Origin of the sequence: Bacillus stratosphericus (genome assembly GCF_020524495.1) — a bacterium.
GTDB lineage: Bacteria > Bacillota > Bacilli > Bacillales > Bacillaceae > Bacillus > Bacillus stratosphericus_B.
The window spans coordinates 1-57671 of record NZ_JAIVLB010000016.1 but is presented as its reverse complement, the minus strand read 5'-3'; the positions used below and the strand labels follow the sequence as shown (position 1 = coordinate 57671).

Annotated in this window: 72 protein-coding genes and 1 pseudogene (1 of these 73 running past the window's edge); 48 read left to right on the top strand and 25 right to left on the bottom strand. The window is 35.2% G+C overall.

Translation table 11 applies throughout. From position 1 onward, the window contains the following. The 6 genes from LC033_RS08400 to mobQ all read right to left on the bottom strand — a co-directional run. A protein-coding gene (locus tag LC033_RS08400) for a hypothetical protein (RefSeq protein WP_226567823.1) crosses the window boundary here: on the bottom strand, positions 1-241 show its start. Its footprint begins 329 nt before the window's first position; 241 of the gene's 570 nt are visible here — the first part of the coding sequence; it begins with the start codon at positions 239-241; its stop codon lies beyond the left edge, outside the window. After that, positions 228-659, bottom strand: a complete 432-nt coding sequence (locus LC033_RS08395; protein ID WP_226567822.1) for a hypothetical protein — start codon at positions 657-659, stop codon at positions 228-230. The genes LC033_RS08400 and LC033_RS08395 overlap by 14 nt, the downstream gene beginning before the upstream one ends. A 265-nt stretch (positions 660-924) precedes the next feature. Beyond that, positions 925-1587, bottom strand: coding sequence for a hypothetical protein (locus LC033_RS08390; RefSeq protein ID WP_226567821.1), 663 nt, complete (start codon positions 1585-1587; stop codon positions 925-927). Between the two features lie 108 nt (positions 1588-1695). Beyond that, positions 1696-1878 carry a hypothetical protein gene (locus tag LC033_RS08385; RefSeq protein ID WP_144495511.1) on the bottom strand — a complete coding sequence of 61 codons (183 nt, stop codon included), beginning with the start codon at positions 1876-1878 and terminating at the stop codon, positions 1696-1698. 17 nt (positions 1879-1895) lie between these two features. Next, positions 1896-3860 (bottom strand): ArdC-like ssDNA-binding domain-containing protein, encoded by a 1965-nt coding sequence (locus LC033_RS08380; protein WP_226567820.1) that lies wholly within the window; start codon positions 3858-3860, stop codon positions 1896-1898. 21 nt (positions 3861-3881) lie between these two features. Then, positions 3882-5960 (bottom strand): MobQ family relaxase, encoded by a 2079-nt coding sequence (mobQ, locus tag LC033_RS08375; protein ID WP_226567819.1) that lies wholly within the window; start codon positions 5958-5960, stop codon positions 3882-3884. 363 nt (positions 5961-6323) lie between these two features. Here mobQ and LC033_RS08370 point away from each other — a divergent pair, with 363 nt between their 5' ends. Both LC033_RS08370 and LC033_RS08365 read left to right on the top strand, forming a co-directional pair. Further along, positions 6324-6572 carry a hypothetical protein gene (locus tag LC033_RS08370; RefSeq protein WP_226567818.1) on the top strand — a complete coding sequence of 83 codons (249 nt, stop codon included), beginning with the start codon at positions 6324-6326 and terminating at the stop codon, positions 6570-6572. A gap of 34 nt (positions 6573-6606) precedes the next feature. Continuing rightward, a complete protein-coding gene (locus LC033_RS08365) occupies positions 6607-6786 on the top strand; it encodes a hypothetical protein (protein ID WP_226567817.1) in 180 nt (59 codons plus the stop codon). Between the two features lie 176 nt (positions 6787-6962). Here the strand turns inward: LC033_RS08365 and LC033_RS08360 are convergent, their stop codons facing one another. From LC033_RS08360 to LC033_RS08345, 4 genes are read right to left on the bottom strand one after another with little or no spacing between them, the layout of a single operon-like run. Next, the gene (locus tag LC033_RS08360) at positions 6963-7619 is read right to left on the bottom strand and encodes a Fic/DOC family protein (RefSeq protein ID WP_226567816.1); all 657 of its coding nucleotides are present in this window, start codon (positions 7617-7619) and stop codon (positions 6963-6965) included. Next, positions 7619-7861 (bottom strand): hypothetical protein, encoded by a 243-nt coding sequence (locus tag LC033_RS08355; RefSeq protein ID WP_226567815.1) that lies wholly within the window; start codon positions 7859-7861, stop codon positions 7619-7621. The genes LC033_RS08360 and LC033_RS08355 overlap by 1 nt, the downstream gene beginning before the upstream one ends. 24 nt (positions 7862-7885) lie before the next feature. Then, positions 7886-8254, bottom strand: coding sequence for a hypothetical protein (locus tag LC033_RS08350; protein WP_226567814.1), 369 nt, complete (start codon positions 8252-8254; stop codon positions 7886-7888). An 8-nt stretch (positions 8255-8262) separates the two neighbouring features. After that, positions 8263-9465, bottom strand: coding sequence for a ParM/StbA family protein (locus tag LC033_RS08345; RefSeq protein ID WP_226567813.1), 1203 nt, complete (start codon positions 9463-9465; stop codon positions 8263-8265). A gap of 571 nt (positions 9466-10036) precedes the next feature. Between LC033_RS08345 and LC033_RS08340 the strand changes: the two genes are divergently transcribed. The 4 genes from LC033_RS08340 to LC033_RS08325 all read left to right on the top strand — a co-directional run bounded on the left by LC033_RS08340 (position 10037) and on the right by LC033_RS08325 (position 14711). Beyond that, the gene (locus tag LC033_RS08340) at positions 10037-11236 is read left to right on the top strand and encodes a hypothetical protein (RefSeq protein ID WP_226567812.1); all 1200 of its coding nucleotides are present in this window, start codon (positions 10037-10039) and stop codon (positions 11234-11236) included. Between the two features lie 569 nt (positions 11237-11805). Continuing rightward, entirely contained in the window at positions 11806-12774 is a 969-nt protein-coding gene (locus LC033_RS08335) for an alpha/beta hydrolase (protein WP_226567811.1), read from the top strand. A 34-nt stretch (positions 12775-12808) separates the two neighbouring features. After that, on the top strand, positions 12809-14140 hold the full coding sequence (locus LC033_RS08330; protein ID WP_226567810.1) for a sensor histidine kinase: 1332 nt from the start codon (positions 12809-12811) through the stop codon (positions 14138-14140). Continuing rightward, positions 14133-14711 (top strand): response regulator transcription factor, encoded by a 579-nt coding sequence (locus tag LC033_RS08325; RefSeq protein ID WP_226567809.1) that lies wholly within the window; start codon positions 14133-14135, stop codon positions 14709-14711. Before LC033_RS08330 ends, LC033_RS08325 begins: the two co-directional genes overlap by 8 nt. Before the next feature lie 15 nt (positions 14712-14726). On the opposite strand, the gene LC033_RS08320 is transcribed toward LC033_RS08325, so the two are convergent. After that, on the bottom strand, positions 14727-15191 hold the full coding sequence (locus LC033_RS08320) for a helix-turn-helix domain-containing protein (protein WP_226567808.1): 465 nt from the start codon (positions 15189-15191) through the stop codon (positions 14727-14729). A gap of 138 nt (positions 15192-15329) precedes the next feature. Here LC033_RS08320 and LC033_RS08315 point away from each other — a divergent pair, with 138 nt between their 5' ends. The 34 genes from LC033_RS08315 (at position 15330) to LC033_RS08150 (ending at position 43424) form a co-directional block, all read left to right on the top strand. Next, positions 15330-15533, top strand: coding sequence for a helix-turn-helix transcriptional regulator (locus tag LC033_RS08315; protein ID WP_226567807.1), 204 nt, complete (start codon positions 15330-15332; stop codon positions 15531-15533). A gap of 20 nt (positions 15534-15553) precedes the next feature. After that, positions 15554-15841: a hypothetical protein gene (locus LC033_RS08310; RefSeq protein ID WP_226567806.1), complete on the top strand. Its 288-nt coding sequence runs from the start codon at positions 15554-15556 to the stop codon at positions 15839-15841. Between the two features lie 346 nt (positions 15842-16187). Next, on the top strand, positions 16188-17222 hold the full coding sequence (locus LC033_RS08305; RefSeq protein WP_226567805.1) for a hypothetical protein: 1035 nt from the start codon (positions 16188-16190) through the stop codon (positions 17220-17222). 64 nt (positions 17223-17286) lie between these two features. Then, entirely contained in the window at positions 17287-19833 is a 2547-nt protein-coding gene (locus LC033_RS08300; RefSeq protein WP_226567804.1) for a thioester domain-containing protein, read from the top strand. Continuing rightward, positions 19811-20086 carry a hypothetical protein gene (locus tag LC033_RS08295; protein ID WP_226567803.1) on the top strand — a complete coding sequence of 92 codons (276 nt, stop codon included), beginning with the start codon at positions 19811-19813 and terminating at the stop codon, positions 20084-20086. Before LC033_RS08300 ends, LC033_RS08295 begins: the two co-directional genes overlap by 23 nt. A 45-nt stretch (positions 20087-20131) precedes the next feature. After that, entirely contained in the window at positions 20132-20731 is a 600-nt protein-coding gene (locus LC033_RS08290) for a hypothetical protein (protein WP_226567802.1), read from the top strand. 66 nt (positions 20732-20797) lie between these two features. Next, entirely contained in the window at positions 20798-21442 is a 645-nt protein-coding gene (locus LC033_RS08285) for a hypothetical protein (protein ID WP_226567801.1), read from the top strand. Next, positions 21426-22244: a hypothetical protein gene (locus LC033_RS08280; protein WP_226567800.1), complete on the top strand. Its 819-nt coding sequence runs from the start codon at positions 21426-21428 to the stop codon at positions 22242-22244. The genes LC033_RS08285 and LC033_RS08280 overlap by 17 nt, the downstream gene beginning before the upstream one ends. A gap of 25 nt (positions 22245-22269) precedes the next feature. Beyond that, positions 22270-22452 carry a hypothetical protein gene (locus LC033_RS08275; protein ID WP_226567799.1) on the top strand — a complete coding sequence of 61 codons (183 nt, stop codon included), beginning with the start codon at positions 22270-22272 and terminating at the stop codon, positions 22450-22452. A gap of 29 nt (positions 22453-22481) precedes the next feature. Beyond that, entirely contained in the window at positions 22482-22853 is a 372-nt protein-coding gene (locus LC033_RS08270) for a pXO2-26 family protein (RefSeq protein ID WP_226567798.1), read from the top strand. A gap of 12 nt (positions 22854-22865) precedes the next feature. Beyond that, a complete protein-coding gene (locus LC033_RS08265) occupies positions 22866-24092 on the top strand; it encodes an ATPase, T2SS/T4P/T4SS family (protein ID WP_226567797.1) in 1227 nt (408 codons plus the stop codon). Positions 24093-24097: 5 nt separating this feature from the next. Then, complete coding sequence (locus LC033_RS08260; protein WP_144487940.1) at positions 24098-24946, top strand: hypothetical protein; 849 nt, start codon at positions 24098-24100, stop codon at positions 24944-24946. Further along, positions 24936-25658, top strand: coding sequence for a hypothetical protein (locus LC033_RS08255; RefSeq protein ID WP_226567796.1), 723 nt, complete (start codon positions 24936-24938; stop codon positions 25656-25658). Before LC033_RS08260 ends, LC033_RS08255 begins: the two co-directional genes overlap by 11 nt. Before the next feature lie 32 nt (positions 25659-25690). Then, positions 25691-26053, top strand: coding sequence for a hypothetical protein (locus LC033_RS08250; RefSeq protein WP_226567795.1), 363 nt, complete (start codon positions 25691-25693; stop codon positions 26051-26053). A gap of 215 nt (positions 26054-26268) precedes the next feature. Continuing rightward, positions 26269-26424, top strand: coding sequence for a hypothetical protein (locus LC033_RS08245; protein ID WP_226567794.1), 156 nt, complete (start codon positions 26269-26271; stop codon positions 26422-26424). A gap of 354 nt (positions 26425-26778) precedes the next feature. Further along, a complete protein-coding gene (locus tag LC033_RS08240) occupies positions 26779-27552 on the top strand; it encodes a hypothetical protein (RefSeq protein ID WP_226567793.1) in 774 nt (257 codons plus the stop codon). A 78-nt stretch (positions 27553-27630) separates the two neighbouring features. Next, positions 27631-27837, top strand: coding sequence for a hypothetical protein (locus LC033_RS08235; protein ID WP_226567792.1), 207 nt, complete (start codon positions 27631-27633; stop codon positions 27835-27837). A 45-nt stretch (positions 27838-27882) separates the two neighbouring features. Then, entirely contained in the window at positions 27883-28068 is a 186-nt protein-coding gene (locus LC033_RS08230; protein WP_226567791.1) for a hypothetical protein, read from the top strand. A 49-nt stretch (positions 28069-28117) separates the two neighbouring features. Then, a complete protein-coding gene (locus tag LC033_RS08225; protein ID WP_226567790.1) occupies positions 28118-28336 on the top strand; it encodes a hypothetical protein in 219 nt (72 codons plus the stop codon). A 60-nt stretch (positions 28337-28396) separates the two neighbouring features. After that, positions 28397-28714 carry a CagC family type IV secretion system protein gene (locus LC033_RS08220; RefSeq protein ID WP_226567789.1) on the top strand — a complete coding sequence of 106 codons (318 nt, stop codon included), beginning with the start codon at positions 28397-28399 and terminating at the stop codon, positions 28712-28714. Between the two features lie 66 nt (positions 28715-28780). Next, a complete protein-coding gene (locus tag LC033_RS08215) occupies positions 28781-29197 on the top strand; it encodes a hypothetical protein (protein ID WP_226567788.1) in 417 nt (138 codons plus the stop codon). Continuing rightward, a complete protein-coding gene (locus tag LC033_RS08210; RefSeq protein ID WP_226567787.1) occupies positions 29184-29768 on the top strand; it encodes a TraC-like domain-containing protein in 585 nt (194 codons plus the stop codon). Before LC033_RS08215 ends, LC033_RS08210 begins: the two co-directional genes overlap by 14 nt. A 13-nt stretch (positions 29769-29781) precedes the next feature. Beyond that, positions 29782-31791 (top strand): VirB4 family type IV secretion system protein, encoded by a 2010-nt coding sequence (locus LC033_RS08205; protein ID WP_226567786.1) that lies wholly within the window; start codon positions 29782-29784, stop codon positions 31789-31791. Next, complete coding sequence (locus tag LC033_RS08200) at positions 31788-33203, top strand: hypothetical protein (RefSeq protein WP_226567785.1); 1416 nt, start codon at positions 31788-31790, stop codon at positions 33201-33203. The genes LC033_RS08205 and LC033_RS08200 overlap by 4 nt, the downstream gene beginning before the upstream one ends. Beyond that, positions 33200-34273, top strand: coding sequence for a bifunctional lytic transglycosylase/C40 family peptidase (locus LC033_RS08195; protein ID WP_226567784.1), 1074 nt, complete (start codon positions 33200-33202; stop codon positions 34271-34273). Before LC033_RS08200 ends, LC033_RS08195 begins: the two co-directional genes overlap by 4 nt. 11 nt (positions 34274-34284) lie before the next feature. After that, positions 34285-34866 (top strand): hypothetical protein, encoded by a 582-nt coding sequence (locus tag LC033_RS08190; RefSeq protein WP_226567783.1) that lies wholly within the window; start codon positions 34285-34287, stop codon positions 34864-34866. A gap of 5 nt (positions 34867-34871) precedes the next feature. Continuing rightward, the gene (locus LC033_RS08185; protein ID WP_226567782.1) at positions 34872-35303 is read left to right on the top strand and encodes a hypothetical protein; all 432 of its coding nucleotides are present in this window, start codon (positions 34872-34874) and stop codon (positions 35301-35303) included. After that, positions 35296-36927, top strand: coding sequence for a VirD4-like conjugal transfer protein, CD1115 family (locus tag LC033_RS08180; RefSeq protein WP_226567781.1), 1632 nt, complete (start codon positions 35296-35298; stop codon positions 36925-36927). The genes LC033_RS08185 and LC033_RS08180 overlap by 8 nt, the downstream gene beginning before the upstream one ends. Positions 36928-36931: 4 nt before the next feature. Beyond that, positions 36932-37813 carry a conjugal transfer protein TrbL family protein gene (locus LC033_RS08175; RefSeq protein ID WP_226567780.1) on the top strand — a complete coding sequence of 294 codons (882 nt, stop codon included), beginning with the start codon at positions 36932-36934 and terminating at the stop codon, positions 37811-37813. 11 nt (positions 37814-37824) lie between these two features. Beyond that, positions 37825-39228 (top strand): cell envelope integrity TolA family protein, encoded by a 1404-nt coding sequence (locus LC033_RS08170; RefSeq protein WP_226567779.1) that lies wholly within the window; start codon positions 37825-37827, stop codon positions 39226-39228. A gap of 14 nt (positions 39229-39242) precedes the next feature. Further along, entirely contained in the window at positions 39243-40265 is a 1023-nt protein-coding gene (locus LC033_RS08165; protein WP_226567778.1) for a DUF3991 and TOPRIM domain-containing protein, read from the top strand. Positions 40266-40282: 17 nt separating this feature from the next. Further along, positions 40283-42307 carry a DNA topoisomerase gene (locus LC033_RS08160; RefSeq protein ID WP_226567777.1) on the top strand — a complete coding sequence of 675 codons (2025 nt, stop codon included), beginning with the start codon at positions 40283-40285 and terminating at the stop codon, positions 42305-42307. Between the two features lie 55 nt (positions 42308-42362). Continuing rightward, on the top strand, positions 42363-43025 hold the full coding sequence (locus LC033_RS08155) for a restriction endonuclease (RefSeq protein WP_226567833.1): 663 nt from the start codon (positions 42363-42365) through the stop codon (positions 43023-43025). 42 nt (positions 43026-43067) lie between these two features. After that, positions 43068-43424, top strand: a complete 357-nt coding sequence (locus LC033_RS08150) for a hypothetical protein (protein ID WP_226567776.1) — start codon at positions 43068-43070, stop codon at positions 43422-43424. Between the two features lie 259 nt (positions 43425-43683). Here the strand turns inward: LC033_RS08150 and LC033_RS08145 are convergent, their stop codons facing one another. Further along, positions 43684-44010 (bottom strand): hypothetical protein, encoded by a 327-nt coding sequence (locus LC033_RS08145; RefSeq protein ID WP_226567775.1) that lies wholly within the window; start codon positions 44008-44010, stop codon positions 43684-43686. Between the two features lie 148 nt (positions 44011-44158). On the opposite strand from LC033_RS08145, the gene LC033_RS08140 reads away from it, so the two are divergent. From LC033_RS08140 to LC033_RS08115, 6 genes are all read left to right on the top strand, one after another. Then, on the top strand, positions 44159-44755 hold the full coding sequence (locus LC033_RS08140) for an SLATT domain-containing protein (protein ID WP_226567774.1): 597 nt from the start codon (positions 44159-44161) through the stop codon (positions 44753-44755). A 15-nt stretch (positions 44756-44770) separates the two neighbouring features. Further along, on the top strand, positions 44771-46114 hold the full coding sequence (locus tag LC033_RS08135; protein ID WP_226567773.1) for a nucleotide-binding domain-containing protein: 1344 nt from the start codon (positions 44771-44773) through the stop codon (positions 46112-46114). Positions 46115-46293: 179 nt separating this feature from the next. Then, a complete protein-coding gene (locus LC033_RS08130) occupies positions 46294-46656 on the top strand; it encodes a helix-turn-helix domain-containing protein (RefSeq protein ID WP_226567772.1) in 363 nt (120 codons plus the stop codon). Between the two features lie 275 nt (positions 46657-46931). After that, a complete protein-coding gene (locus LC033_RS08125; protein WP_376776426.1) occupies positions 46932-47660 on the top strand; it encodes a SprT-like domain-containing protein in 729 nt (242 codons plus the stop codon). A 104-nt stretch (positions 47661-47764) separates the two neighbouring features. After that, positions 47765-47848: a putative holin-like toxin gene (locus tag LC033_RS08120; protein ID WP_226567832.1), complete on the top strand. Its 84-nt coding sequence runs from the start codon at positions 47765-47767 to the stop codon at positions 47846-47848. A 396-nt stretch (positions 47849-48244) separates the two neighbouring features. Then, positions 48245-48736 carry a hypothetical protein gene (locus tag LC033_RS08115; RefSeq protein ID WP_226567770.1) on the top strand — a complete coding sequence of 164 codons (492 nt, stop codon included), beginning with the start codon at positions 48245-48247 and terminating at the stop codon, positions 48734-48736. 43 nt (positions 48737-48779) lie between these two features. Here the strand turns inward: LC033_RS08115 and LC033_RS08110 are convergent, their stop codons facing one another. From LC033_RS08110 to LC033_RS08075, 9 genes and pseudogenes are all read right to left on the bottom strand, one after another. Then, positions 48780-49418 (bottom strand): hypothetical protein, encoded by a 639-nt coding sequence (locus tag LC033_RS08110; protein WP_226567769.1) that lies wholly within the window; start codon positions 49416-49418, stop codon positions 48780-48782. Positions 49419-49509: 91 nt separating this feature from the next. Beyond that, positions 49510-49698, bottom strand: coding sequence for a hypothetical protein (locus LC033_RS08105; protein WP_226567768.1), 189 nt, complete (start codon positions 49696-49698; stop codon positions 49510-49512). Between the two features lie 723 nt (positions 49699-50421). Then, complete coding sequence (locus LC033_RS16815; protein ID WP_264188688.1) at positions 50422-50550, bottom strand: hypothetical protein; 129 nt, start codon at positions 50548-50550, stop codon at positions 50422-50424. Positions 50551-50731: 181 nt separating this feature from the next. Beyond that, on the bottom strand, positions 50732-51109 hold the full coding sequence (locus LC033_RS08100; RefSeq protein ID WP_226567767.1) for a hypothetical protein: 378 nt from the start codon (positions 51107-51109) through the stop codon (positions 50732-50734). Positions 51110-51336: 227 nt separating this feature from the next. Continuing rightward, positions 51337-51642, bottom strand: a complete 306-nt coding sequence (locus LC033_RS08095; RefSeq protein ID WP_226567766.1) for a hypothetical protein — start codon at positions 51640-51642, stop codon at positions 51337-51339. Continuing rightward, the gene (locus LC033_RS08090) at positions 51639-52052 is read right to left on the bottom strand and encodes a YoqU family phage-derived protein (protein WP_226567765.1); all 414 of its coding nucleotides are present in this window, start codon (positions 52050-52052) and stop codon (positions 51639-51641) included. Before LC033_RS08090 ends, LC033_RS08095 begins: the two co-directional genes overlap by 4 nt. After that, positions 52021-52620: pseudogene (locus LC033_RS08085) on the bottom strand (DNA cytosine methyltransferase); the annotation flags it as partial. The gene LC033_RS08090 and the pseudogene LC033_RS08085, both read right to left, overlap by 32 nt. A 3-nt stretch (positions 52621-52623) precedes the next feature. Beyond that, positions 52624-53130 (bottom strand): hypothetical protein, encoded by a 507-nt coding sequence (locus LC033_RS08080; RefSeq protein ID WP_226567764.1) that lies wholly within the window; start codon positions 53128-53130, stop codon positions 52624-52626. 108 nt (positions 53131-53238) lie between these two features. Further along, on the bottom strand, positions 53239-53937 hold the full coding sequence (locus LC033_RS08075) for a hypothetical protein (RefSeq protein ID WP_226567763.1): 699 nt from the start codon (positions 53935-53937) through the stop codon (positions 53239-53241). A gap of 242 nt (positions 53938-54179) precedes the next feature. On the opposite strand from LC033_RS08075, the gene LC033_RS08070 reads away from it, so the two are divergent. Together LC033_RS08070 and LC033_RS08065 are read left to right on the top strand one after the other, a co-directional pair. Further along, complete coding sequence (locus LC033_RS08070; RefSeq protein WP_226567762.1) at positions 54180-55004, top strand: hypothetical protein; 825 nt, start codon at positions 54180-54182, stop codon at positions 55002-55004. 38 nt (positions 55005-55042) lie between these two features. Further along, the gene (locus tag LC033_RS08065; RefSeq protein WP_226567761.1) at positions 55043-55240 is read left to right on the top strand and encodes a hypothetical protein; all 198 of its coding nucleotides are present in this window, start codon (positions 55043-55045) and stop codon (positions 55238-55240) included. A 530-nt stretch (positions 55241-55770) separates the two neighbouring features. Here LC033_RS08065 and LC033_RS08060 read toward each other — a convergent pair. From LC033_RS08060 to LC033_RS08045, 4 genes are all read right to left on the bottom strand, one after another. Then, a complete protein-coding gene (locus tag LC033_RS08060) occupies positions 55771-56166 on the bottom strand; it encodes a hypothetical protein (protein ID WP_226567760.1) in 396 nt (131 codons plus the stop codon). Positions 56167-56177: 11 nt separating this feature from the next. Continuing rightward, on the bottom strand, positions 56178-56444 hold the full coding sequence (locus tag LC033_RS08055) for a hypothetical protein (RefSeq protein ID WP_226567759.1): 267 nt from the start codon (positions 56442-56444) through the stop codon (positions 56178-56180). 153 nt (positions 56445-56597) lie between these two features. Further along, positions 56598-56828: a hypothetical protein gene (locus LC033_RS08050; RefSeq protein ID WP_226567758.1), complete on the bottom strand. Its 231-nt coding sequence runs from the start codon at positions 56826-56828 to the stop codon at positions 56598-56600. Positions 56829-56903: 75 nt separating this feature from the next. After that, positions 56904-57149 (bottom strand): hypothetical protein, encoded by a 246-nt coding sequence (locus tag LC033_RS08045; protein ID WP_226567757.1) that lies wholly within the window; start codon positions 57147-57149, stop codon positions 56904-56906. Positions 57150-57671 lie beyond the last annotated feature (522 nt).

Genomic DNA, 57671 nt, shown 5'->3' with positions numbered 1-57671 from the left:
GTTTTAGAAAATCTTTATACAGCAATCCGAGAAGGTCCTCCAACTCAAATTCCTCTTCAGCTAAATCTTCAATGTCTTCGCATATCGTTCTTGCTCTCAAAAGCACGAATGGTTCCAGGTGTAATTCTAGGGTAATGTCCTGCATAATAGCTTTGTATGCTTTCCTCATGAGGTTAGTCCACTTCGATGAAGCCCCACTTATCATGTCCAATTCTTCATGGATCACCCTATAATAAGTCATTTTCTTTATCTCTCATAAGCATGTTCATTAGGACATGATGAGCAGCCTGTCTCTGGGACCTATAATCAAATTCCAATTGCAATGCAAATAATTGATCGTACTCATGCTTATTTAATTTTGCACGCACAGTGTTTTCATTTCCCTTATAACTTCTTTCCGGCATCGGAAGATATTTGGCCAAAGGATCTTTTACCCCTTTTTGGAGCAAGTGAGAAGTGAATTCAGTAAGAGTCATTCGCTTGTCAAAAGCTCTTTTCTTCATTTCATTAATCAATTCTTTGTCTAGTGGTATTTTAATATCATGTTTTTTATCCACTCTCTGCTGTCTTTTTTGCTGGACACTGGATCTTTGAATTGTTTTGCTTTCATCCTTATTTAACTTATTCAAAATCGGATTCAGATGAACGCGTTTCGTCATCCCATCTTCCCCCTTCTCTTTTACGGTTCTTTGCTCTTTTATATCAGGGTCATCGGGCCAAACGGCCATACTTATTCATATTGTCCAGGATAGGGGGTTAGAACCATGAAAATCTGGCGATAATGAATAAAAAGAAACTCCTGAAGAGAGGATTGAAGACAATGGCTAATCAAACAGAAAAGTCCATAACAAAAAAACAGGCAGCAGCACTTGCAGCACTTTCTAAAAAAAATAAAATTATAAAGAAGACAAAATAAAAAAGAGCTTATCTCAGCTCTTTTTTGTTGTCTTCATATTCTAATATCTGGTTCACAACGTCCCTCATTACCACAGACTTGCTCACCTCATATGCATTAGCGATCTTATCTAAAATAGCATGAGCCAATGAATCAAGTTCAATTCTAGTCGTTTTAAGGTTGGCTCCTTTATGTATGCCAACTTCAAATGAAGCACGCTCATAATGATTTTTAAGGAAAAGTTCAATGTTTATTGATTTTTGTTTGAATGGAAAAGTTCGATTTAGCTTCACAATCATTTCGTCTCTTATTTTGTACTGTGACTTAATTATCTTTGTGCTTCTTCTGTAGTAATCTGGACATTCATTCAAAAATGCTAATAACTGTTTGAATACATCTCTGAAGAGATTCGATCTATTCCAGTGCGCGTTGTTCATCTCATTAATTTTATTTAAGTATTGATCGTCAGCCATAAATTTAAATATGTATTGATTCATTGAATTTGAGGGTTTAGTCTGATCTAAATTTTCGGAAGGATTGTAGTGATTAGAAATAAAATGTCTTAAAACCACTCTTAAATGGGAATTAAGAGGCTCAATTTTCTCTTTTACCTTTGTATAAATCTCAAGATCAATATTAACTGTAATCTGTGTTCTCGTCACCCTAACAACCCACTCCTGTTTATTTTTCAAAAAAACAGACCTCCCGGCGAAAAGAGGTCCATGTAATGTTTAATAAACAAGCAGGAGCTTATTTATCTATCCAATTATAACTTTCAATTAACCAATTAATCAAGTTGCTTAATTTTTCTCAAATAGCTCAACATACTTCTGATCTGTAGTTGCACCGTATGCAACTACTTCAGATGCAACTGCTTCCTCTTTATTTACAGTTAAGGAACCTTTATCTTCCCATTGTCCTTTTTCATATATTGGTAACTCGTTTACCTCTATCTCAAATAGATAATACTCCATAGTTTTCATTGTTTTTCCTCCTAGTATTATAGTGACAATTCTTGCCCTCTGTTCGGTGTTTTCGGAGACACGTCCCGCCCATCAGGTATTCCATCATTATCAGTATCAGGGTTCAATGGGTTAGTTCCTAACCTCATTTCTTGATAGTCGGTTAAACCATCCCGATCACTGTCGCGCATCTTTAACGACTCTAACAGCTTTTCAGCAGATCCAAGACTTTTCCCTTTGGTTATATCTTCATAAAGGCTCGCAGCTGCTTCTAGGTTTGTAGTCGAAGGTGTAACAGCTTTAACGTTCGTTAAGCTTGCAGCACCAACAAAATACACATTATCACCTGAAGTAAGCTGGCGTTTATAAAGATGCATACTTCCTTTATTCTTATCCAATTGTTCACAGGAGACAAGTGGTACTTGTCCTTGTTTAATTTCAAAGATTTTTATGGCTCTGTCCCTGTCTTGACCTAAATATTCGCCAACTTGTTTAAATGAATCTAGGTTATTAAGTAATCCTTCTTTACATTCCCCTTTAACAAGGCTGTAATGTCCAGCAAGCTCAATTAACCTTACTCGTCCCTCATCCTCTAACTTTGAAAGAGTGTTTTCTCTAAGAGTAGTTGGTACTTCAAATTTTAGATCATTTTCAATTATCACGTCTTCAATGCGTCTGATTAACTTCGCACTTTCTTTTTGAATATCTGTTTGAAGTTGCATCAATTTATCATCATCGAGCGAGCCAGCCCATCCTTTCAGATAAGGAAAAGAATATTCACTTGTGTCCAAACCAAATGATTTCAATGATAGGTAAGCTGTACTCTCTGCTTGAAATTCCTTGGTTTGTTTATCTTCAAGTACATATTTACTGAACACGCTATGGAACTGCGAATGAGCATACTCATGAATTAGGGTTTTGCATTGATTCGTAGTGTCGCGGCCATTCGTTTTGATTGTGATAGCATTCTGTAGCCGATTGTAATGACCATTAGCTTCACCTGGATAGTTATCGTCTAAGTTAATGGGCAGATCCTTTCTCAATTCTTTTAACAAATGAGGAAAAACCTTATTGGCAAAATCACTTTCTTGAACATTACTAGGCATCACAGGATTAACAGGTAAAGGAACACCCTTTGTGTCATTTACATCATAGACATTCACTGCTTTATACCCTTTGATCACAGTCTTTTCAATTTGTTCTTTTGTCTTATCATCTACTTCTGTTTCTTTTCCCATTACTGGTGCAAACACCTTAATCGCTTTAGTACCCTTTATCACTTGTCTTCCTTGTTTGTTCCAAGCTTTTAATCCGGCAACAAGATCCGCACCTGGCCTTTGTTTAAAAATGAGCATCTGGTTTCGCATTGACCGTTGAGGAAATCTACTTGCATAGTCCAAATATCTTTTATACTCTTCAGGATTTATGACAGTTTCTTTTACTGCTTGTATTACTTTTTCCGAAAGTTGGGTAAGTTCAGCTGCTATTTCAGAATTTGTTTTCCTCTGATACACATTGTCTTTATTTTTTTTCGACAAGTCTACATGCCCCTTCCCTGTTTTTATAAGATTATTTTGAATGCTTATGTGAGTGCGTTCAGTCATTGATCCATCATTATCATCTGGAACTTCTCTTTCGCTCACGACATTTACAGTCCCGTTTAGCAAATACCCTTTAGGTTCGAGTACATTAGTAACTAGGTATTGGAGCCAGCCTTCTGGATCATGGAATGATTCATGACCACTCCATTTAAGAGAGCGTTTATTCTCAGCTGGGACCCATTCAAGATTAAGACTAGGCTGGCTACCAGGAGGTTTGTTTGGATCAATAATATTGTCATCAAATTGATCTCCATCAATATAAAACTCTCCTTCTTTACCAAACCCTTCAATATTTCTAGCCATTCTTCTTGTCGTTGCTAGACCATTTAATAAATGAAATAAGTAATTATCTAACGGTCTATCAAAGGTAAATTCACCTGTAAAGGTCGAGTAAAATCCCAAATAAATCATTCCCCTCTTTCTCTATAAGCTAGGCCCACTACGACCTCTCCGCATTTTTTTAGACTTACTCTTCAGGTCTTCTTCAAATTGACGTTTTGAATCGAAACTTCGATCCCTCATAGCTTCCTCAAACATTTGATTAAATGTTCCAGTAATGACACCAGAAGGATTTAGCCCAGCAGAATGGTTATGACCTTCGTACTCGTTATTTAATAAACGATTAATTTCATAATTTGTAGAACGAACAAACTCTGTTTTACTGAATTCATTTTCTGCTATTCGTTCAGGATCAATCTTTTGAAGAATTTTAATATCCTCTTCGGATAAATTATCTATATTTCTTAGACATTCATCCTTGAAGAAAACAATGAATCTTGGGTTATCAACTTTGAAGTCAGGGAACCTCTTCTTCAAGTCATTTCTCACCACATAAGGGCTTACTGAAGAGAATATTTCTAGAATTCTTCTTTGTTCAATAGTTGAATATCTAAACTTATCTATTGGTTTATCCAGCTGAATTGGTTCTCCAAAATACTCTAGTCCTACAAGTAATATTTCTTTTTGTTCCAATGTAAGTGGACGTTTTATGTCTGGATAATGCTTTCTAATTTCAAGGTCATAAAGTTCAGTAATCATTTGTTTAGAGTGATCTAATTTTTCTAAAGCAATGATTGTTTTCTTTAACAATTCGTAGTCAGTAGGATTATGGAATGCAGCTTCTTTGATTTTATTAATTGGTGATTCGCTATTAATGCCGAGTCTCTTTTCTAAGAGGTTTTTGACACCAATCATTTTTGATAATTCCTTATCCGCAGCCATTACAAATGTAAATCTGTTTTCCAACACATTTGTGATTTGCTCATTGAGCAAATCAATTTTACGATCATTCAATAAGTCATCAATTTCATCAGCAGCCAATAATCGACCAAGATCAATTGAACGATCAGTCAAAGTAATCTTCACATCTTGACTCATCTTTGTACAATCTAGATGAGGATAGTTTGTTTTTATAAAACGGTCACTTTCTCTTTCTAAAATTTCTAGTGCTTGACTAATCGCTTCCTTCTGATCAGAAATTGTGCTTAATTTACGCTCTTTATCATTCTCAAATTTATTAAAAGTGACCTTCTTTTCCCACTTTTGCAGCTGTTGTCTTCTTGTATTTAGCGACTCAAAATTAACAAACATTTTAAGTTGTTTTGCAACCTTCGCCAATTCTTTTTTCTCTGCTGGTGATAGCTTACGAACAAACTTATTTTGATATTGAATGTTCTGCTTTTTCTTTTTATAAACATTTAACTCAGCAACTTTACTGTTATACTTTTTCACTTGTCGATTGTATTCAACACGATCTGATTTCTTTCCTTCGCTTTCCATCTTCCGAGCAACATATCCCTCATGAATTTGAGGAATAGTTTCAAGTCCTCTATCCTCGTTTGAAAGATGAGAGATTCTTTCATCAATGCCTGCTTTCCCTAGGAAAGAGTTTGCTTTATCACTCCAAAGCTTTCTCCATTGATTAAAGACTTCTTTATCTCCCCAATCAGTAGAGTTAATTTTTCTGAAGGCACGTTTTCCATTCTTGTCTTTAATGAATTCACCATTTTCATCTTTTAGGTATTCACGTCTTCCCTTGAATCCCCATGAGCCGTTTTCCTCAAATGGTCTAACAGTACACATTACATGAAAGTGAGGATTATTTTCATCATCTCTATGTATAGCGATATCTGCAACCATTCCTTTTTCAACAAATGCTTCTTGGCAGAATTCTAGTGCAAGCTGTTCTTGTTCTTCATGTGACAATTCGACTGGCAACGCGATATTGAACTCTCTCGCAAACTGAGAATTTATATTTTTCTCAATTGTATTTACCTCATTCCATAATCTTTCACGCTCATAAACCCAAGATGGAGCATGATCAGGAGCAAGGATATGTGCAACAGGTTCAACTTCACGTTTATAGAAAAAGGTAAGACCATTTGACTCATCTGTAAGCTTATCGCCTGAGCGATATGCTGCACTTGCTAATGGACTTCTGGGTTTGCCGGTTTCTCGATTGTATTTACTTAATACTTGTCCACTAAAGTGATAGATTGCCATATTAGGTCCTCCCCTCTTTCCATATTTTCAACACGAGCATAGCGAGTTTTACCACACGCTTGACGGAAACCTAGTGAGAACAACGTTCTCGCAGGTTTTAGCACAACACACGAAGGTGTGTATAAGTGCGCCATACTCTCTTCTTTCGTTGGCCTCATTATACCAGATGATAAGTCGATGATACAACATATTAGCGGTGCAAAAATTAGGTTATTTCGAGGTAAGTACCAATAATCTTAGATAAGATGCAAATTAAGATAGAATCATCGAAACAATTAAAGCAAAAAACCGACAAGCCAATATGAATAAATTGAATAAACTATGACACTTTGATAATATAAAAAATAAAAAGGAGAATTATAAATGGCAGCAACTACAATTCAGAAACTTAAAGAGCAACTTGCGCAACATGAGGAGAAACTTAAAAAGGCGCGAGCGAAATTACAGAAAGACATTGGGAAGAAGTTTTTAGATACATTTAATGTCTGGGAAAAAGATCCGAAGGAAATAAATAAACTCATTGTTGATTTACATGCGAAATATGAGATTAATAACGAAACGTCAGAAGGTGAATCTGATGACAACCGAATCGGAAATAGCCCGGCTCAATAAAAAGATCAACAAACTTCAGCAGGAAGCAAAAGCTTTGGAGAAATTTCAAAAGGATAAAAAGAGGCGTGAGTGGACCAAAAGATTAATTGACATTGGCGCGAAGGCTCAATATCACTTTGAATTAAGAGAAAACTCAATTGAAGAAATCGATGAGATATTCGTTCAGTTCTCAGAATATGTGAGATTCAACAAACAAGAAAAGCATATCAAATAAAAAAACTGTGCAGCTGCTTTGCACAGTTTTTTTGATACCCATTTTTAAAATCATTAAATGATTTTTAAGGGAAAACACTCTGATAAGAACAGACTTAATCCACTTCAAACCAGGTGCAATTTTTGCGAGTTTTCTGTATGCAAAAAACCAAGATGAATGTTATCTATCCACCTGGTTTATAGTTCAAGCTGATCCATTGATCTTCTTATTTTTTGACGATAGTCATTCATAAGAGCTTCGTTTGGTTCCTGATTAACAATAACCTTGTTAAACAGGTCTATATATGCTTTTTCATTGATCACAGAACTTTTTGCAGCAGTCATTAACTCTTCTTTATTTACCTTATCCCATTCAATTACGAATCCATTGTAAAGAGCTAACTCTCGAAAAAATTCCCTTTGAGTACGGCCATTGCCTTCTCTAAATGGATGGATCATATTTATTTCAGTCATGTAGTAAGACATTCTCTCAACAAAGGTATCAAACCCTAACCCACTTAATTTTTTCTCTTTTTTTAGCATCTTAAATTGGTCATTAGCATAACTTTTTAGATGTTCAGGTGCTGCAAAATGAGTTGTTCCTTTACTAATGCCCTCATTTCTTAATTTCCCTGCAAATGGGTATATCTCCTTAAAGATAAATTTGTGGATTTTCTGTAAGTGACCCAGATCAAAGCCGCCTGCAATTGGATTCTCTTGCAGCTTAAATAATTGTTTTGAAACAAGTCTTTTCTCGCTTAGTTCCAATTTACTCAGATCTTTAATGTCATATAAGTTTTTTAAAACATCAGTTCCTGGATAACAGTACATTGAAGTATGTTGATAGCGATTCATTATTTTTGAACGGACCTTTTATTGTATTCCTCTTCAGTTATCTCACCAGTAAACCACTTTTTCAAGAGATCCTTATCTTTATTATCTAATGATAAACCTTCGAATCCCATCGTGGCATTAACTTCATTGAAGTACTTATTAAATCGTTTCATCTGGTCTGCTAAAATATCGGCAGCCCTTTTTGTTGTTGCATAATTCATTCCTAAAGAGTTACGAACCAAGAATGGTTTTCTATTTTGCATATGAAAGTCCCCTTCTTTTAAAGTTTATTTAAAAAATTCATTATCATTGTCAATAGCATTTAGAATATCATCAGCATCAGTTGATTTAATAGAGTCATCGACATATGGATCTTTGTCGATAACTCTATTATGTGGAACAGAACCAGAATTTTTATCCTGGCCAGCAATTTCTATGTTTCTATTCCCTTGTTTTAGCTTATGCAGCACTTCTTGAACTTCAAAGTTGTTTATGTCTTGATAGCCGAAAATTTTTATCAAATTTTCGACCATAATAGTTAAAGATTGGTTCACGTTCTTTTGAGAATCACACCAAGCATTTAATCTCTCAGTTAACTCAGGGTCACTTTTTTCAATACGCCAAGTAACTACTTTCCTATTTTTTTTCCTTTTCATTTTATCACCTATTTTTTGTTTTTAGAGAACACTGTTCTGTTCAGGATATCCAATCCTCTTACATTTAAATTTACTGCGAGTTCTTTAGGGACCCACAATAATTTTGAATTGATTGTTTCGGCATATTCTCTTAAAGATTCTTCTAGATATTCTCTAAACTGAATACTTCCTCCACCATAAACCGCAATAAGATCAACTGTGTTACCAGCCTTATTTTGGATTTTCTCAAATGTATCTTCTAAAATTTCATTCGCCTGTGTTCCTTTAGCAGCTTCTAGTGCATTGAAAGCCTCTGAATGAAGATTGTGCGATTCATCTTTAATGATTTCCATAAAGCTCTGTCTCGATGTTTTAAATGATCCTTGAAGTATTTCGTTTAACATGATTACTGCATCTTCAGTTGCGTGACCTACTCCTCTTCTCTCACCGTCACAAGCATCAATTACAGGATTAACCCCATTGGTATAAATATACTCAGTTGTACCATCACCAATATCAACATGGAAAATTTTCATTTTGAGAAGGTCTTTGGGTTTCATTTCCTCAGAGTACACTTCATTGAATTTGTCAAAAAGGCCAACTTTTCTTTGGTCATTGTCTTCGCCATCAGCTACCATTGCAAAAATTGCCGGTACACCCTCTTGTGTGATCTTAGTTCTTTTAAAATTAATTCCTACCATGACTCTCTTATCGCCTAAATGAACAACAACTGTGTGGTCGCCAGATGCTAAACGTTTCTCGAATTCTTTAGCCTTCTCAAAGGTAAATTCTGATGCAGGAATTGCTGAAGCAAAGTCGCAATCAATTTGATAAGAACTGTCTAGTGAACCCTTTAATTCAAATTCATCTTTAACAATTTTCCTTGCGATCATGGACAAGATCATAATTACTGGAATGTCATGTTTATGCTTATTCCCTAGTTTAATGTTCATATTTTGAACTTTGTTCATATCTGTTTGCATCGCTTTTTTTCCAATCACATACAAACCATCACTGTGAGTTTTCAAAGCATTACTTGTTATATGAACAATTAAGTTCTCATCTAAATTAATTACATTCTTTTTTAAATTAGTTTCAGCAATTTGCGGACTCTTTATAAGTTTTCTAATCACTGAAGGTTGATGAAAACATTCTGACCCTTCCATCCCCTCATACCTGGCGATCATTTTAGTTTCACTATTGCCGATATCGGCTGCTACTGTTATTTTCATTTGCGTACCTCCGAAATTTTTTTCTTTCTAATTCTATTATATACGATTTTCCTTTTCATTACAAGTTCATTACAAATTAATGCATAAGTAATGAAAATTTATTATGTTCTTGAATTGATTTGATCATTTCAATCTCTTTGAGCACTATATTTGCATCACAAATGCACTATAAATGAATTAAAAAATCATGCAGAAGTAATGCACGCTTTAATAATACAGAATATTCAATCTTTTTAGACCTTATTGGTAATCCATCCTTGTCTTGCAGTTATGTGAAAATGTTGGTATACTTGGTTTAACAAATTATGAACGAAACAAAAAAGACTTCCGCCGTCTAAGTAGTGCTGCCAACACTCTTAGATGGTTCCCCCTAAATACGGTAGGGAAAACACTGACAGTAGTCTTGTTTGACTTTGTTTCTTCCTATATATATATTACAATATAGGAATGAAAAAGTCAAAGATAATTACTGTTAAAATGTCTGTTTTGCGTTTTTATTTCAGGATGCAGAAGACGAGTTTTCCTTTTTTCTAGGGACTCGTCTTTTTTGTTCTGAAAGGAACGATAGTTAATGACCTCTAGTAACCAATCAACTTCAATCAAACCCCAAAATTTCACAATTGATGGAATCAAATTTTTCAAGGCCCATCTTGATAAATTAAGACTTGATTCTACATCAACGGAAAACCCTGTGACCACATCTGAAGTATCATTATTTATGATATTACATTTGTACACAGATGAAATGGGGCAGATCCGTTCATTCACAAAAGATCCATCTATAAGTGAAAGAAAACAACTCTGCATATCAAATATCTCAACTGATCATGACTTAACCTATGAAACTGTCAAAAAAGCATTTGACACTCTAATAAGTAAAAATTATGTGAAAGAAGTGTACACCGAGACAGGCGTTCATTACGAAATAGTAGATTACGCTCTTTATAATCAACAATTAGAAAACAACAAAGGACTCTTTGAAAAGGGGAAAAGCAGTTATTTTCGAATTCCAAAGGCTCTTTTCCTTGAAAAGATTTTCGGCTCCTTAATTAAACATCGTTATCATACTGGACCAATATTTTTGTTAGAACTATGTCAATATTTCACTGTCCAAATAGGTACAAACCGTAAATATACTACTGATATCAACAAGGTAACTGGCGAAAGAACTATGAATTTTTTAAAGAAGACTTTAAGAACAAACGCAAAACGCGTAAGACAATTCCTTGGCCTTATTAACCGAATCTTTAAATTTGAACCAGTAAATACAAAAGTTAAAAAACCAGTGAATCGTTTCACACGTAAAAGAAGCTTCACTCAGGTATGTATTGATAAGTTCAAGTTTCATTTAAATGGTAATTGCTTTAAAGAGAATGAACTTAACCTAACTACTGAAGCTTTTTCACGTTCAAAAAAAGAAATTGATGCACGCGTTAAATATGCACAAATTCCTTTGAAATGGCGAGAAATGCAGGACATCTACAAGTCAATCAGTCGTGTCGTAAACCTTTCGCAGCACTTATCAATCGTTCAAAAGGAGCAAAAGGTCCTTAATTTTGCTTTATCTAAAGTCTCAGATACTTTAGAAGAATTACATAAAAATGATGGATTAAAAACAATTAAATCTGTTGGCGCATTTGTTAATAAAATGTTTTCTAATGCTTTTGATGAGTTTGTCCAAAACTTTATAAAGGTTGATGAAAGAATAGACATTATGGATGCTTATCATAGAAAGTACGGTGAATATCCTCTATTTATAAATAGGGAATAATTAAAATTGAATAGAATAATGAAAATAACCTTTCGAAAAAAATCATATCTGAAAGGTTATTTGTCGTGCAATTAGATTGAGTCGTTATTAGATCCTGCTTCTCAAAAGAGGGAAGGGGTTCTTTTTTTTTCTATTAATCCTATTTAATTGAATATGTGTAAAATATAAACATTGTATTTCAAGATATCTTAGACTCCCTAAATGTATTTAGCCATATGTGAATATCAGAATACAGTAATTATGATTATGTGAATTGTTAACAAGGTATTCTTTGTTATGTGAGTTTGTTAATTGTGGATTTGAATGAATCTATAAAAACTCTCAAACTACTGATATATATGCTTTTACAAGGACTTTTATGATTTCCCTTATATTTTTTTGTTTTTTTATTATTCTTGTTTTTCTTTATATTAATTGTTCTTTTAAAGTTGATTGTTTCTTAACATAGGATTGGCTTATGAATCAGATATCATTCATCATTTTTTTATTTAATCAATTTCCAAAAAAATAAGCTTTTTATGCTAAAATATTCGTATAGTAATAATTCGACATTAAAGGAGATAATTCTTTTGAAGCTTTTAAAAGTTATAGACTACGGTGCATTAATTGATATGCACAGGACAAAAAGCAAGGTGAGTCATTTTAATAATTCACCGATCAAAGTAGGTAATAGGGACCATTTTTTTAGTTTGCAACCAATAAATTTAGCATTTCATATTGATAACCATACTTCAAACCTAGAGAGTGGAACATTTTCTTTTAATTCAAGCATTAGATCTGGGGATGACAAGAATGACAAGGTTACTGGTGAAGTGTTTTTACGAAAAGACTCTAAACACAAGCCTAATGTTATCTTTGTACATGGGTGGCGCATGGATTCATACGATAGAATCAAGAAGATTTATCACGATAGGATCATTAAAAATTATGACTGGAACATGTATTACTACACGTTGCCTTACCATTTTGATAGGGAACCTCAAGCTTCAACATATTCTGGTGAACGCATGATTAGTGCCAATATAAATCGAACAGTGCAATCTTCCCAGCAGGCAATTGTTGAACTTAGGGGACTGATTAAGTGGATTAAGGAAATTAAGGGTGGGGAAATAATCGTTATCGGTATTAGTTTAGGTGGATGGTTAACAAATTTATTAGCAACTGTCGAAAAAGAAGTCGATATTGTTGTATCAGCTTTTTATGCTAACAATATCGCGCATTCCATTTGGAACACTCTTCCTGGGAAGTATATACGAAGAGATCTGGAGGAACATGGGACAACCTATGAGGAACTCAACAAAGCTTGGGACATTATGAATCCAAGTAAAGCAGAACTTCTCGTAGATAAAGAAAATGTACTCTTAATATCAGGGAAATATGACATGTATATCGACATAAACGATGCTGATATTCTTTGGAATAGTTGGGGAAAACCTAAAAGACACATATACAGTTGTGGACATTCTGGAATTGTACTCTCTAGAAAAAGAATAGCAGCTGACACACTTCAATTTATTGAAAGTAGGCTAGAAAAATAAAATGATGTTCATCCTAACTGCATTGTTGTGGGCCATGAGCTTAGTTCTGTTCCTTACCTATCCTGAGAATGAAAAAACAAGATGGGGGAGCTTTATTGGTTTCTTTGGTGGCTTTGGTGGTTTAAGTGTTATTTTGTCGTATTACTTGGATGGATCATCTAGCCAGTTGCAGCTGATTCATTACATTTCATCATCGTTAGGACACTATGGAACAGCATATGCAATTATGATTTTCGGCCTTGTGTTCTCAGAAATAATATCAAGTAAAAAGAGAAGTATCATTTGGAAACTAATCCTGTTCATACCCGTAATCATTATGCAAATTTATTTTACGGAATATCCTATATGGCAAACACATCATGTAGTTCTTTCATTATGGGTCGTACCATATGTCTTTATTTCATTAGGATTGATGGTTTATGCAGCATATGCCGAAAAGAATATAACAAGCAAAAGACAAAAAATTTACGCTTGTCTAGTTGTTGTGCCTACCATACTATTCGCGGTATTCACCAATATAATCTTAGAAGCCTTTGGCATATTTGGTGTATGGATGCTAAACCCTTGGATAATTGCCATTGCTTTTGTATTATTTGTTTATTTTATAATCAAATATGGCTTTCTGGGCGTACAAATAAAGTTTGAAAAACAAAGACGAGACTTAACCATGAAGGCAGTAACATCCGGTACTGCCTTATTAAATCATTCAATTAAAAATGAAGTTGCCAAAATAGATCTTCTTGCATATGACCTTAAAGAGACAAAATTTGGAGAAAAACAGGAATCAGTTGATATGATCTTAAAATCGGCCAATCACTTGTTTGAGTTGTCGAGTCGTATTCAAAGTAAACTTGATATTATGGAATTAAAGGAAACAGAATTTAGTGTTATAGATCTTGTTAATTCAAGTGTTGAATTACTTCAGCCACAGATCAGTGCTGTGAATTTGAGAAAAATATTTGAAGTGGATGCTATTATCTATGCAGATCCAATTCACCTACAAGAAACCCTATTAAATCTAATGAAAAATGCGATGGAAGCAATGGGGGATGATCAGCAGATGAAAATCAGAGTTTATCAAGTTCGTCGTAATTTACATATTGATGTCGCTGATAATGGAAAGGGCGTTGATAAAGAAATGCAGTCCAAAATATTAGATCCATTTTTCTCTACAAAAAAGAAGGTTGGAAATTTTGGTCTTGGTTTAACCTATTGTTATAACGTCATGACAAAACACAACGGCAGCATAAAAGTAAACAGCCAACTAGGAGAGGGAACAACTATAACCTTAACTATCCCTAGAAACAGGGTTATTGATTTAAAATCAATTTCGAAAAAAGAAATAGCTGGTGAATGCTATGGATAATATGATAAAGATTATGATTGTTGAAGATGATCCAGTATGGATGAAGGGTATCAGCGACTTACTTTCTAAAGAAAAAGATCTAATCGTTGTAAAAAAAGCCTTTACAAAAGAAGAAGCATTGCAAATGGAAAATCATGAAATTGATATTGTATTAATGGATTTAACACTTTCTGAAGATGAGGAATTGGGTGGGCTGAATCTATCAAAAGAGATGGTTGAGAGAGGTTTCCAAAAGATCATCATGCTTACATCTTGGGAAGAGCCAGCAATAATTCTAGAATCATTTGATCAAGGAGCAATAAATTATATTAACAAGTCAGCCTACAAAGATATTCCCAAGTTTATTAGAGAAGCTTTTATGGACAAAGTTACATTCAATGCTGATGTTTCAAGCCTGTTGATTAATGAGTTGCGTATAGAGAGAAAAGCCAGCATATTAACTCCGGCCGAAAGAGAGGTTTATAAATTAAAAGAAAAAGGGTTAACAAGAGGGCAGATCGCAGAACATTTGTTTAAATCGGTCGAAACAATAAAAAAACAGTTGAAGACGATAAAGGAGAAACTTAAATAAAGGGGGGGTATAAAATTAACCCTCCCTTTTTGTTTTACCATCTTGTAAAGTAATATTCGTAATAGAATTTAAAAATCCCCTCAATAAGTCACGTTCCTTATCACTTAATTCGTTGAAGGATTGTATGAGGGGGACAATATTATTCATATGTGAAAGAACATTAGTAGACAAAAATGATTGGATAAACTCTATTTCGCCACCTGACAATTGATTAAGTACATGCATAAGCTTTCCATTATTCTGGGCACTATCATCAATTTCAGGGAAGAGAGATTTAGGCAGAACTTCATACAATGTAATATTTAAAGCTTTGCAAATTTTAATCAGTGTCTCGATGTTTGGTGAGGAAGTCCCCCTTTCAATTTTACTTATAGAGGATTGGGAGACTCCTGAAAGGCGAGAGAGTTCAGTAGATGATATCTTTAACGCTTGCCTATTTTTGAGAATATTTCTTCCTATTTCATTTCGTAATACGTTCATAAGATCCACGCACCAATGCTTGTTATTTATTTAATAATAGCAGAAAAAGGTGAGATATTTTAATTTCTGATAAATATTCCTTAGAGAATAAAAAGTGTTGAAAAATTATTCCGATAGTAATATAATAACCCTAAGGAGGTGAAAACAATAAAGAACATCGTTAAAGAAAAAAGAAAAGAAAAAGGGTGGACCCAGTTTCAGTTGGCAGCAGTATCTGGGGTTTCACAAGCAACCATCTCTAAAATTGAGAATGGAGACTATAATAAATCCTCTCTTGCTGTGATGATGAAAATCGCACTACCATTAGGATTAAAGACAGAGGATTTAACAGAAAATTTATAAACGGTGGTGCAACATCTAATATGAAAAAGGCGCAAAAAATGTCAGAAGAAAAAATGGTTAGATTTGAATTTGTTGATCTGGCTAATACAGTGACGATTAAAACCTTTAATAAAAAGATTTATGTTCTTAAATCAAGTTTATTTGTTCAAAATGTCCATAATAATCAAATCTTAAGATTTCATGAAATTTATTATGATATAAGAACAGTAAGAACAATTGATGGCAAAGTTCTTGCTAAACGCAAGAATAGAAATAGTGAACTGGTTAAGGTTGGCAGGTCAAGACCAGTAAGTAATAGAGCAAGTTAGATTATATTGTTTTATTAGAATGATCCTTGAAAAAAAAATTATGCGTGGTACTTGGTCGAAGATCACCAACCAAGTTAACTATACGACTAATCTAGTTAGTGGGGAGAAGCTTAAAATCCACTTGTGATCCAAATTCGTGACTGAGGTTTTCTATTTATGATGGGAAATCCAAGGTTGTTGGTACATGCCAAAAACCAACATTATAAAAAGGGATAATACGAATAAATATGGAAGTTATACTTCTTGTACCATATAATGTATTTTAAGTTGGTTTCCATATTTAATTGTAGCATCTAGAGTCTTTTATTACGGGAAAAATGACGATAATATAAAAGGGGGATTTACAATGAAAAAGAAAATTATTGCTGGAATTGCAATAGCGACTATTACTGTAGGCGGTTTAGGCGGATCTTATGTATACAATAAGCAAGCAGAAGCCAAAGAACTTGCTAAAGTTGAAGCCAAAGAATCTAATCATTTTAAAGAAGCTATTGCTGCTGTACGTAACTTAAACAAAAGTTTGAATGAAAAGAATCTTTTGGATGCTACGGAGAAAACGGAGTTAGTCACCGACAAGACGAAAAAAAAATCTTTGTTTGCTGAAATTGCACAAGCAGATAGTAAAATGAAATACTCAAAAGAATTAGATAGTGTATCTAACAAAAAAGGTGTTCTTAAATCAGGTGTTACAAAGAAACAAATTAGTTCCCTGGAAAAAGCACTTGCTGCTATCAATGATAAGAATTTTGTTAAGAAAGAAACTAAATTCTTAAAAAGTCTATCTGAACAGCAAAAAGCACTCGAAAAATCAACTAAAGCTTTAAAAGGCGTGAAATCTGAAAAGGATATTGATCTTGTTAAAAAGGAAATCAGCAAAATTAAGAATCTAAAATTAAAGAAAGAAATGCAAGAGGAATTAGCAAACCTTGAAAAAAATCATGCCAAATCAACAACTAAAGTTGAAAATAAAAACATTGTGACTAGCAACGAGAAAAATAATCAAGGTGTAACAGGAAAAAGCGAAGTTCAAACTCACAGCAGCAATAAAAAAGTAAATAACAATAATAATTACTCTTCTTCTGTGGGTGGTACCAATCAAAGTTCTAAGGACCAAAAGAGCTATAATCAAAAATTAAATAATTCAACAGGTTACAAAAGAAATAATTCCAATAATTCAGGTGTAACTACTAAACCAAAATCAAGCGCAAAACCTAAACCAAAGCCAAAAAACAATGGAGGAACCACTACATCTGGTATTAAAACAGGTGAAGGAAATATCAAGAATCATGGTGGTAGTGGGGAGTCGGGCGCAACATACAAAAAATATAAATTTGATATGAATGATCTTGATGGTGTGCCATGGGACAAATTGAATAAATAAAAGTGATCAAAAGGCATTCTAAAATGGATGCCTTTTTTATTTTGAAAAAATGAGAGGTGTCGAAATGAAAAATAAAGCGTCGCTAGGAAAACGAAAACTTTTAACGGTAATTGTAATCATGCTTTTGAGTATGATTACAGGATATTTACCTTCTTCTCACACAGAAGGTGAAGGAATAAAGACTTTTGGGATTAATCATGATGGATTCCTAGAAATGAATGACGAAGTTCTCTATATGCTAGTTGATGGGGAACGTGTCAAAGCAACGCTTAACGGATTGATTGAAAAAGGAGATACAAATCAAGAACTATTAATGGAAAGCGACCTTGATCATAAACAAGGGGTGATTGCTTCCATTTTTTCTTTTTTAAAGCCAGTCAAAGCGAAGGCAGCGGCTCCCAAAATTGAATATAAAGGAGCGATCTCTTATCGTGGTTCAATTGTAGGAGACTTTAGAGTAGATGGGAAACAGGCTTATTGTTTTCAACATTCTAAAGCGTCACCGCCGACAGGTTCTAAGTATAAAGAGCCAACACCGTATGACGACGAGAGAGTACAAAGGGCATTGTACTATGGGTGGGGAGGAGATGAAAATATATTCAAAGACAAAAAAGAGGGTGTTGTTACTACATCTTTGATTTTAGATCGATTATATTCTGGTGGTAGTTCTGGAAAGAGCCTTCCGAATTATGACAAACTATGGGATTTGGTTGTAAATGGTGAAAGTTTAGATAGAAGTATAAAATTTAGTGATAGGGATTTAAATGTAAGCGTAAAGGGGAATAAACAAGTTTCACAAACGACTACTTTTAAGACATCTGAAAAGAATCATACTCTAATTAAAGTTCCTTCAGGTATCACAATTGTGAATGAATCTACAGGTAAAAAAATAACAGGTGGACCAATGAAAGTACATGGGGGGCAAAAAATTCATTTAGAAGCACCTTTAGACAAGGCGTTAAATTATAATACGGGTGATTTAAAAAGTGGCTTGAAGATTTTTCGACCACTGATTGCGATTCCTAATGGTGGGAATTATCAAGTATTAGGGTTTGGAGAACTGTTTACAGACCCAAACAATACTACTTCATTCAAAGCAAAATTTGAAGTTAGACAAAAGAAAATTACAGTGCAGCATATCGATAAACACAACAACAACCTTCTAAAAGAAGAGAAATACACAAGGAATATTGGTACAGAATATTCCTTTGATCCGAAAAGCTCTATCACCGACAACGGTGACAAGTACATTCCTGTTGATAAAAAGACAAAAAAAGGGGTGCTGGGTAATAAGGACGTGACAGTAAAGTTTTATTACAACTTGCAGCGTAAAGTGACAGTCAAGCATGTTGATGCAAGGGATGATCGCGTTATTAAAACTGAGTCAGACTTGTATGTAAGGGGCTCAAAATATAGTTACAAACCGAAGAAGGATTTAAAGAAAGGTGATTACACTTATCGACCAGTTTCCACTACCGTCCAAAAAGGGGAGATCGGAAGCAAAGATATTGTAATCACTTTTTATTATGACGTGCCTCTGATCAAGGCCAGTATGAAGAAGATCCAGATATACACTGAGCTTGCATCTAAGGGGCTGCCAGTGAAGATTAACCTTGATAGGGTCAATGTATACCCTGATAGCGTAAATGACATGAGTAAGGAAAAAATCAAGCTTTCCATCTATCAAGGGAAAAAGGTAGTGGCAACAAAGGAATATACGGCAAAGAGCTTGCCAACTAAAACAGAAATGAAAATTCCGGCAACGGATCTTGTAGTAAATAAGAAAAAGGCGTATACAGTGAAGCTCGAAGGCTTTAACAAGAATGCTTTTGATATTGCTACTAAGACTGCTGCGCTTACAACAGACGGATATGCAGCCAGCCAGAAGAAAGTTACAGTGAATGCGGCCAACGCGACTAGCCTTGAATATAAAGGCGTGGTCATGACAGAAAGAGAAATCAACAAGGACATGAAGCTTTATTATGAAACACTTTCTATTCCTCTAAAACCCTTGTCAAAAATGCGAACAGGCTATGGTTTTGAAATGCCAGTGAACATCAATTATAAAAATGAGATCAGTACATGGTCCGATGACGTGGAATTATTGATGAAAACACCAACATCTATCGTTGACAAGAGTTATATTGATTATCCAGTTAAAAATAAGATCGCGTCTGTTCCCTTAGAAAAAACTAAAGGTGCAGCCACTAAAAGTGGGAATAGTACAACGATCTCTAACACCTACGAATTACAGCATGTCAATGTTGAAAAACAAACAGGTTCATTGTTTACAGATGAACAGGTACGGAAGAAAGATAAACGTATCAAACACGAATTAATAAATGGAGAAAGGAAGTTTTACCTTCCAATTTGGGGTGACATCGGTGATTACAAGTTTACCTTTGAATCAACTAAAGCGATTGGCGTGAACCAGGTGAGTTTTGTTGTGAACCATAACCTCAATGTTTATGCTCATATGATCGCGCATATGGACTCCAAGAGCATCAAGGAAGATGCTGTGTTAATGAAGCCAATTAGCTTAGACAATCCTTTTCCTGAAGGGTTGCCGAAAGGGTGGACAAGCAAAGATGAACAATGGATCAAAAAGTAATGAGAATCAACTTTTGAATATGGTTCAGTCAATATATCATGATATGGAGAAAATCGGCTCTCCTGGTGCACACTATAACATCTTTGGTGCATTAGGAAAAAAGGGTGTTACTGTCTGTGTCTCTGTATACAACCAAGTTAAACCAGACCATTTGATATTGTCGGATCTTATTGAATGGCTAGAATCAAAAAAAAATACTGATGTTCTAAAAAAAATTGAAGTTTTAGCCGAAGATTTAACGTTTCAAGACTAAACCATACAGTATCAAAAAAAAGATAAAGAGAAGGGTTGGGTATATATGAAAAGGGTGCATGAGATTAAACCAGAAATACCATTTAATGGTTTCTTTGATCCAAAAAGAGAAATACCTGATAGAAATAAAATTATTTTAGGAACATCCGGCAGTGGTAAGGGCTATCATTTATTCCCGAAACAACACTTGTTGTTTCATGGTGTAATTGGTAAAACAACTAAATTAAAATTATGTTTGCTGAATGATACCGATGATTTTAAACTAATTATCAATCCTCTTGATGAATATACAGATGAAATAGCTGTTTTAAAAGAAAGGGGATATAAAATATTAAATGGTCATCATGATGAACGTGAGCTTAATGATCATTTGATAAAAGCTGTTCAAAAGAATACAATGTTACATCTAAGTTTGCTGGATCATGACTTTTATGAAAAATTACAGATGCTAGTTTTTAAGATGCACCAAAAAGCGTTTGCTGAAAAAATCAAAATGAATGTATTTATCGATGATCAATATCGAGTGGTAAATAGCATGCCAATTGAAGTTATGCCTTCTGAGATTACAAAAATTCATGCAGCTGTATCAGACATCAATAGGCTAGATCAGGCGAAATACGCTAATTTTATTCCAATTGAATGCTAATTGAAAGACCAAGGAGCCTAAATATAGGCCCTTTTTCTATTATAAAAGAGAAGGGTTGGAGTTATTTTGAAAACATCAGGCCATATTAAAAATTATATGAAAAAGATTCGTGAGAACTTCCCAGGAACATCATTCAATCAAATTGACAGTGAATTAGATGTAAATGAAATTACAAACGTTATAGTTGGAACTAAAAATCCTTATGTAAAAAAGGATGCCTTTTTTGAACAAGAGTCAATGCTTTTAAAATCACTTCTTTTTCTGTTCACTAGTGAGTTCTCTTCTGAGGATCAGAATGTTCATAGTTTATTGGAATTTTTAAAACAAACTACATCAGAAAATGTCATCAGTCTTGATCAAAAAATCATGACTTTACACAAAGGGCATCCAGCCAGAGATCTTTATGAAAAATGTATTCTTAATCTTGGTCAAGTTACGAAATCAGCATTAGTATATGGACTTATCTCAAAAATCAACTCATATTTGAATACAAAGACGTTTGAAGTTGAATTAGACATAACGCAGCACTTCACAACAACAGTTACGGTGACAGGAGACTTTGAGGGTGTAAATGATCCAGATCTGGATGAAGCAGCGCAGCAAGCAGCTGATCGTATGGCTCATGATGATTGGAATTGGGAAGAAACTGAATTTAAAATTAGAAATGCTAAGTTGATAGAAGAGTCGATTGAAAGTGGAACAAATGGATAATGAATCAATTAAATCATTAGATAGCAAAGTGCAGGATAGACCATTAGATGCAAGATTGATTAATTGGTCCTCAGAGGAGAACAGTAATTACTATAAACGAGTTAAGGTCTTTCTAGAGAAGGAAGGTTACGAGATTATTGAAAGGTATGATCACTGTCAGCTTCCCTTAAATTCGCAATATCAGGTTATAGATTGTTATTTGGAGGAAAAATATCCATTTGAGTCTTGCACATACACCGTTAGCGAACTGAAAGTAGATAGAAAGAAACGAATTTTCGTTCCAATGTTTACTGATCAAAGTGATTTCACAAAATCTATTCTATTAGCCAGAGCATACGTGAATAGTCAAGCGAAAAATTGGTTTCAAAAAAGAAAAGTGTGGTTAATTACTAGAGAATTACTTCAGGATCTTGAAGTTTTAGATCAAAGAGAAGAGAATACAAGAAAAAACTTATTTGAGAAATTGTTTAAACCAAAGTTCAAATATGACAAATGGTATGAACGGTTTAAGACTCTAAAGCACCTATGGCGAAAAGCCACGTTTAACAAACAATTTAAGCAGTTTAAAAAGGACATGGGCCAACCACTGAGAAAATGCCTAATTGTCCTTTTTTTATATCCTTTTATTGGTTCTTTAACAGTTTTAAGCAAAGAGGGTGTATTCATTCCTTTCATGGAAGAAATCGAAATACAGGACACCACAAAGATATGGATACTAGTAACACAGTTACTATTTATCTACTGGTTAATGAAATTGGCATTGATGTCAATGCATACCACTAAATCGAACCAAAATAATTAAACTTACTTATTAGGAGGAAGATTGAATGTTTAACTTAGTCCAAAACTATTATCCAGTAATTATTGGAGCCGCAGCTGTTCTTTTCTTACTCACACTATTTATGAGAATTAAGCTTGCTAAAGTAAAGAAGGACAAGATACTTTATAACGTATATTCGTCTTTAACTGGTCTAATGGCTTTAAGTCTAGTGCTATATAAAGTTTTGTAGGTAGGTTATGTGATTGAAAGGAGTCTTATATGAGACATTTTCCAAAATGGATGACATTGTTGGTATTTGGCTTTATTTTGATTGCTTATATTGTCTATCAGACAATGAACAGCAGTCATTATAACGATTTAACGAAAGAAATGCAGGATGCTGCGCAGATAGCTGCAACGCAGAACTTAGACAAAAGTATTCGTGTTGATGAAGAAAAAGTAATCATTGTTGAATCAGGATTTGAGAAGGACTTTAAGAGGATTATCAATAAAAATCAGCCTGGAAAGGTAAAAAACTTTGCCTTCTCATATCTCAAAACGACAGATGGATTTTATAAGGCGATTAAAGTAAAGGTGGTCGATGATAAAGGATCACCTTTTAAAATTGTCTTTGCAACGGACAAAACATAAGGAGGGAATAGGTTGAGTACAACTTTAACCAAATCTGAAATTTCAGAGGACACGATTTTAAAAATAGAAGAGTATTTTATGTCTAATCACTCAGAAATTTTTCATAATGCATTTGTTGAGGAAGAGTCTAAAGATACTCTTCGAGGTCTTCTTGAAGAACATTTGAAAAACATCATTCCTGAACAAGATTTATCAAATGACCTAGATTATATTATGAGTGAGTTGGTTGGTCTTGGCGTAATTGATAAAATTCGAAAAAACTCCGATGTAACAGACATTGGATATGATGGTACACAATTATGGGTTAAGGGAAATGGATTTAAGACTTACTCAATTGAATTAGAAACGGAAGCTGCTAAAAAGATTATAGCAAAAATCAACTCAACTACTCAGACTGAATTAACGCCTCAACGCCCAATAGTTAACACAAGTTTGAATCGATTACGGGTCAATATGGTTGATTCAAGTGTTGCTACAGACGGTGAAACATTTGCGATAAGAATTTCAAAGCCTGGCCTGATTCTTAATAAAAACAACTTTACCAACGTTGCAAAAGAATATGTTGCAAAATTATTAAGAGCCATGGCTTTGACAAAATCAAGTATCACATTTTCTGGTGAAGCAGGTGCTGGGAAGACAACATTACAAAAACTTTATATTGATTTTATTAGAGATACAGAGCGAATTAATATTATTGAAACGAATAAGGACATGTATGCAAAAGAGACATTTCCACATAAAAACATCTTCTATTGGATTGCGAATGAAAATGCACCAATTGATCAATTAATTCAAAAAGCATCATTGAGATCTGATATTGATTGGTTAATGGTTGCGGAAGTCGTTGGGCCTGAAGTCTATCAGATGTATCAAGCTTTATTAACAGGACATAGGATTTCAACCACACTTCATGCTTTCGATGCGCGTGCTCAGCCTGATCGTTTGTTAGGAATGGCAAAAGAAAAATATCATGTGAATGATGAAACATTCCTAAAAAATATCTATACTTATCTAGATTTCGGTATTCATTCAGATGTTGCACTTCATGAGGATGGTACAGAAACTCGTTACTTACAAGAGATCGTTGCCTTTAATGCTGATAAAACGGCCACAACTGTATACAAACAGGAATTTGATGGATACCAATTCCATTCGGAAATTGGAGAATTGCCAGATACGTTCTTGAGAAATCTTAGAAGATATCGTGTTGACTATGATGGTCTCCCGAAAGGGGCGTAATAAAGGTGCTTGGATATGAAAAAAAGGTCATGACTATTGATGAAATGAATGCGTACAGAGAAGCGTATGGTGAGGAGATAGGCAAAAAAGAGATCTTTACCACGCTAGTTGTACCATTCATGGTTTGTTTTGGAGTAGTTATGATTTTGTTCTATTATTGGTGGCTGGCATTAATAGGGGGCCTTTTAGGTAGCGTCTATGGTTATGTGGTTATTATGAGAAATAACGCACAACGGTACTATCTCGATGAAGCAAGGGTGCAAAGAAATCGATTCATTTTGAATATGACTGATTTACTTATGAATAGTAACCAAACGGTCATTAGTTCCTTGAAATGGAACTCAGAAAAAATATTGAAAGGAGAGTTTAAAGAAGATGTAGACGAGTTGATTGCCAGATTAATGGCTGGTAATACAGAACAAAAACGTTTAGCCTTTGATACTTTTGCTGAAAAATATTCTTCAGATTTTGTTTTCACACTCTTTATCAATTATTTATCAATCATTTCTGAACAAGGAAGGGTTGATTCAAACCAAACTACCAATCTAGCTGAATGGCATAATGAAATTATGAGTGAGACAAACGAGTTGAAAAAATCAAAGGAAACTTTCAAGAAACAGTTCAAACTGACAACTTATTATAACTTAACTGTAATAGCCATTTTAACCTTTGCAATGGGGTTTAATGGCTATTTGTTATATTACGCCCATAATCCTATCGGGTGGGTTTCATCAGCGCTTGTGATTGGTTTATCAGCATTTCATTTTAATAGCTTCCAGAATCGTTTAATGGATGATGAAGTAACTGAAATTAAAGGTTGGAGAAGAAAGAAGGTGAGAAGAAGTGAAGGGTAAAGGGTTTTGGTATTTGGTAGCTGAAGAAGATTTATTTGAAATGGTTGAAAAATCAGGTTATGGAGAAGCAGAGTTTATTCATTTCCAAAAGAAAAGATTGAGAAATGCCATACTTTCAATGATCGGTGCTGTGTTACCGGCTCTTATCTTATCACCATGGCTAGGGTTTCTTGCCATTTTCTTTTTCACTCATACATGGCGACAAGCTTATGTAAAAGAGAAAATTGAGTTTCGTGATCTTTTGTATGAAAAGCAAATTAACTGGTTTGTATTTCAAAGGCTTGTAGTGAATTTTGTTAAGAGTAATAACGGCAGCATTATTGTTGGTTTGAGAAAGGTTTTGGATCAATTAGAACCTGGTGAATTTAAGGATCATATTTTCCGACTCATAAACAACATCACTAAGAACCCAGGAAAAGTAGATCCTTACTTACAGTTTTCAGAAGAAGCAGCTGGTGGTACAGATGGTTCAAAGACGTTCATGACTTCCTTATACAATTACAAACACAATTCAGCTGATCCAGCGATTATTGACAATTTAAATATGCAGGCAAGTAAGGCAATGATGCAAAGCGTTAAGATGATTCGCCTGCAAAAAGAAAACAGGTTTGCATTGTACCCAACCAAGATGACCATGCTGAATGTCATTATTATGTTTGGTTTTATGGCTGGTGTCGCGGTGACGGTTATTACTAAGAACATGAACTTTTAATCTAACTCGTTGCTGGAAAGGGGGGAGTCATAATGCAAATGGAGGATGCTGCCGGAGAATTTACATCGCAGATACAATTTTTCTTCAAAATGTATTTCCTGCTGGCTTTAGTTATCTTTGGCGCTCAGAGTATTCAGACATACGATTTCAAAAACTATGTTAGTTCGAAATTACAGTCACATGGCGGTTTAACATCCGAGGCAAGTAAAGATATTCAAAATTACTCAAACAAGTATTATTTTGGCCGTTACAAAGTGTCAAGTGATGTGTCATCAAAGCAACCTTATGGCACAGATATTAATTACACAGTGAATGGTAAGATTCAAATATTCTTTATGGATGTTCCAGATCAACTTACAAAGAAACCTGGTTCAACGACCAGTCTTGTGAGGTGATGACATGCATAACTGGGCCAAAAATATGTTAATGATTTCTTCATTGGTTGTGTTGGCATTTGCTTTGCGTTTTGCGATGGAACAATTCCCTTATATAAGTGAGCTTTTCAACTCTTTATATAAAGCAATCAATTATATGAAGTGAATACTGAAAGGAGGTGTTAACGAGACCTGAATTTAAACAACAATAAATAATTTTAAAGGGTGGGTTTGTAATGGAAAGAAATTCAAATAAACGAATTCAAACAGTCAAAGATGTTTTGATTGATATCAAAGATTCAGTATTACATGATGTAAAGGATTCGAATCGAGATGAATACAGCACAGAAGCATTTGGACATCGAAGTGAAGTGATGTACTCATTTAGATGACGTCCACAAAGTAACTATAGGTGAAAAAGGTATTGGCTCGCTTAAAGAAGCTTTGTCCTGGTTATGTGACTCTTTACACATCTCTATGCGTCATAGAATATCTGAAGGAGGAGGACTAAACACAAAAGGTCTGGCAAGCCTTCCAAACGCATACGCCAAAATAGTATCCTTATCCAATCTTGATATTAAGGCTCTTGATCAGAAGGTCTCTTTTTCTCAGGACAATACAATTAAATTAGAACCAACGAAGGCCCCAAGACAAAAAAATCAAGGTCTTGAATTGTAAGGAAGCAGCTAGTTAAAAATGGTTGCTTCTTTTTTATTGCTTTCATTTGAATGGAGGGAGCCGATAACATGGCGAAGAAACGACAAATTAAAAAAGAGAATATGCGTTTAAGGGAACAAGCAGAAAAGAATAATAAGATTATCGCTGATTTAAAGAATCAGTTGAAAATGAAAGAGTCCGAGAAAACTAAGGGTCCTGCTGCCCCAGGGGAGGACTTCACAAAAAATGTTCTTGAAAAGTTATCTTATCTTGAATCGACAATTAGCCGTATTCAAAAAGATGTCATTGAATCAGATCCTAAAGATCTTCATGCTAAAGAAGAATATGTAAAGCTGATTGATCAGGTAAAAAAATTATTTAAATCATTCGTGAATGATATTAAAAGTTCTTTTACCAACAAAGTTGACGGTGTAAAGAATGAAATTAATTCCCTTATCACCAATAAGGTACAAAGTATCAACGATAAATTTAAAGCTTTGAGTGATTCGATTGATGCTAAGTTTCCTGACCCAACAGGGGATGCTGTAGAGAAACAGGAACCGGCCAAGGAGGCGGAACAAGCTGTAGAGAAACAGGATTTATCAGACATAGTGCCAAAGGTAGCCGAATTAATTGCTGAGAATAACACTTTAAAGAGTGAAAATAATGGCTTAAAAAGTGAAAATGCGGCACTAAAAACATTTGTATCAGCACTTCGGAAGTTCTATCCCGACCAAGTTAATGATACTCAAATTAAAATCAATAAAATGTTTGAAGGACAGCATGCAAAATCAAAAGATCAGGATATTCAAAAACCAACCCAAAAGGTAACAACAATCAAAAGTGAAAGTATCAGTTTGTAAGAGAGAAGCCATCTGGTTTCTCTTTTTTTAATTACAAAAAAACGTATAAAAAAGGAGATTTGAAAAATGAGTTTTGAAATGAACGCAGATCGTAGTATTAACGGTATTTATTCTTTGATTATTGGTGTAGCAGTAGGTACGTTATTGGCCGCGGCAATTCCAGAAGTATTCCAGCAATTAATCGACATTATGAATAAAAAGATCAACACAATCGCTTTAATTGACACTATTAAAGGCAGTGCCTTCGGATTCATTAAAAGTTTTTCATGGATGAAATTAAACTAAAAACAAAAAATTAAGAGTAAGTGAATTAAAAAAGAGATTAATAGCATGAAGAGCGAAAACGCGTCACTGAAAGCACTTTTTCCTGCGTTTCAGAAGCTCTATCCTGATCAATTTCAAGATACTCGTAATAAAAATAATATGTTTAAAGAGCAACAAACACAATCACATGAACAGGAAGTTCAAAAATCAATCAAGAAAGTAACGACAATTAAAGAAGGTATCAGCCTATAAGAGAGAAGTCAGTTTGTTTTTTTAAAAATTACAAAAAGGAGATTAAAAAATGAGTTTTGAAATGAACGCAGATCGTAGTATTAACGGTATATTTTCTTTGATTATTGGTGTCGCAGTAGGAACACTGTTAGCCGCGGCTATCCCTGAAGTATTCCAGCAATTAATTAATGTAATGAACAAAAAAATCAACACAATTGCTTTAATTGACACGTTTAAAGTTAATGCGCTTGGATTAATTAAAAGTTTTGCATGGATGAAATTAAACTAAACCAACAAGTTTGCTTTTATAAAAGGAGAATGAAAGATGCAATTTATTAAAAAACATTGGATGTTATTACTAACATTTGCTGCTGTATTAGTGGTTTCCACTTGTATTCCAGAAGTAGGACAAGCAGCTGCAAGTACAGGTCAAGTTAAAGCAAAACTCAACAAAGCAATTGTCGCTGTATCAAGCGTTCTGACAGGAATTGTTGTGGCAGTTGGCGTAGTAGCAGCTATTAAAATTGTTATTAAGCACTTACCAGGTTACGATGATCCACATCAAAGAAATGAAATGTGGAAGAGTCTAGGTGGTGTACTTGTTGGTGTTGGTGCTGGTGCTGCGGTTTCGTGGATTGTACCATGGGGGTTTTCATTGCTCGTGTAATAAATTGTTCCGAGAGACAAAGGGAAATTCCTTTGTCTCTTTAATTTAATGGAGGTTTAACTGCACATGGATGATCAAGCCTTAGAAAAACTTATCGATGAAAGAATAAAAAAGACTTTTTCAGTCTCAGGTAATGCTGCTAGAGAATGGTACTTTCCTGAGAATGTGGACAACAAATATAAAATTTTTGGGAACGTTACGGTCAAAACACTGTTTACTATCATTGTTCCTTTCTTTCTTTTAGCACTAGGTGTTGTCGTAATTCCACCGTATACATCTATTGGTTTATGGATAGGTAAATTTGTAATTGTGGTTGCTTTGATACTGGCTCCTTCAGTGTATGTGATGTACAGACCGGTCAAGCAACGCGATAACATTCATATGCGTGATTTTATAAAAGAATACTTCGCATATAAAAAGAAACAAAAAGTGTACTTTGTGAAAAGTAAGAATAAGGAGTTGTTTATCGATGAAAACCTTTAATGATATAAGTCCATTTGAAGGTGTGTATTCTGATTTCATTTTCTTAAAAGAAAATGAAATAGTTACTATTATACAAACAGATGGTGTAAACATGGATCAATTATCTTCAGATCAAGTGGACGAGTTGTTTGATAGATATGGAGAGTTTATTTCGACATACGTTCACTACAAACCTCAAAATGTGTCAATGGCAATTCCAGTTGTTATGACCCCATTTTTGAATGAGTGGAAGCAAAGGTTTATTGATACACAAAACGATTCTAGTTTAACCAATGATATGAAACAGCTAGTAGCATCATATCTCTATGAGTATCAGCAGTTAGAAACAGATATTGACACTTCCGTAAAAGCGCATTTTTTAGTAATTAAGGAAAAACTGAAACAACCTACCTTCGAAGAGCTGAGAGTCGCAGAAACTAGACTGAATGAGAAGAGGGAAGAAGTTATTTCTGGGCTTAATGAACTTTTATCTGGTTATGATTGTGCGCCAAAGGTCTTAAATGGAAATGAGGCTTCTCATTTAATGCATCAATTTTTAGATTATAAAACTTCTGTATACCATAACAAATAAGAGGGTGAGTTTTTTGAGTTTACTGAAATTCCTTAAAGATAGGAAAGAGCAAAAAGTTGAACCAGAACAAATAAATGAAATTAAAGGGCTGATTGATCGAGATACAATTGAAAAAATCAGTCCTTTCGTTTTTGAATTTCAACGTGAATACATTGCTTCTGGCGGTAATTATATCAAACCTTTTGTCATTATGAGTTATCCAAAGAGACCAATAGGTAATTGGCTGCGTCCTTTAAAAAAATTAAAGGGAAACGTAGTGATATCACAGCACATGGAACCAGCAAGCGATCATATCATGAGAGCGCACTATAACGAAGCTATTAAGAACAAACAGGCTGAACTAGAAAGAACCATTGACCCCTTGAAGCGTAGTCAAATTAGTAGTGAGATGAATGCTGCCAAAGCGCAGCTCGAAGAATCGTTGGAGGAAAGAAGTACTTTCCTATATTTATATACTTATGTTCTGATTCAGGCAAAAAGCGAAAAAGAATTAAACTTATTAGAGAAGAGTGTTACCAACGTTCTGAATCAAACAAGGTTACAAGGTACGATTCCATATAGAAGAATGGATGATGCATTTTGGTCAACACTTCCGATTGGTATGAATGGACTCAAAGAGTACACTTATTCAATGACCAATTCTAACAGTGCAAGTTCTTTTTTCCCCTATGATGATAATGAGATTCATGATTTAACATCCACCTCTACCATTGAAGGCAAGAATTTAGACACAAACAGTAATATTGCTATTAACTATCGTAATCCTAGAAAGACTTTGAACAGAAATAAAATCATTCTAGGAGCTTCTGGTACTGGTAAATCAACTTATATAGGCAAAGACATTCTTATCAAAATCGCTGAAAATATTCACTATAATTATCTGATTGATCCAGAAAATGAAAGCAGTGAACGAGTAAAAAAACTCGGTGGAACTGTATTGGACTTATCGAGTGCAAGTCCATATAGATTAAATCCTTTTGACATTCATTCTGTTTATTTAGAGAGTGATGAAGATCATGTAATTAAAAGTGCTGATGCTGATTTGAGTGATCAAGAAATTGAAGGCTTAATCAATCAGAAGGTTGAAAGAATGAAAGGTATCCATCGGATTTTAATGCCTGAAATGACTCGGGCGCAACTCTCTATTATTTCTTATGAATGTAAAAAATTATATACAAGACTTCGTGAAGTGAAGAACATTGGAAAAATGAAACCAACTGCCTTCCCTATTCTAGAAGATTTATACAATGCATTAATGAAGTTGCAAGAAACGGACCTTAGAAAGTTCGAGAGCATTCAAACATACTGTGACGTTCTAGAGAACTGTGTTTTTGGTTCAAGTACAATTTTAAATGGACACACTAACATAGATCTAACAAGTAAACTAATCTCTTTCAATCTAAAACCTTTGCAGACTGAAAAAGATATGCAATCAGTTGTGTATCTGAATACATTCAGTTATCTCTGGGAAATTATCACAAGCACAAAAAGTACGTCTAATCATCTTTTTTGCGATGAATTTCACTTTCTACTTACAAACCCAGATAGTAGAGACTTCTTTAAACAAGCATTTAAGCGATTTAGAAAATACAATGCTGGTGTTACAGTTACAACTCAACAAATTGAGGACATCCTTCAAGAAGATACCACTGCTAACGGTCAAAGCCATACAATCGGTGCAGCTCTTGTAGGAAATAGCCATACAGTAGTTCTTTTTGGAATGGCTCCTAATGAGGTTGCAGATGTACGCAATAAATTGGAAATTAAATTATCAGAAAAAGAGCAAGCATTTTTAAGAAGGAAAAGACAATCTGAAGCATTAATTTTGTATGGTGAAAAACGTGCGAAAATGGAAGTGAAATTGACAACAGAAGAGCTTCGTCTTTTCAATCCAGAAAGGTACAGAAAGTTGACTGGAAAAGATCCTAATATTGTTCCAGATTGGGCGTCCATGGTCTTTTTATCGAAAGATGAAAGATCCAAATTAAAAACTGATATCGGCAGGAAAGAGGGATCAGCATGAAAATCACCAAGATTAGCATGATTGGTGACATTACCCTGTACAAGAACGGAAAGGAACGAAAGATTGAGGTTAGTGAAAGTTCATCTAGTATTAAGAGCCTGGATGAACTAGAAGAACTTGAAAATCCTTCTGCATTATTTATGGAATTAGATAGTGCTAGTAAGGAGTCAGGTAAAATATTTCTTTCTTATACAATTCCTGAAGAGTACGAGTCGTTAGATGAGTCAAGTCTTGAAAGTAAAGTAGTTAAATTGGAAATTATAAAAAACTTCTTGAATAAAGAACCTTTATCTGCATGCAAAGGGATGACTTACTTAGATCCGGCAAACATTTATATAAAAAATTATTCCTCTTTTAAAATTATGTATAGGTCAAACAGTGAAGGGCAGTTACCTTATGATCAACAAAGTCATTTAGATCAATACAAATTTTTTATCCTGGGATTCCTAAGTGATAAGTTCAACTACAAAAAATATAGCATCCATAAAAGTGATTTGTTGTTGAAGGAAGATAATCAGTTCATGTTTTCTGTTTTTCATTCGCAATCTATAGGTGAATTAAAGAAAATTGTTGATGATGAACTGAAGGCTGAACAATTTAGATGTTACGAAGAGGTCAATAAAAGTTCGATCAATCAAAAAAAGAAATTCAAGAATAAGTTTATCATAATAGGCGTTTCAGCTTTGGTTCTTTTGTTTGGGATCGTGCTTGTAGTGAAGGTAACTGAAAATAAAGTTGTCAATCAGTATGCTTCTAAAGAAGAGGATCTTAAATCGCAGCAAGAACTTTCATTAGCTCTTGCGAGTAAAGACACCAATAAAGCAATTACAGCGTTAAGAAAACAGAATAAATCTAGCCTTGATATTGCAGAAATGCTTGTAGATATAGGTGATTATAATAAGGCAATCACGATGGACAAGAAGGTTGAAGAAAAGGTTATTGAGAAGCTCTATAAGCTTAATCAGAAAGAAGAAATACTAAAGTTAAAATCGAAGTCAACCTTCGTTGAAAATGAAAAAGCCATTGTAAAATTTGATGTTGAGAACTTATCGAATTTAATTGCTTTGATTAACAGTAAGCATACAATGATAAGGCTCGGATTGGCGTTTTTAGATCATGAAGAATTTGAACTTGCAATTGACGTTTTTAATAGACTATCAGACGGCGAAGCTGCAAGTACATTAGGAGTAACAAAGACTGAAAGAAAAGATGCTGGATTGTGGAGCAAAATCGCAGGCATCCAAATTGAGATAAGTAACCTCAATGATAAAATCATTGAAGAGAAATCTAAGGTTAATAATGAAAAAGAGAAATTAAAAGACAACGTTAAGCTTTCTGATCTCGAAACTCAGGTGATGAAAAGTCAGAAAGAGATCATTCAATTAGAATCGCAATTGAGTGATGTAAGATGAGTGGAGTAGTTGAAACAAAAATTGCTGTTACCGTTGCTAAAGAAGGTTATAAACAAAGGAAAAACGTTATAATAGCAATTATTGTTTTCCTAATGCTCATTTTCTTAGGGGCAATAGCAGCCTTTATCGGTGGAAATGAAGCACAGAATCAGAATTCTGGTACGGCGCAAGTTAACGCAAAAGTAGAAGCTTGGAGGCCAGTTGTCACAGAATATGCAGCAAAGTATAAAATTCCTGATTATGTCGATGTGATTCTAGCGATCATGATGGTTGAAAGTGGTGGGAGTTCGGCTGACATTATGCAAAGTTCAGAATCGTTAGGATTGCCCCCAAACTCTATATCCGATCCTAATGTCTCAATCGATGTGGGAGTACAGTATTTCTCAAACCTAGTAAGAGACTCACAAAAGAAAAAGCTTGATTATTGGACCCCCGTTCAAAGTTATAACTTTGGTGGGGGTTTTAATAATTACGTTAAAAGTTATGGTAGGAAATATGAGTTTGAATTGGCACAATCATTTGCCAAAGGAAAAGCGGGTGGGTCTAGGGTGAAGTATTCCAATCCTGTAGCTGATTTCAATGGAAACTTCAGATATAAATATGGAAATATGTATTATGTCCTGTTAGTCCAGCAATACCTAAATGCACCTTCTGGTGACATGGGGAATGCAGACGCATCACCATTAGGAAAGAAAAAATATACAAAATTAATGAATGAAGTATCGAAATATAAAGGGTGGGGATATACCTGGGGCGGAGATAGCCCGATAAGAGGCTTTGATTGTTCTGGACTCACGCAATACAACTACAGAAAAATTGGCTTCAATTTGCCTCGGACAGCAGCAGAGCAATACAACACTTCAATAAAAATTGCAGATCCAAAGCCTGGTGACCTGGTGTTTTTTAAAGGTACAAACTCTAGCCGTCCTGCAAGCTCGATCACTCATGTAGGAATTTATGTAGATAAGAAAAGAATGTATGATGCGAACAATTCAGGTATTGGTTATTCAAATTGGAATCAAGGATATTGGAAAAAGCACTTGGCTGGTTTTGGCCGCGTAATTAAATAGGGGGATATTTTATGAAAAACATCATTATTAAGACTACTGTTGTAGTCTTATTTTTTATATCAATTTTTGTAAACATTGTTCTCGCTGCTAATCTGTCAGATGCAAATGAGAAGAAGAAGCAAATGAATGAAAAAGTGACGGCCATGGAACATGAAATGGAGAAAAAAGAAGGGGAGTTAACAAATTACGAAAGTAAGGTAACTGAAAAAGAACTAACAGAAGATCCAGCTAATAAAAGGCTACTTGAAAACTTCTTTCAAGTTCAATATCAGTACAACGAAAAGAGTTATAAAGACCGGTTCACCAAGATAAAAAAATATGTGAACAAAAACGTGTATGGACAATTAACCGCAGCTGGCATTCCAGATACACCAAAAATCAAGTTTGAAAATGTCATTAAGGACATGCAAATTTTCTTGACACCCTCGGCAGAACAAAATGTGACTGGTATGGTGCTGTTGAAAACACAATATAAGATTGAAAATGTTAAAAACCCAACCATGACACAGATCTTTAAAGTGGAAATTCAAGACAAACAGATCGCCAAGCTTGAAACTGTTGGAACTGTTGGTGAATCAATTTCAGAAAGCTGAGGTCTATGATGAAAACGAAAATTATTTCTTTCACTTTACTTAGTTACTTGTTGTTTAATGTTTCAATCTTTGTCTCAGGACTGTTACCGTTCATTGCAAAATATAAAATGGATTTCAGTGCCGATAAACTCCTGGGTTACTTCTTAGATATCGTTATCCATCCCATACAAAATATCAGTCAACAAGTCAATGACAACAATCCATTAATATACTGTACCTTTATTGCTTCGATTGTCTTAATCGTTTACTTGATCATTAAGACCAGAACTAAGGACTACGATATTGTAGGTGAAACCTACGGAGTACAGGGATCGGCACGTTGGTCAAAACCAATTGAAGTTATGAAAAGAGAAAAAGAAGTGTTAACTATTCCCATTGAAGACCTTAACAAAGATATTGAAGATTCAATGAGACATGGAGGTGTTGAGAATGGCTAGTGTTGCTCCTATTAATGTGTTGAACGAGCCTGTAAGTAATTACTCTGGACTTGTTCTTGGAATGCTTAACAAAAAGGCTATTATTCAACCTGAAGACAGTAAAATTCCGAATAGAAATGTAGCTGTGGCAGGAGGACCTGGTTCCTCTAAGACGCAAAGCTTTGTAATCACTAATGTCATCAACAACACAGACACCAGTATTGTAGTCACAGATCCAAAGGGTGAAGTGTACGAAAAGACAGCAAAAATTAAAGAAGCACAAGGTTATGAAGTGATGGTTGTTAACTTCAAGCATATGTTCCTGTCCAACCGATATAACCCCTTCGGTTATGTTCGAAAGGCATTAGATGCTACGACTGTAGCGAATACGGTTGTTGCAGCAAAGAATGATCCTAAGAAAAAAGACATATGGTACAACGCGCAATTGGGTCTATTAAAGGCCCTTATATTGTATGCAAGATCAGAATTCCCACCTCATAAGCGAAATATGGATGGCGTTCTTGATTTTCTACAAGAATTTGACCCTGAAGCAAATGAGGATGGAGATAGTGAACTTGATGAGAAGTTCATGGAATTGGATGCAAGGCATCCTGCGCGGAGAGCTTATGAGCTAGGATTCAAGAAATCACAGGAAAAAACGAGAGCCAGCATCATTATTAGTCTTCTTACAACCATTGGCGACTATGTAGATGAAGAGGTCGCGGAATTTACCAGTATGAATGATTTCTTCTTTCAGGACATTGGTAAAAGAAAGATTGCTCTTTATGTTCTTATTCCAGCTATGGATAAAACATGGGAAGGGCTTATAAATCTATTTTTCACTCAAATGTTTCAAGAGTTATACCTACTTGGTGATAAGCATGGGGCAAAATTGCCGGTTCCTGTTTGTTTCATTCTTGATGAATTTCCTAACTTGGGTAAATTTGATAATTATGAGACATTCTTGGCGACATGTCGAGGTTATCGAATTTCTGTATGCACAATATTCCAAAACTATACACAAATGATTGATAAGTACGGAAAAGATCAAGCTGAATCAATTCTTGGAAGCTGTGCTATTAAGATTTGCCTTGGGAACATCAATAATACGACAGCGCAGTATTTCTCAGATCTAATGGGTCAAACGACAGTTAAAGTTGAAACTGACAGCACTTCAATATCGCACGGAAATCATGGAAGTTCTTCGTCTAGCCAAAACCATAATTATGTGGGGCGATCCCTTATGTTTGCTGATGAAATATCGGCTATGGATAAAGAAGATAGCATTGTCTTGATATCTGCAATGAAGCCTATTAAATGTAAGAAAGCCATGCAATATATTTTATTCCCAGGCCTTTCTGAAAAGTATGTAGTTTCTCAAATGGACTACAAGAGAAAAGTTAGTCAGGAATCAAAGGAAAAGTTTGAAGTTGACAAAAAGCTTTGGGAAGAATCAAAAGGTAGTACTGCACCAATTTTCGAAGTGAGCAATGATGAGGAAAATATTATGCGCCAACATAATGCTGGGGAAGAACAATTAGAAGCTATGGCCTCTTTAGATCCTGAAGAACTGAACAAGTATAAAGAAGCATTTGATGCTATTCAAGAGTTTGAAGCTGAGGATGAAGAAGAGGAAGAGGTGTGAGTAAATGTTTGATTGGATCACAGATGGACTAAAAGATAGTCTTAATGGAATCATAGAGCATACGATTGGAAAATGGGTAGAGAGTATTATGAATTGGGTTTTGCAAACAATCAACGGTATTGTATTTAAAATACCAGAAAATGATTTTGTAATAACTATTTTTAAATTTCTAAGTTGGTTTACAAGTGCATTTGTCGTAGTTGTTGCTTTATATAAAATCATCGAATACTTATTAAATACAGCAAATGGAACCCAACAATATCCCTTAGACGAAATCTTTCTTAGGGTGTTTAAGAGTGCAGGAGCACTGCTGGTATTACCTTGGATCTTCAAACTCGTAGTCATAGATATCGCATTGCCGATAGCCAACTACTTTGCGGCAGCTGGAACTGATTTTAAAGGGAATGGTGCATACGCGGTCATAAAAGGAACAATTGTTGGTGCTGGTCTTGGAATTGCAAGTGGAGGTATTATTTTAATCCTTATAATGGTTTTGTTTGCAATTGCCTTTTGTAGTTTCTTCTTTTCAGTTTGTGTGTTTTACGCAGATTATGTGATGATGCAAGTTTTAATTGCGCCAGTAGCACTCTCAATGATGGCAGATGATAACAATTATTTCAACGTCTGGTGGAGAGAACTATTGTCAATGATCACAGCATTACTCGTAAAAATATTCCTTGTCACAGTTATTATTAATGTACTGTTTACTGGTGGTAACTTTGCACAGACCGGAGTTGCTATCGGTTGTGCTGTATTACTTATCAAGTCACCTTCAATCCTTAAAAACATGTGGTACGGAGGAGGAAGCACTAGAGCTATGGCCCGCGGCGGCGGCCGAATGGCTTCGATGGGAAGTAATATAGTTATTACTCAATTTTTAAAATAGGGGGACGTTTAGTGTATTTTATTGTTTTCAAGAAAGGTCTAGAATCAGATAACGATAATCGTTTAACGCTTGAAAGACCCTTAACATTTTCTATTGCAAACGATATGTTCAGAAGCGAAACGGAAAGGCTCTTACAACTAGGATTAGAAATTAAACAAGCCTATAAGATCCTTGAAGTTGAAACAGGTGAAATTGTTTTTAATGGAAAAGTAAAAGTGACCAACGAGAATCAGTCTTTATTAGAGTTGGTCACGAGCAATTCTAGCTTGCCAAAAGCAGTAAATGAATACATTAAAAAGGTCGAGACTAGTGAGCTAATTGAAACGCAGGATGATCTGACATATATCAGCAACTCAGAAGAAAAAGAAACGCTACTTAAAGTGAAGAAGGACAAGCAAAAAATTGAAGAGGATATGCGAAAACAAGAGGAAGAAAGTCAAAAGAGGCAGCATGCACTTCAGTTAGAAATGGATCGTATATTAGCCGAAAAAGAAGAACTTGAAAGAGCCAGGCTTTCTAGAGAAAAAGAGAGCGAGGAGCAAGCAGAAAAAAGAAGAGAATCACTCAAAAGACTTGATGATGACTACCAGATTGCTTTAAAAGGAATTGAAGATCAGAGGGAATATGAAAAAGAAAACAAGGAAAAGTATGAAGCTGAACTGAAAGAAATCATTGCTGCAAAAGCTGTTGCTGAAGAAGAATTGAAAAATGTAATTGCCGAATATGAAATGAAACAAATTGAACAGGCAAATGAGCTAAAGGCTATACAGGAGAATACAAAAGAAACAAAGATGGAAATTGATGTTGTAAAAGCCAAAATGGATAAAGATAATCTACAACATGAAATCCGGCTGTCTGAATTGCAGCAGCCACAAGAATTAGAAGCACAACCTATGTCAGAACCAGAAAAGGTGAAAGAGAATGTTAGTAAGGACCTACGGAGTGCCTCAGTTGATCAAAAAGAAGATCAAGGCAATCGTTTAGATCGAATCATTAAACCATTAAAAACATTTACTAAAAGTAAGAAAGAAGAACGTGGAAATAAGGAACAAACAATAGCAATTTCCGATTCTTTTCATGAAGACAATGTAACGAATGAAATGAAGGACCATCTCGCAAAAATCCTTGAAGAAGTTGGTGCAGATGAAAAGAAGAAGGCTGAGGAACAAAGGAAAGCTGAAATTAGACGCGTAAAAAAGGAAAAAAGAATTAAAGAAGCAATAAAGATGAGTCGGTTGAGAAGGCCCTTTTACGAACGTATTAGGTACTTATTCACCGGCTTTTTATTATGTGCAGCAGTTTTATTTTTCCTTATAAATGGTTTCGAAAAACCTTTTAATTCAGCAAAGCAAATATATCATGACATTCATACGAAGGTCGAGAGTTCTTGGGCTGCTTTCCAAAATGACAAATAGGAAGTGAATTATGAATGGCTGTTGGGAAACGTGTTAGTGATAAAGAAGTTGAGAAAGCAAGTGGAGTAGGAATAGTCGAGTATTTAAACCTTATCGGTGAGCCAATCATTGCAGACAATCAAAAATATTACAGACACCAAGATCACGATAGCCTTGTCATTAATGTTCAAAAGAATTATTTCTCTTGGAACAGTCAGGGCCTGAACGGAAATAACGCAATATCTTATTTAACAAAAGTGAAAGGTTTTTCATTCCCTGATGCTGTTAGAAAAATCAATGCTGACATCGAGGGGAAAGATATTAGTGTGTTTAAGCCTGAACCACCTTCCTATCCTCTTGAATTTATGTATAAGGTTGATGAAGTCCAAACAACCAAGAACATAACAAACTACCTAGTCAATGAGCGTTGTATTGCCCCAGATATTGTAGAAATGCTTATTGAGAGTGATTTTATAAAAGAAGATAAATATAAAAATGTTGTTTTTAAGTGGAAAGACAGTGATGGGGAATTGATAGGAGCCAACTTACAAGGTACTTATGAAATCCCTTTGGAAAAGAGAATAAAGCCAAATAGAGCGTACTTTAAACAAGAGCTTCCAACAACAGAAGAAGCGACTTATAAAGGTTTTAGTATCACTATTGGTTATCCTGAGAACCTTTACTTATTTGAGGCTCCTATTGATGCTCTTAGTTATCTAACGTTAAATCGCGAAAAAATGCAAAATTCAAGACTGATCTGCATGGGTGGAGTGAAATTTGAGGTGTTCAAGTCAAATTTAAAAACTGCAATCCAGGATTGTCAGAAACATGATCGGCAAATTAAAAGCATTCACAGCTGCGTAGATAACGATGATGGAGGAAGAAAATTCGAAGAACAGTTGAAATCATTCGATTATGTAGTGAACGGCAATAAAATCCCATTAATAAGTGATATGCCAGCACTTCCTAAAGGCCAAGAAAAGTGGGATTGGAACGATGAAGTTAAAGCAACTGAGAGTAAAAAAAAACAACTATCTAAAGGCATAGAAATTGATTGATAAAGGAGAAATTTATTATGGAACTATTTATTGCTGAAAAACCAAGTGTCGCAAAATATCTTGCCCAGGTGCTTTCTGGTGGCTATGAAAAAAAGAGTAACTATTTTGAAGGGAAAGATGGCCGTATTTATGGCGCAGCCCAGGGGCATTTAGTAAATTGTGTTTCACCAGAGAAGATTAACGAGGAATGGGGATGGAAAGGGGATGAATCCAAACTTCCATTCTTTATCGAAGACGTTCCGTTAGCAGTTATTGAAGATACCAAGGCCAAGTATGAAACATTAGTTGATCTTATGAAGAAAGCAGATGAAATCATTGTTGCAACGGATGCTGGACGCGAAGGGGAGCATATCTTCAGGAAGATTCAAAGAATGAGTGGAATCAAAGGGAAGACAATGAAGCGTCTTTGGTTAAGAAAAATGACGGAAGAAGGTGTTCATCAAGCCTTTGCTGACATGAAAGACTTATCAGAATACGATGGATTGGCTTTGGCTGGTCAGCTGAGAGAAGAGGCTGATTTACACATTGGCATCAATGCAACTTTGTTAGCAACCAAAATAAGCAAAAGTCCAATGTTACTGTCACAAGGTAGGGTCCAAACCCCTACCTTGTCTTTAATTGTGGGAAGAGACATGATCATTGAGAATTTCACTAAAATGAAGCACTATTCGATTGCTGCCAAAGATCAAAAAGGGAACGGCTTTGAATTAGTTCTTGAAAAGGATCAGCATTTAAGTCAGGAAGATGCAAAAGGGTTCCTGCAACAGCTAGGCAATAAAACTAATCTGCAATTTGATAAGAAGCTGAAGAAAGAAAAACCACAAAAACTTTTTGATTTGACAGGCTTACAGAAATACATGAACAAAAAATTTAAGTGGTCGGCCAAAAAGACGCTTGATGTAACTCAAAAATTGTATGATCAACAACTGGTCACATATCCTCGGACAAGTAGCCAGTACATTGCTGGGGATGAAGAACTTCCAATGATCTTAAAAGCGCATGCTGAACATGAAGTTATTAAAACGATCTTGGACAATGAATATAAAATTGAGAAAAGCTTTGTAGATCCTGAAAAGGTAACAGACCACGAAGCAATTGTGATCACTACTAAAATCAAAGGGAGCTTGGCGGAGGACGAGGAAAAGCTGTATGAAGTTATCTTTAAACGTTTCGCAGCTGCCTTTTATCCTCCTGCAATGAAACAGGAAACAGTAGCCACGTTTGAGGATGGAGAACACACATTCAAAGCAAAAGAGTCCATTCTGGTTGAACAGGGATGGAAAGAGATTTATGGATTGGAGATAGAACAAGGAAACCTGGGTGAAACGAAATTAGATCAAATTGGCGAGTACGCCATTGTAGAGAAAGAAACTAAGCCACCAGCTAGATACACTGAAGCGACATTGTTAGCTGATATGGAGAATGCGGCTAAGTTCTTAATAGATGATGAAGAGAAGAAAACATTGAAACGTGCTGAAGGGATCGGTACGGTGGCAACGCGCGATTCTATTATTGAATTGCTTATTAAACGTGGTTACATTGAGAGAAAGGACAACAAGTTATTTTCTACGCAGCTGGGTAGAGATTTAATTCAGATGATGCCGGATGATTATCTACTTACAAAGGTTCATGCAACAGCATACCTAGAGTCATTGTTATCCGAAGTTGAAGCAGGGAAAATGACAAAAGAAGCCTTTTACATGGAATTGAGGCATTTTGTGAATAAAACCTGTTCAGACATTAAGAACAACATTAAGACGATCAAAGTTGAACGAGAAGTAATAGCACCTTGTAAACAGTGTGGTAAACCTATTCTTGAAAACTCAAAGGCCTATAGTTGTTCAAACAGAGATTGCAAGGTTGTTTTGTTTAAAAACACTTTGGAGAGATTAGGGAAGAAAAAAGTCACGCCAAAAGAAGCAGCTAAATTACTCAATGGATCTACTGTGAAAATGAAACTAAAATCAAGCAAGGGCAAGGCTTGGAGCCAAGCAGTGATCTATAATTTTGAAAATAAGAGAGTCGAATTTTATGAGAAATGATAGCCTCCTATTTAGGAGGTTTTTTCTTACCTTACAATAGGGGGAATCAATTTTGGTGAGGACAAATATCTTGTTGAATTATCTACATAACAACTGGAATGTCTTGTTTATTGTATTTGCTGTCATGATAGGTGTGTGTTTTCTTGTTGCAAGTTACCTTTCAAAAAACAAAAATAAGAGCAAATTCGTGAAGTCCGGCATTAAGGACATTGACTACATGGATGGTTTTCAATTTGAGCAATACCTGGCATTTATGTTTAGGGCGAATGATTATAAGGTTCAAGTGACACCTGAAAGGAAGGATTTTGGGGCTGATCTTATCATCAAAAAATCAGGAACCAAAATCGTAGTGCAAGCAAAGCGTCAAAAGGCGAAGGTCGGCATAAAAGCGATTCAGGAAATAGTGGCCGCCAAAAATCACTATAAGGCAGAAGAGTCCTGGGTGATCACGAACAACTTTTATACAAAGGCTTCGCGAGAATTGGCTGAAAGCAATGATGTAAAGCTTTTGGATCGATACAAACTGATTGAACTAATGACAGCACTCAATCCATCAGCAAGCATGACGGCTAGTGAATTCAAGCAGCAAGTGAAGGCAAAGCCAATTAAATGTGTTTGTGGGGCTGAGATGGTTAGTAAGGAGAATAAACAATCCGGCCGGTCTTTTTACGGCTGCACAAAGTATCCAAAATGTTCACATACAAAATCTATGTTGTAAGTGCAGAAAATTGTTTATGACAGAAGATCAGGAGATGAAATAATGATATTAGTTTCCAAGGTAAGTAAAAAAAAGGCTGATGAACTTATCAATGCCTGGAAAGAAACAAAAGAGTTAAATGAACTGATGAAAAGCTATATGAAAGTTAGTCTGGAGAATCAAACGGTAGACAGGCTAGAGATAACAAATGAATTCAGAGAAATAAGAAATACACAAAGAGAAATTCAAGATTGTCTAGATAAAATTTATAACTTTATTGAACCATTGTATTTTGAGATGGAATCAAAAAAGGATAACGTAGAATTTAGTGAAGAAATGAAAAAACTCATTGATGAATTACATGATCCTGATAAGGAAACTTTGGATGACATCCCCCTCTTGTTGACAGAAACAGATTAACCATAATTAAAATATAAGGTGGTTTTAACGAGTGGAAAAACAATATATTACAATTGGACTGCACGATGGACATCTAGAAATGCAAGTTTTGGTCTTAGGAAAGAATGATAATCAAGTACCGAACCTAATAACGAAGGAAAGGGCCATTTTGGCCCTTTAATAGTCTCGTTTAAGCTGTTAAAGACTTGAAACCTGTTGCCCCGCGACTATTTACCTTGTAATTATTCATCAAATTCCTCCAATAATATAAATTTGCTATTTAGAGAACTTCTGCATTTGGTCTTCCATCGATGATTCCGAATTCGACATCTGATGGAAACACATTAACTCCCAAGCCCATATTAAATGCAACCCAATCAGCTAGTGCGGGAGGTAGCCTGTACGCAGCAACTTTTCCTTCTGAATCTTTTATTGTAGCAACAGGAACCATTCCAGTTGAATGAGTTCCAATTACCCCTAGTGATAGCACATGATACACCATACCGTCTTCATTAGTGTTTTTCAATGTAGGAATCTGTAATAATTCATGTTTATTTGGATCACTATAAATCTTTGCGCCTCTTTGATTAACCTTATAATCTTTCATGATATCCCTCCAATATTAACATTATAAACTATATACCTACTTAAAAACCAAATTATAACATAAAAACATTGATTTGCTAGTTCTTTTGGATGTATCATTAAATTGTGCAGTTAATTACCTTACCACGATTCAATCTGAAGGAGATCCTATGCAAAGAGAACGATTTATAAAGTCATTAGCAGAGTACGGATATAACGTTTACTTTGGAGCAAAAAAACATTTCGCGACCTATGATATTGTTGAGAAGTCGCCTGGTTGGATCGGATTAATTACTTTGATAATCGGTATCTGGCAACTAGGGTTTCCCAGCTTCCCCTATGGTCAATCATTGTCCGTTATATTAGTTGCGGCAAGTGTTTGTGCAATACAAATTAGCCAGTACAATGCGGAAAAAGATTACTACATGAGAGCAGGAACTAAACTCACTCGGATTCACAACGAATTAAAGGAAATGTATTATCGGTATAAGGATAATGCAGATAGCACCGTTTCTAGCGAAGACGAGGAAAAATTGACGCAACTATTAAATGATTATTATGAAGCAAGCATTACTAAACAAATAGCATTTAGCGATTGGTATGCTCATTATAAATTCTTTTACCAAGCACAATATGAATGGATAGATGAACAAAAAAGGTTTACGTGGAAAGACAAATTCCCACTATCTTTTAGAATAACTGTTTTAGTCATAATTATTGTGATTGTGATTGTGATCATCCTAGCAAAAATGTTGATTTGGAATTAGAAGTGGGGGACCAGAATGTTAGCAACGTATATAGAAGAGTTTGTTGAATCCTTGAAGATAGAAGATATCGAAGATGAAACTAAGCGTGTAAAGGAAATTACAAAGAGACTTAATAAGTCCTATTACGACGGTAACGAAAGTGAAACAGAAAATTGCTACGTTGTGGGTTCTTTAGGAAGAGGAACTGCTATTAAATCTTTTAGTGATGTGGACATGTTGTTTGTCTTACCGAGCAATAAAAAAAAGCAATACAATGACCATGAAGGGAATGGTCAATCTAAGCTTCTTCAGGAAGTGAAGAAGGAAATAATAATTCGATATCCCAAAACCATTGTACGTGGTGATGGGCAAGTGATTGTGGTGAGTTTTGATAGAGGGACAAAAATTATCGAAGTTTGCCCTGTATTTGAAAATTCGGATGGGTCCTTTACATACCCAGACTCAAATCATAACGGCAAGTGGAAAATTACCAATCCATTACCTGAGATTACTGAATCAGTTACCTTTGATCTTACAACAGGAAAAAATTTTACCAATATTTGTTATTTGGTTCGAGCTTGGAAGAATAATAAAGGTTTTAAATTTGGGGGGTTATTAGTAGACACCCTAGTTTACAACTTCTTGACTAAGAATACTCAATATCAAACAGCTACCTTCATAGACTACCTTGATATATTAAAGGATTTGTTTGGTTATCTCAAAGACTTAAATGAAGAGCAATCATATTGGAATGCACTCGGCAGCAATCAACAAGTCTATAATAAGAAATGTAAGTTTGTTAAAAATGCAAAAACAGCATATGAATTAATTAAGGACCTTGACGAAGAAAGTGAAAATATCTATGAAAGCTTTATTGATTTGTTTGGAAAAAACTTTCCTGTTCCAGATACGGTCACAGAAAAACACATTATCTTGTTGAATGATACTAGAGCAAAATATACTGAGGAATTCATCGAAAAAAAATTCAATGTTGATATAAGATATTCGTTAAAGATTGAATGTGAAATCACACAAAATGGATACAGAACAGGATTGCTACGAGAGTTCCTGCAAAAAAAATTAAGGATACAAAAACAAAAAAAACTCAAATTTTTCATTAAGAAAAACGAAATTGAAGAAGTTTTTAAAGATAACGTGATTATCCAAGATAAAATTAAATACGATGTGTATTGGAAAGTATTAAATAGAGGTGATGAAGCTATCCGAAGGAACTGTATACGAGGGGAAATAACAAAGGGAGAAACAACAAAGACAGAACATTCAGTATTTAATGGAGATCACCTGGTTGAATGTTATATTGTTTATAAAAACACAGTAGTTGCTAGAGATCAGATTCGAGTACCGATACAGGCAGTATAATGGAACGAATATAACTCACTTCAATTGAGCAGTTTTATGTTCAAAAGGGTGAGTTTTTGTCTTATTTGTCTGAAAACAAACCTTAATTACTGGAAAATGTTGTGCATATGGCCGGAGCGTATGTTATAATATAAGTAGAACTTATATTAAGTTTAACTTATATTAAAGGAGACTTTAGCATGAGCAAACGCCCTTCCACATTTTTGTTAAGGCAAAAGCAATTTCTGAAGCTTTCTGCCATCACATATATTGAACAAGAACGTTATTATGCAAGCGAGATCTTGCAGCTACTGAAGAAAGAGTACAGTGAATTTGGCTATAAGCCTTCTCATACTGAAGTATATAAAGCCCTCAATGAACTTGTTGAGGAAGGCATGTTAGAGAGGCATGTACGGAAGCAGGATGAGGATCACCAGTATAAAGAGGTCGTAACATATTCGCTCATCGACAGGACCGCAGCAGCCAACTACAAGAAGAAAACACATGAGCTTCTTGTAAACAGCAACAAAATGATCCAAAAGATCATCAAAAATAACTTTTAAAGGGGATAGTTCAAATGAGAAGATTTCTTTGGAAAGCCACGTTCAGAATGTATAAATACATTATATTATTTTTCCTGGCAATTTGGTCCTTCTCAACAGTGAATTCAAGTGCTGCTGAAGGCGATCTCACACCTATGTTGATACTTTTTTTAGTTGTTATGTTAATGGCCGTATTAAGGGTGTTCTTATTCATAAGAAGACGAGCGAAGAAGAGAGTGTGACAACTTTCTTTTAAATCTAAATTGAGACCAAGGTCTCAAACGCACTAGGAGGGAATTATCATCGAAACAACTGAGAGGTATATCACAATTGCCGATGTAACAGCTGAACTACACAAAGCATTTCTAATCTTCAACAAAACTTTTTTTGAAGATTGTTTGCCGGTTCCAGCAATCACTATTCAATCAAATATTCATAATAGAAACTCTATGGGTTGGTGTTCGGTTAAGCCTGCATGGAGTAGCACAGACGGAAAGCAGAAAATGTATGAGTTGAATATCTCTGCTGAGTACGCTGATTATGATTTCCTTGAAACAATGGATACGTTGCTGCATGAAATGGTCCATCTTTATCATGGAGTGAAAGGAATTAAAGACACCAGTAGAAAAGGCGAATACCACAATACAAAATTCCGCGATAAGGTATTGGAGCTAGGATTTGAGTATAAGACAGAAAAACCAGATCCGCGTCATGGATGGTCGTTTGCTAGGATCGGACCAAAACTAAGAGAACAGATAGCTCAAATGGATATTGATCAAGAAGTGTTTGTTATCGCAAAGCGTAACACAAACTACATGGCTGCAATAGAAAGTGGGGAAACACCACCTTCAGACGATCCAGGTGCAACAGAACCAACGAAAGCAAAGCCTAAGAGCCATAGATGGGAGTGTCCTTGCTGTGAAGTAAGAATTGTGTCTTATAGAGAGGAAGTAAACATACGTTGCATGGATTGTGACGAAGAGTTTATTAAAGTCACAGGAAGAAAAAAACGCGCGGAAAATTGAATGCGTATTACCAATCTTTTCATGTATAATAGAGGGCGTACAAATGAACGGCTTACCCAAAGTGTGGTCTACTGGCTAAATCCCCTTGAAAGGGGGTGACGCCTATGTCAACGTTTCAAGCTTTATCCCTTATGTTTCTGTTTGGGATGTTTATTCTTGCTTTGTTGACGTATATAGACAAAAAATAGACTCCCCTTGAGCTGTGGTAGGTTGAAGGGAAAGTCTATCCTTAAAACTATCTAATGATTAGCCAGCCCCTTGAGGGCCACATTGTACATTGCCGGGATGTTAGCGCATCCTGGCTTCTTTTAATTTATGCCGGTTATACGCGTATTATAACATATAATTGGTTTAGTTATACACTAATACACAAGCAGTTACAGAACCAATGTCAAATACCCTTATATTTTATTCTTCCTAAAAACCGAATAATTTATAACACAGGGATCCAGGTAATTTAGTCAAAACACGAATGAAAATTTATGGCCTTCTTTCTGATACACCTTTAACACGAACATTGGGAAATTCCTTTCCTATTTATGCTATGATGAATTATACATAAATTTGGAAAGAAGGTTTAGCTTTTGGAATGGCAAAGATGCCCTAGATGTAATAGTAATCGTGTGGGTAAAAGAGGAAGCGCAGGCTGCCTATCAATTTTGCTCATGTTATTTATTTCTTTTTTTATCTCATATGTCGCAACAAATTTTTTGTTCTTTTCTATTTTTTTACTAAGGATCGTTTTGTTTGTCATCATATTTATTTACTTGATAAAACTACGAGAAAAGATATTCGGTTACTTGTACTGTAAAGACTGCGAACTCAGCTTTAAGCCTAGAAGAAACTCTAATGGGACAGTAAGATCAATTGCCATTTCTCTTTCAAAAGTAGACCCGGCCAATTACATGCAGCTGGATCTCTTTAAACCTGATCAGGAAAAGGTTAGTCGGTTGGGCCATGTAATGGATGAAATCAACAACAAATTTGGTCATACCGCAATCATGCGTGCGGCATCATATACCAATGCCGGAACCATGATTCATCGATCTAATTTGGTTGGTGGTCATATGGGGTAAAACCCCCTTCATCTGCGATAGAAGGGGGTTTTAAGTTATTTAATCAATCTACTTGTGATTCCAGCCAATTAAATTCCAACTTAGCTAATGCCCATTTACGATAATACAAACGCTTGGGCATTGCAAAAATACTCTTTAAATCAAAACCATCATATAATGATTGCATTGCCACTTCTAGATTAACCCTAATTACAGAGTCATATGTTCCATCTTCGCTAAATTTAAAACCTCTAAGCTTCTTATCGATATCCTGGATTTTCTCTAATGATTGTATTTTATAATTTTCTTTAAATGCTAACGTTTCACCGTATCTATCCAATCCTAGCTGCATATACTGGTTTACACATTCTTCTGTTGGTCCATGTTCATCAGTAATTGTTTTCTTATAAATTTTTTGAGCAGATCTTAATGAAAGATAGAAGCGATAATTCTCCATTGCGTTGTAAGTAAGTGCGAACATTAAAATTAGCGAAACGAACGTTATATTAACTAGGAATAGTGTCGATCCTAATTGATCGGGTATAAGTCTGGCAGCAAATCCAAAAAATATAACGTACAAAAAGAGACAAATAAAAGAAAAAAACGATTTCATTTTTAATTTCGTCACAAGATAATCAAGATAATTTAAGTGTGTGAAATGAGCTTTGTTCGGGTCTTTAACTAAATGAAGCTTCTTACTCATTGTAATCCTCCTTTAAAATTGCGCCTGTAAAAAAATGCAACATTACTAATATCGACTTAAAGAGTTGATTGTTTATCTCTCTTTATTGCCTTTAGCTTCTTTTTGCTTCTTTTTGTTTTCTTGACAGAAAGAGCCTCACGTAGGCTCCGACGATTACCGAAGTAAATGCACCAATGAAAGCTACAAGACCATTAGCACCGGCAGCAAGAAAAGCAAAGTATAGGGCGCAGTATATAAAGAATGTGATCCAGAAAGAGGGGGTTCTCATTGCGTTTCTCATTTTGATTCTCTCCTTATCAATATAGCTTTAATATACTCTCTAAATTTCTAATTCTTAGAACAATTGTATTCTGTTCATTATATAAATCTTTATTCTCAAATCTTATATCACGAATTTTTGTAATTCCTTTGATAATGTGTCCATTTCTCCATCTTGATAACCACATTTGTATTCCATAATTATGGTTTCCAACTCTTTAATTCTCCGGCTAATTAAACTATCTGCGTTATATATTGTTATATGTTAAGCTTTTATGTTAATGAGTGTTTCTAATTCCTTTTTTAATGTAGCTATTTCTCCATCTTGATAACCACATTTGTAGGCAATATTGTTGCACATGGATTGTAAGGTCAGCAAAAACCGGCCAACACTCCATGAAATCTCGCTCCACGTAATTTCCACTCTCATTAGTTAAATTTATCTTCTTTTTCTGCTACTGTTCGTACTATCATGCTGCTACCAGTCTCAACAATAATGTCAACAATAGTCCAATACAAATACAACGCAAAGAAAAAACATATATACCAAATCATTTCTTATCCTCCTTGAACATCAGTTTGGGTCTTGACACACAACTTCCGAGAATAAAGATTATGTAAACTGAGTGTAAATTTACCTTAGTTAAATTTACACTCAGTTTACATTTTTGTACTAGAAGGTAATGTGGACCCATTTTCTTTCCCTTTATCTCACCGATTTACTTCATTGCTCTCTCCATTTGCGCTATTTGAAACTTTTGATAAAGTCTCTGTGAAAATTCTTCAAAGTTGAAGATAGAAATTTTTGATAATCGGCATGGTTTTTTTCTAATTTTTCAGGAGTCATTGTTAATAGTTTTTCATGTTTATTCATATGCAATCTCCTTACAATTATTATTTTTTCCTATTTTCATTTCTTCAATAGATCTACATTACTTCCGTGCACAGTTATTTATAATCCACTCTATAACTTGAAATATTCACTTAGCTTTGAACAGAACTCATCTATAGAAGTAAATTTGTATTCAACTCTTCCCAATTCATGATGGTTATCATTACCAAAAAAAATCACTAGATTTGTAAAAACCATAAACAATCAATATGAAAATGAATATTCCACCAGTTACATAGGACGCTATAGTTAGACCATTTTGGTATAAACAAAAAACGACAACACACGCAAACAACATATATAAAAACCCAACAAACAACTGTATACTAGAATCAATTTCTGAGGCCATAATGAAAGTGCCAAAAGCAAACGCAACAATAAAAAGACCCAAAATAATATCATCTATATACTTTATGTTTATCAATCCTAACTCATATAAAACGAACACTGCTGTTCCTAATGCTATAATCACCACCAATAATAATAAGGACTTTATTAGCGTTTCTTTAATTCTTCCTTTTTCGTAATTAGGTATTGACATGATTATTCCCCCTACATTTCTAAATAATTAATTGGTTCATATGAATCACGAACTATGATAAAACCACACACTTCTCGTAAACCGAACTCGCTTTTCATACCTTTTGTATTAGTTTTCGAATGAATTTCCTCTTCAAGTTTTAAGTAAGCTCGGTTTTCGCCATCGTGCTTCCTCCTTTAGAAGATTGGGATTTTGATAGAGTGTTTGATTTTCTAATACCTTTGTCATCAATCACCCTCCGCTTTTAACCTAGTACCTGCAATCAATGCATCCTGGTAAACAAGACTCGCACTCAAAGAATGATGTTTTACAGCATCTGCACTACTGCTCCAGCCATCATATTGCCCAGCCATTGCTTCATATTTTTGTGAGATATGATAGTCATATCGTTTTTGAAAAGTCTGCTCTTTGTCTTCTAGCTCATGAAGTGCGTTTATCATCTCTTTTACGGATTCCTTTATGGATTCTGGAACATCCCATTTACTTTCGCTCAATTCATCGAGACATTTTCGCTGTTTATCACTGAGATTCATCGTGCTTTCTCCCATTCTCTGAAACTGTATGGATAATCAACCGTTTCAATAAATCCGATTTCCTTTGCCTTTTGGCGAATCTTTTGACAGCCTTCACGACTATAAGCCCAAATTTCTTTATAGTCTCTGAGATCGCCATATCGACCAGTAATGATAAATTCACGAAAACTGTTGACCAGCTGCCACATGTTCCCTCCATGTGAGAATCCTTTTGCTGGACCGTGCCCTAATTCATATGGATAGACCCATTCCCCTGTGTAATCATCTACGAAGAATAGTTTTCCTCGTTTGCCAAATATAAAGCAGGCAACCCAATCTTTTGATTCACAATAAAATGTTCTATGATCAATGGTTGCAATGAGCTTGATCAGGTCGTTACGTAGGTGCAGGCCAAACAATCGGTTTACCATCACAACGAGCTACCATAAAAAAACGTTTTCTAGTAGTAGGCGCGCCATAGTCACAAGCCCTCAACTCTTTGAATTGAACCTTGTATCCCAACGCTTCAAGTGATTTCACAAAAGATTTGAAGGTTTCACCCTTTTTTTCTTTGATTGGATATCCATCAGCATCTAGCGGACACCACGTCTGAAACTCTTCAACGTTTTCTAACATGATCACTCTTGGACGTACTGCAATAGCCCATTTCACTGCAATCCATGCTAATCTTCGAACCTGTTTATCCTTTGGTCTGCCACCTTTTGCTTTCGAAAAATGCTTACAATCAGGTGAAAACCAGGCAAGTCCAACTTTTCGTCCCTTAACAGCCTCTTTCGGATCTACATCCCATACACTTTCACAGTAATGCTCTGTATCAGGATGGTTTGTTTTATGCATCGCAATTGCATCTGGGTCATGGTTAATAGCAATATCAACGGATAAACCTGTAGCCATTTCAATGCCTGTGCTTGCTCCACCACCGCCAGCAAAGTTATCAACGACAATTTCTCGAAATAAATCCAAATTCAGAATGCCCATCTTTTAAACCTCACCATCAGAATCAGTAAAGGTAAGCATCTTATCATTTGTTTTTTTGTTGCTCATGTGTTTTTCGTAGTCCCTAAGATAACTATCACGTAGATTATCTGGGATATAACTAAGACGCTTCTTCAGGATGTTTTCAATTATGTACATCCTTTTGGTTACGTCTTGAAATTCAGATGCAATATCATCAGCTTTTTGTTTATCTCGATAACCCCTGCTATACTTCTCTGCATTTAACGTAGCCTTATATAGAATTGCCCTTCTTTTTCTGACTTCTTTTAATAACAAGATTAAAGACCAGGTTGAATATGTCATCAAAACAGGAGTCGTTTCTCTCGAATCTAACAAATTCACATCTTCTTTATGTTCTTCCTCAATCCTGTGACCCTCTGTTTGAGCCTGATTTTTGGTGATATCCATTACACAAAAATCACAAAAATATTTCTCTTTTCCATCTTTCTTATCGTGTAATTCAGATCCACAGAATGGGCATGTGCAATTCATAAATATACCTCCAAAACTTACTATATCAATATTTATCTTACTTCAATTATATCAAATTCGGACACTAAAAGATAGCGTTTTTTTCTTTTTCTTACCAAAAAAGGCTCCTTATTCGGGAGCCATTTGTTCAAGAAATTTTATTAAAATATCCGTCATTACTTTCGATTCTGTTATCTTCTTTATACTTGTAGCTTTAAGTAAAGACACTTTGTCTAATGCAGACTTGTCTAATGTAAACTTATACTTTATTTTTTGATTACTTTCTATTTCTATCAAAGATCTAATCTGTTCTTCAGCGTAATTTTGGAGTATGAAGTTTTCTAATTCCTCAGCCAGCTCAATTTTTGTATTGATACCTGGCTTATATAATTGTCTGTAGTTCATAACAATGTCTTCAGGTATAACAAACCTTTTACTCACAATCTCGTAAGAATAATCTCCACTCTCTATTCTCTCTGTCATTTTTTTAATGATGTCACGAATTATTAATGAATAAAAATCATCAACTCTTCCACTTCTACTGGACTTCCTAAAAAGAACGGGATAGTTTTTTTCTAATTCCCTTAATGTTTTAACCGTTTCATCTAGTTTTGCTAGTGCAGATTCTGATAGCCCCAAGCAAGTGATTTCACCATTTTCACCAGGACGATAGGTAAGCATTCTAACCAACTCGTTTTCATTAGAAGGCAACTCATATTCCCGTACAATATAGGTTCTAACCGCCCTCCCAATTCTGTTAACAGAACCGAGCGCTTTATGTAAATTTTTAAGATCCAATTTATTAAGATACAACATGCATTTTTTCATAAATACCCCTGCTTCTGTTTATTCACAATTTCAGTTTATCACGTTTAATAAACAGTTTGGACGCGAGCTTTTTATTTTCTTAATACCAGATTAAATTTTACCCTGCATGCATTTCAATCGATCCACAAATGTTAATATAGACATATATTGTTTAGGAGGTGACTGGTTACGTTAATTACTCTTGCTTATGGATCACCTAAGACTCACATCCCTGTTTAAATTATTTAAGGAGTGAGTAATGAATGAAAAGAATTGCGTTCTTAATGATTTTGGCTTGTTTTGTAGGATCTCAAATGTTCTCCTCTAGTGTTTTTGCAGCTGAAGCAGATCCGGCAAAGATATCATCGATTAAAGAATATCAGGAAAAGCTTATCTCAGAACTTTCCTTGATCAATCCGCAAACTGATAATGAATTGGACCAAGTGATCGATGGTTTAAAGGAAAGAGTAGATGAATCGCTCATACCGAATTACTACAACTCAACTCAAAGTACCACGTTGCTGCCTAACACAAGCAATTCATCAGATGATGAGTTAGACATGAATAAATATCTTGATGACAACATTGCTTTAGGCCAGTTCGAAAGCCACTCAATCAATGATAACATTACAATTATCACTACAAATAGTCCTGTCTTTTACATCCACCAAACCACAGCTGAAGAAACTCCTAAAGATTTTGTAGAGAATGGAGATTTAAAAGCTACTGCTGCTAAATACAAAAACACTAAAACCTTCACTAGCTGGTATACAGCAAAAAACTTTCTCAATATGAAGCTTTTCACCGTCAAGACAAAGGGGTATTTCCAATATAATGGTAGTGACGTTAAGGCGAAATTAAATGATGCCTGGTATACAAAGGGGTTCTTATCCATTTGGCAAGTCTCCAACTGGAAGAAAGGGACCTATAAAAAGGGCAAGAATTATGCTGAAGTGTATGGAAGAGGGAATTTCCACTTTGGTCTTGAAATAAAAGGATATGGCCTAGTCGTACAAGACCAGTACATCAAGGTTTATTTGACGGCCAACAAAAAAGGAACTGTATGGAAGAAATGGAGCGTTAAATAGCCATAAGACCAGGTTTTCATTTGAAAGGTGGTGAGAATTTGAAAAGATTCTTCATATCAAAATCCTTTATGATCTCATTCTTTGTGACACTTCTCCTATTTGGCATGCAAATTAACAAAGAAGGAGCCAACTTCACAGTCTTTGCTAACCTCCTGATCACAAGCTTTATAGTAGGTGTTCTGGTTGCTGCTATCGTCAGATTGTTCACAAGACGAAAAGCATCAACAAGCTCTTAACATTTACCTTTGAAATGTTTTCAGCAGGCTCTAGCCTGCACGCAGTCGGCCGCGCATGAAGAACGATGGAGGAACAATGCAGCTGTTGTCCTGGTGGAACCAGGGCTTACAGATGTTTGTTATCCCATGGTTTAGCGTGGAGCGAGATACCATGAAATGTTGGCCGGTGTTTTGTGCCGGCTTACAGTTCATGAGTAGACCCACAGGGCAGCCCTAAACAGGTTTTAATAGGGTAATGATCATTAATTAATAAAGAGGTTCGATCTCGAACTTAAACAGTGATGAGATAAAAAGGATAAGAGTGTGTAAATTGGAGTAAGTGAGACACTGGAATCAAGCTGATATAAAATAAAAAAGCTATGCGATGACAACGAAGTTGGCAGAGCATAGCAAAGGGTTTGTCTTTTGGCAGCGTTCACTGACCCAGCAGGCTCGATGCCTGCGTTTTAATAAAAGGAAAGCTTTAGCTTTCCTCCCAAGCGTAGGCCATCAATGAGCTGAACAACGCAGAAACCACTAGGGCTTAGCCCCTAGTGGTTGTATTTGAATTGTTTTAATACATCTGATGACAAATCAAACAAGTCATCATTGTAGGTGAGTAATCTGATATATTCTATTACATTAAGGGCATGCTGATCTCCCTCATGTAATTTTTGAATAGCTTTCTCTAAATATTTCAATTCGGTTTCAAGGCAGTCTGGCTCATTAAAAGATGATTGTTTTAAGGCTTCAATCCGACTTTGAACTTCAATCAGTTTTTCATTGATTTGACTAGTATTCAGTCCATTATAAATCTCTCTTACATCAGCTTCTATAGAGCCATATGCAATATGTTCAGAAATATCTTGTATTCCTTCTGCTTTTGCTTCTTGATGAGAAGTAGAGCCAACTTCTACTTCAATTTTTACTGAATATTGTTTGATCATTCTCTCCACTCCTAGTGAATTTTTTCGTCTTTTTCATATTGTTTTATTTCTTTTAGAAGCTGACCCTCACAGATCACCATTCGAATATCAGTTAGATCAGCAAGGCAATGTACTTCTATTTCAAATGTCAGTTTCAATTGTTTAGACAGATGAGTAAGAAGTTTTTCATCAACAACTCTCGCGGCTTCAAACGGAAGTGATATTTTAGTAGGGCTTTCATATGAAATATCGCTTGTTTGAATAAAATTGGCATTACTGCCCTTTATCAGGGTTAACACTTTTCCTTTTACTTCATCGTTATTAAATTCATGAAAATTCAAACAATAAGCAAGGACAAAGGGAGCTTATCGCCAGTTATGTTGATTCGACCTTCACAAAAATTAATCATATTTGCATCCCCATCCCTCTTTAATAATGCAAAGAGTAACCTTTTACAGTTTTTCATTATAAAAAATCAATTCTCCGTTCAAGTCAAACATAATGTCTAATAGTGCCTTGACTTGTAAATCTCTATCAACCATACTACTTTCAGTCTCTATTCTAAATTCGTCTATAAGTGTCCCGTTCTCTAAATTGGTACTCAAATAATCATAAGAACTAACATCTACTATTTCAATTCCGCCACTATAGTCTAAATTCCAATAACCTTCACCATTTAACAAAATAAAAATTTCAATTCGTTTCTCCTTAATAGCCCTAATTGACCAGTCGTTACAGTCAATCGGATTCGGAAACGGTTAATCCATGTAATTATCTAAATGTCCGTTCACTAAAGATGCTAAGATTAAATAAGTATCATAATCTCTTGAATTGAAGTCCTTTTCTTTTGTTAAAAATTCGAGAATATCTTCCTTATAAAGTGGTAAATCTCTAACGTCAAAACTCTTATCTTTAAACGAATAAAGACCAAGTGTGTTTTCGATATAAACAGTTTCAATTTTGTGGTAACAATCTGAAATTGAAAATAATACTTTTTTATTCATGAATATCCTCCTGCTCACCATTTGATCTTCTCCTTTGAATTGTCTTTTTACCTCCGAAGGGGTTGTCCCCTTCAGGGGAGGATTTTTCCCTTTTGACAGGTAGAACGGACAACTGAGGATAGACACATGACAAGAGGGCCGTAGGCATCGCGGTAGCGACAAGTGCTGATTTGCCTTTAGGTAGCGTAACCGTTGCTTCAGGAATGTTTAGCATAGGCTCTATTGCTAAACATTTCTGAGGCTTACGAGTTACGACTGATCAGCATTTGCTCTTGTCATGTGGCTGGCCGTCTTATCAAAAAGTGTGGTAAAGAGCCGGAGGCGCAAACTTTGGCACGCTTTTTGATTAGCGGGCCCCGAATGTTGTACGCTTCGGAGGTCAAAAGGGAAATGTCACTTCAATGGCAGCCGTAGGCTGGCTACCGATGGTTTTAGGAAGCTTCAGCTTCCGTAAGCAGGCTCTAGCCTGCACGCAGTCGGCCGCGCGTGAAGAACGATGGAGGAAAAATGCAGCTGTTGTCC

Bases quoted from the DNA above. Each gene is read 5' to 3' on its own strand.
- LC033_RS08110 (WP_226567769.1), bottom strand. From the start codon at position 49,418: ATGAGTAAGAAGCTTCATTTAGTTAAAGACCCGAACAAAGCTCATTTC.
- LC033_RS08140 (WP_226567774.1), top strand. From the start codon at position 44,159: ATGCAAAGAGAACGATTTATAAAGTCATTAGCAGAGTACGGATATAAC.
- LC033_RS08240 (WP_226567793.1), top strand. From the start codon at position 26,779: ATGGCGAAGAAACGACAAATTAAAAAAGAGAATATGCGTTTAAGGGAA.
- LC033_RS08195 (WP_226567784.1), top strand. From the start codon at position 33,200: ATGAGTGGAGTAGTTGAAACAAAAATTGCTGTTACCGTTGCTAAAGAA.
- mobQ (WP_226567819.1), bottom strand. From the start codon at position 5,960: ATGGCAATCTATCACTTTAGTGGACAAGTATTAAGTAAATACAATCGA.
- LC033_RS08310 (WP_226567806.1), top strand. From the start codon at position 15,554: ATGAAAAAGGCGCAAAAAATGTCAGAAGAAAAAATGGTTAGATTTGAA.
- LC033_RS08175 (WP_226567780.1), top strand. From the start codon at position 36,932: ATGTTTGATTGGATCACAGATGGACTAAAAGATAGTCTTAATGGAATC.
- LC033_RS08275 (WP_226567799.1), top strand. From the start codon at position 22,270: ATGTTTAACTTAGTCCAAAACTATTATCCAGTAATTATTGGAGCCGCA.
- LC033_RS08200 (WP_226567785.1), top strand. From the start codon at position 31,788: ATGAAAATCACCAAGATTAGCATGATTGGTGACATTACCCTGTACAAG.
- LC033_RS08120 (WP_226567832.1), top strand. From the start codon at position 47,765: ATGTCAACGTTTCAAGCTTTATCCCTTATGTTTCTGTTTGGGATGTTT.
- LC033_RS08330 (WP_226567810.1), top strand. From the start codon at position 12,809: ATGAGCTTAGTTCTGTTCCTTACCTATCCTGAGAATGAAAAAACAAGA.
- LC033_RS08300 (WP_226567804.1), top strand. From the start codon at position 17,287: ATGAAAAATAAAGCGTCGCTAGGAAAACGAAAACTTTTAACGGTAATT.
- LC033_RS08320 (WP_226567808.1), bottom strand. From the start codon at position 15,191: ATGAACGTATTACGAAATGAAATAGGAAGAAATATTCTCAAAAATAGG.
- LC033_RS08135 (WP_226567773.1), top strand. From the start codon at position 44,771: ATGTTAGCAACGTATATAGAAGAGTTTGTTGAATCCTTGAAGATAGAA.
- LC033_RS08045 (WP_226567757.1), bottom strand. From the start codon at position 57,149: ATGAATAAAAAAGTATTATTTTCAATTTCAGATTGTTACCACAAAATT.
- LC033_RS08290 (WP_226567802.1), top strand. From the start codon at position 20,132: ATGAAAAGGGTGCATGAGATTAAACCAGAAATACCATTTAATGGTTTC.
- LC033_RS08360 (WP_226567816.1), bottom strand. From the start codon at position 7,619: ATGAATCGCTATCAACATACTTCAATGTACTGTTATCCAGGAACTGAT.
- LC033_RS08350 (WP_226567814.1), bottom strand. From the start codon at position 8,254: ATGAAAAGGAAAAAAAATAGGAAAGTAGTTACTTGGCGTATTGAAAAA.
- LC033_RS08105 (WP_226567768.1), bottom strand. From the start codon at position 49,698: ATGAGAAACGCAATGAGAACCCCCTCTTTCTGGATCACATTCTTTATA.
- LC033_RS08325 (WP_226567809.1), top strand. From the start codon at position 14,133: ATGGATAATATGATAAAGATTATGATTGTTGAAGATGATCCAGTATGG.
- LC033_RS08235 (WP_226567792.1), top strand. From the start codon at position 27,631: ATGAACGCAGATCGTAGTATTAACGGTATTTATTCTTTGATTATTGGT.
- LC033_RS08095 (WP_226567766.1), bottom strand. From the start codon at position 51,642: ATGAATCTCAGTGATAAACAGCGAAAATGTCTCGATGAATTGAGCGAA.
- LC033_RS08305 (WP_226567805.1), top strand. From the start codon at position 16,188: ATGAAAAAGAAAATTATTGCTGGAATTGCAATAGCGACTATTACTGTA.
- LC033_RS08090 (WP_226567765.1), bottom strand. From the start codon at position 52,052: ATGGTAAACCGATTGTTTGGCCTGCACCTACGTAACGACCTGATCAAG.
- LC033_RS08295 (WP_226567803.1), top strand. From the start codon at position 19,811: ATGAACAATGGATCAAAAAGTAATGAGAATCAACTTTTGAATATGGTT.
- LC033_RS08180 (WP_226567781.1), top strand. From the start codon at position 35,296: ATGGCTAGTGTTGCTCCTATTAATGTGTTGAACGAGCCTGTAAGTAAT.
- LC033_RS08230 (WP_226567791.1), top strand. From the start codon at position 27,883: ATGAAGAGCGAAAACGCGTCACTGAAAGCACTTTTTCCTGCGTTTCAG.
- LC033_RS08060 (WP_226567760.1), bottom strand. From the start codon at position 56,166: ATGATCAAACAATATTCAGTAAAAATTGAAGTAGAAGTTGGCTCTACT.
- LC033_RS08190 (WP_226567783.1), top strand. From the start codon at position 34,285: ATGAAAAACATCATTATTAAGACTACTGTTGTAGTCTTATTTTTTATA.
- LC033_RS08165 (WP_226567778.1), top strand. From the start codon at position 39,243: ATGGCTGTTGGGAAACGTGTTAGTGATAAAGAAGTTGAGAAAGCAAGT.
- LC033_RS08385 (WP_144495511.1), bottom strand. From the start codon at position 1,878: ATGAAAACTATGGAGTATTATCTATTTGAGATAGAGGTAAACGAGTTA.
- LC033_RS16815 (WP_264188688.1), bottom strand. From the start codon at position 50,550: ATGAATAAACATGAAAAACTATTAACAATGACTCCTGAAAAATTAGAA.
- LC033_RS08220 (WP_226567789.1), top strand. From the start codon at position 28,397: ATGTTATTACTAACATTTGCTGCTGTATTAGTGGTTTCCACTTGTATT.
- LC033_RS08225 (WP_226567790.1), top strand. From the start codon at position 28,118: ATGAGTTTTGAAATGAACGCAGATCGTAGTATTAACGGTATATTTTCT.
- LC033_RS08130 (WP_226567772.1), top strand. From the start codon at position 46,294: ATGAGCAAACGCCCTTCCACATTTTTGTTAAGGCAAAAGCAATTTCTG.
- LC033_RS08070 (WP_226567762.1), top strand. From the start codon at position 54,180: ATGAAAAGAATTGCGTTCTTAATGATTTTGGCTTGTTTTGTAGGATCT.
- LC033_RS08080 (WP_226567764.1), bottom strand. From the start codon at position 53,130: ATGAATTGCACATGCCCATTCTGTGGATCTGAATTACACGATAAGAAA.
- LC033_RS08270 (WP_226567798.1), top strand. From the start codon at position 22,482: ATGAGACATTTTCCAAAATGGATGACATTGTTGGTATTTGGCTTTATT.
- LC033_RS08370 (WP_226567818.1), top strand. From the start codon at position 6,324: ATGGCAGCAACTACAATTCAGAAACTTAAAGAGCAACTTGCGCAACAT.
- LC033_RS08355 (WP_226567815.1), bottom strand. From the start codon at position 7,861: ATGCAAAATAGAAAACCATTCTTGGTTCGTAACTCTTTAGGAATGAAT.
- LC033_RS08215 (WP_226567788.1), top strand. From the start codon at position 28,781: ATGGATGATCAAGCCTTAGAAAAACTTATCGATGAAAGAATAAAAAAG.
- LC033_RS08185 (WP_226567782.1), top strand. From the start codon at position 34,872: ATGATGAAAACGAAAATTATTTCTTTCACTTTACTTAGTTACTTGTTG.
- LC033_RS08100 (WP_226567767.1), bottom strand. From the start codon at position 51,109: ATGTCAATACCTAATTACGAAAAAGGAAGAATTAAAGAAACGCTAATA.
- LC033_RS08150 (WP_226567776.1), top strand. From the start codon at position 43,068: ATGATATTAGTTTCCAAGGTAAGTAAAAAAAAGGCTGATGAACTTATC.
- LC033_RS08245 (WP_226567794.1), top strand. From the start codon at position 26,269: ATGGAAAGAAATTCAAATAAACGAATTCAAACAGTCAAAGATGTTTTG.
- LC033_RS08395 (WP_226567822.1), bottom strand. From the start codon at position 659: ATGACGAAACGCGTTCATCTGAATCCGATTTTGAATAAGTTAAATAAG.
- LC033_RS08160 (WP_226567777.1), top strand. From the start codon at position 40,283: ATGGAACTATTTATTGCTGAAAAACCAAGTGTCGCAAAATATCTTGCC.
- LC033_RS08145 (WP_226567775.1), bottom strand. From the start codon at position 44,010: ATGAAAGATTATAAGGTTAATCAAAGAGGCGCAAAGATTTATAGTGAT.
- LC033_RS08075 (WP_226567763.1), bottom strand. From the start codon at position 53,937: ATGAAAAAATGCATGTTGTATCTTAATAAATTGGATCTTAAAAATTTA.
- LC033_RS08340 (WP_226567812.1), top strand. From the start codon at position 10,037: ATGACCTCTAGTAACCAATCAACTTCAATCAAACCCCAAAATTTCACA.
- LC033_RS08250 (WP_226567795.1), top strand. From the start codon at position 25,691: ATGCAAATGGAGGATGCTGCCGGAGAATTTACATCGCAGATACAATTT.
- LC033_RS08345 (WP_226567813.1), bottom strand. From the start codon at position 9,465: ATGAAAATAACAGTAGCAGCCGATATCGGCAATAGTGAAACTAAAATG.
- LC033_RS08210 (WP_226567787.1), top strand. From the start codon at position 29,184: ATGAAAACCTTTAATGATATAAGTCCATTTGAAGGTGTGTATTCTGAT.